The sequence below is a fragment of the Sphingomonas sp. FG14 genome, from assembly GCF_057809675.1.
Genome location: NZ_JBMDKK010000024.1, coordinates 1 through 50,137 on the forward strand (window position 1 = coordinate 1; position 50,137 = coordinate 50,137).

The window sequence follows — 50,137 nt, forward strand, 5'->3', positions numbered from 1 at the left end:
ATTGAGCGCGCCACCCGGGACGGCACCCGGGGGGGTGTGGGCAAGGATGCCGCCCATCAGAATTGGATCCGGATCGCGGGTACGTTGCCCGCCGCGATCGCCATGACGACGGCCTTCGCCTTCGTCGCCGGCACGCCGCACTGTTCGATGGCAGCAGCGGCGGTCGCGATCACCTCCGCCCGGTGCGCCTGGTCGGCGTCGCGGCGAGCCTGCTCTTCATTCGCAGCACGCTCCGCCGCTTCACGGGCAGTACGCTCCGCTTCTATCTGAGCGAGCCGGTCGCGCTCGGCCTGCAATTCGGCCTGATGCCTCCGTTCGCGCGCCTCGCGCTCCTCGCGGGCTTCGCGTTCGATCCGGTCGCGCTCTGCCTGGGCTGCCTGTTCTGCCTCCCGGCGCGCGCGGTCGGCGGCTTCCTGCTTTTCGCGCTCGGCTCGCTCGGCGGCGATCCGGTCGCGCTCTTCGGCGGCAACCCTTTCCCGCTCCACGCGCTCGCGCTCGGCTCGCTCGGACTCCTCCCGGGCGGCCCGCTCAGCGTCTTCGCGCATACGGCGCTCCTCAGCTTCCCGGAGGCGCTGCAGTTCGGCGCGGTCCGCCTCCTCGCGATCCAGCTTCTCGGCGGCGAGTTCGAGCACCGCGATTGCGTGCTCCCGGCGTGCCGTCGCATTCTCGGCGAGATCCTGGAACACCGCCGGATCGATTTCGGTGCCGCGCGCCATTTCGAGGCGCAGGCGGACAGCCGCCGCCGTATCGCCGAGCGCGATCGTCGACGCGGCGGTCAAGGTATCGATCACAGCCTGACAGCCGGCGACGCGCGCCTTGTCCTGCTCCTCCCACGCGTCGAGCGGGGCGCGAAGCTGGTCGCGGTACTCCGCCATATCGACCTTGATCCGCTTCCCGGCCTCGTTGACCTCGGCAGTCTGCTTCCGCCATTCCTCGGTGAGGGCGAGGCGCGATTTCTCGATCTGGGAAAGCGTCTGCGACACCTTGAACGCGGCCGAGCGGATGCGATCGCGGTTGTGCTTGGTCGAGGCGTCCGTGGGGGTGCCGGACAACTCGTCCTTCATCCGCGCGAAGGCGCTGTCGAATGCCTGCTTGCTGGTGAAGATGGCGACGGGGTTCGCGGTGACGACTTCGACGAGTGCGTTCGTCTCGTCCTGCTCGTCCTCGATGCGGACTGCGTGTGCGGCCATGTCAGCGGCCCTCCGTGATCATCTGGCGGTGACGGTTGGGCATGAAGCGGGCCGCCCATGCGGCGTTGGCCTCGCGGACCTCCGCGTTCAGGCCGCGCATCACAGCATTGCGCCAGCGGCCATGCTGCTCGCTGTAGCTGTACGGGCGCTCTCCGCGCCGGCACTTCTGGGTGTAGGGCTTGGGCTCTTTGCCGTTGCGGGCCATGTCAGGCGCTCCTCTGGCGGCGGTGCTTGCGGCGCACGCGCTTGGAGATGGTGAGGCGGTTCGGTCGCTTGGCTGGCCGGGCCTGCTTGCCCTTGCCGCGCCCGCCGATCTTGGCCGGAGACAGCGCGGGACCGGTGACGATGCCGGGGGCCCACATCTCTGCGAGCTGGCCGCCGGACTGCCTCAGCATCACAAGGGCCGGTTCGAGGGTGACGGCTGAAAAGAGGCTGCGGGAAAACATATCGCTCAGCCCTCCGCCTTCGCGCGGCGGGTCGCCCAGCTCTTGAGGCCGGCGCCGACGCGGCTGCGGTGACGGATCTCGTCCTCGCGCTCGTATTCCTGGACGCGGAGTTCGAGGTCCAGTTTCTCGCGGATCAGCTCGGCAATGCGATCACCGACTTCCGCGAGCTTCGCAGCCAGGAATTCAGTTTGGCGGTGGTGCCAGAAGAAGCCGATCCCGACGCCGGCGGCGAAGGTCGCGGCGGGCGGGAGGATCGAAAGAACCGTTGGTAGCATTGCGTCTCTCCACAGCGGGTGTGGAGCTACGCATATTGCGGCATATATGCCGTGTCAACGATTAATGCGGCAAATATGCCTTACGATCCGTTCAACTCACTCACGACGTTCGATGCCTGCTGCATGAGCTCAGCACCATAGGCCTCAGAGATGTTGAGATCGCCGCCGAAAAGCTGATCTCCGACACCCAGGTAATTGCAGTAACGCTTGTCGCGAATCGCCGCCCCGTACGAATTGTCCGCGTCGTACTCGATTGAGACCATCACCGATGTGAGCTTGCCCGGGTCGGCCGAGCGCAGCGCGCGCTCAATTTCAGGCGTAATATCGTACTGGTGGCGAAACTCAGCCGCCGTCGTTTTCGACACAGTCTCCGACGCATCGATCCGCTTATAGCTGGATGGCGATTTTAGCTGCGCGAGCAATTCCTCCTCGCACTTCTTCTTGCCCGCAGTGTCGAATGCCGAGCACCCAGCGGTCGCGGCGATGATCAAAGCGAGCGAAGCAAACCTCATAGCCCGAGTACATCCTCCCACTCGATGACGGTGTGGACACGCATAACGCATTCATTGGGCAATTCGAACTCGATCACGGGGTTGAACTGCCTGAGCACCCATGAGTTCGCTTTTCGCCTCACGAGCTGCTTAATCAGCACCGCAGTGACACGTTCGCCGTCATCCTCCTGACCGCGCAACTGCACGATCACGTCATCACCCATGCTTGGGGAAGCCTTGCTGTTGACCAGGAGGCGCTTACCAGAGCGAAAGCGCGGGACCATCGAATCCCCAGCAACCGTAACGACGTAGAACTCCCCTCTCCCGGCGAGAGCGGTGGGCCGAGGCATGAAATCCTGCGGCTCAACCATATTGATTTCCGTCTGTTCGATGGCGACGCTTTCACCTTCCGGGCTCAACAAATCCAGATCCGCTCCCAGGGCTGTTCCAAAAACGGGCAGGTTACGCGCAAGACGAGCAAAGCTCAGCGGCGGCGCCCCCGCCCCCTCATCTATCCTCTCGACCGCATCCTTCTTCCCAAGCAACCAGTTCGACGTGGTGCCAAGCGTCTGAGCCAACTGGTCCAGGCGCTCCGCCGAGGGCATCGCCTTCCGCGTCCTGATGTAGCGGATCGCGTCAGGTTTTCCCGTTGCGTCGATCGACGCCTCGCGCTCGCTCAGGTTGCGCTCGAGCAGCTTCGCGGCGATTCGCTCGATCAGGATATCTATGGGTTTTTGCACGCGGCGATTATGCCGCACCGCCAAACCCGGGTCATGCGGCAAATGTGCCGTTGACCATGCGGCATATCTGCCGTATTCCGTGAACATGGCTATCACCTACGAGAGCGCGCTGCTGACGATCGCAGCGCAGTATGAGAAGGCCGCCGCTGACGGCGCCGGCAAGTCTCTGGCGCGGGTCGCGACCATCGTCGTGAACAGGGGATCTTTCTTCGATCGGCTGCGCTCTGGCGCGGGCTGCTCGGCGAAAAACCTCGAGCGTCTGGCTGAATGGTTCCGCGTTCCCACGAACTGGCCCGGCGCGACCGTGCCGGAGTCCGCTGCTGAAGCGCTGCACGGGATCGGTCGACCGGTCCTCGCGGCCGAGGCCGCCTGATGCGCGCTCGGCGCCCCCTGAATTTCCTTTTCCATGCTCTCGCTATGCCCGGGGAGGGGCAATAACGCTGTGTCCGAAGCAGGCTTGATCTCGCAAGAACGTGCGAACGAGGCGGTCCACAAGGCCCTGAGCATCTTCATCGGCGACGGGAAGAAGCACACGGTCGGCGACGTCGAGGCCGGCACGGGCATCTCCTCCCGCACCGTATCGAGCTGGATCGCCAACTCGATCGAGAACCGGCGCGCGCCGAAGTTCCGCGACATCATCCGGATCGCCCAATGGCTGGGCCCGACCGACGGCCCAATCTTCCTGTCCAAGGCGATCGGCGTCGCGGGCTTCGGCGCGCACAACCTTGAACCGCTGGCGAGCGACCCCGGCATGATCATCGCCACGCTGGTTACGGGCGCCGGCCATTTCGCGGCGCGCGGCGCGGACAATGTGTTCTGCCACCGCGACCAGGGCGCGCTCGAGCCGGTAGCTGACGAGATGATCGCGGCGCTGGTTCCGTTCTCGACCCGGCGCCGTCCATGATCAGCCCCGCGCTCAACCGGCTCCTGGTGCATCTGGAAGCCGCTCTCTCGACAGGCGTGTGCCCGTCGCTGGAAGAGCTTCGGGTTCAGCTTAACTATGGCAGCAGAACATCGATCCTGAATATGCTCGATGAACTCGAGCGTCGAGGCTACATCCGGCGCCTACGGCTCCGCCGACGCGCTATCGAGATCCTGCGCCGCCCCGGTGACGGTCCCGCGAAGATTTACCGGGGGCAGCCGCTCCGCTTCATACCGATCCTCCCTGCGCATGGCCCGTTGCCAGAGCGGGCGGCGTTCTGATGTCGCCCGAAGAATATCGGCGCTGGCAGATCGCGTGGCGCCTGCTCGTCGTCGGCGCGCTGCTGGCGCTGGTCGGCAGCGTCATCGCGTGGTGGCGCTGATGGCTGGGCCGAACCGCTCCACCGCCGTCATGCAGCGCCGCGTCGAGCCCGCCAACAGCCTGGACGATTTCCCGACGCCGCCCTGGGCGACCCGGTCGATCTGCGAATTCCTCGCCGGGCTGGGCTTCAAGCTGGGCATGTCGGACTGCCGCGAGCCCTGCGCCAATCGCGGGTTCATGGTTGCTCCCCTGCGCGAGTTCTTCGGCCACGTCATGGCGAGTGACGTGTTCGATTACGGCGTCGGCTTCCCTGTCCGGGATTATCTGTTCGGGCCCGATGGCCATTGGGATCTGACAGACTGGACGTTCCTCAATCCCCCGTTCCGGCTGGCCGAAGCCTTTATCGACCGTGCCCTCCGGCTGAGCCGGCAGGGTGTTGTGGTGATCGCGCGCAGCGCCTTCTCTGAAGGACAGGAGCGCGCGCTTTCGCTGTTCCTGCAGCGCCCGCCGAGCTTCGAACTGCAGTTCTCCGAGCGCGTCTGTATGCTCAAGGGGCGCCTAGTTCGCATCAATGAGATCGATCCCCTCGCGGAAAAGCCGAACACGAAGGCCAGCTCCGCCACCGCCTATTCGGTCTTCATATGGTTGAAGCGCGATGCTGCTCCCGCCGACACGCGCAAGCGCTGGATCGCGCCTTGTCGCCTCCGGCTCGAGCGCCCCGGTGACTACCCAGATTATTCCGATCTCGCGCCGGCGATCGCGGACGACGCCCCGCTGCTGGCGGGTGCGGCATGACGGTGCCTACCCTCACGATCGACGACCCTGAGCGCGGCGGCAGCGAGCCCGGCGCCTGGGCGCAGCACATCGAATTCATGAACCCCGCGCGCCCGGTGGAGCGCGAAACGGTCGGGCTGGGCGGAAGCGCCCGGGCACGGCGGGTCACATCCTCCTCCCTGGGAGAAGGCCGTGAAGCCCGACCTCACCGGAAACCCCTGCAAGGAGAATGATCATGGCGAAATCCGCCAAGGCGAAGACCGAAGAAGTCGTTGAGATCGAGAAGCCCGACTTTGAGCGAGCAGTTCGCATCTATCGACAGGATATCAAGCCGGCCAACGAGAAATCGGGGGAGCACGCCCAAGCCGCGTCGACTGGCTACAAGGCCATCAAGAAGGAATGCCACGTCAATTCGCGCGCGGCGAAGTTCGTCTTCCAGCTCGCCGGTGAGTCCGAGGAAAAGCGGAACGACGTTCTCCGCTCTGTGCGCGGGCTGCTTGGTGCCATGAACATCGGCATCACCGACGATCTGGTTTCGAGTGCCGAGGGTGAACCGAAGGCGCCCGTCATACCGACCGGCAAGCCGTCGCGCCCCGAGCTGGTGACTGTGCAGTAGGCGATGTCCGTTCTCGCACTAGATCTGTCCAAGGTGTCCACAGGCTGGGCGCTCTACAATCCCGATGGGATGGAGCGCCCGGCCTGCGGCACATGGGAACTCGGCTCGTCGATCACGTCGGCAGGCATGGTGTTCCTTCGGCTCCACCAGCGGATGAACGAGATCCACAAGGTCTCCCCGCTTTCTGCGGTCATTTACGAGAAACCCCGCCACCTCGACGGCTTCAATCAGCATTCGAACGAGGAATCGCACTTTCTCCTCGTGGGACTGGCGGCTCACGTTGACAGCTTCTGCGAGGCGGTTGGCGTGCCGAAGGTGCGCCACGCGAACCAGTCGACCTGGCGACGCCATTTCATCGGCAAGATGAAGCGGGGAACGAAGTCCGACACGCTCAAGGACTATGCCATCCAGCAATGCCGGCTGCTCGGCATCGAGCCGGGAAAGCACGACGCGGCCGAAGCCGTGGGCATCCTTGATTATTTCCTCCATCTGGAACGCATCACGCCACCATGGCGCCGGGACGAAGTGTTCCGCCAACCGCTCGGCTCTGCCGCATGACCGCCCCCGCCTTCATCATCACCACCTCTCCCCGCCTGCCCGGCGCGCGGCTCTCGCAGCCCGGCCATTGGGGAAACATGCCCTTTCCGTCCGTCGAGGCCGCCGAGCGGGAAGCCGCGCGCCTGGGCGGCTCCATCACCAAACGGGAACGATCCAGATGAACGGTAGACATCTCTGCCATCCTCCCGCCGACTTCGCCGAGCGCGCGCCCTCCATGTCGAGGGCGGAGATCGAGCGGGAATGGCGGATCGGTACGGGCAAGGCCCTGCGCTGGCTTGCCAGCATCGGCATCCACCGCACGAAGAAGCAACCGAAGCCGATGCCGCCCGGGTTCGCTGTCGCCGCGAAGACCATGACGACCGGCCAACTGCGCGCCATGTTCGGCCTGTCGAAATACGAGGTCGAGCGCCTTCGGAAGGCCCTCGGCGTCGTCGTCTATCGTAGCCGGCCGCGTATGGAGATCCCGGAGACCTTCCGCTCACTCGCCCAGACGATGACGGCGCCCGAACTCGCCGAGCGCTATGGCGTCAGCCGGAACCTCATCGCCACATGGCGTAAACGGCTCGGTATCCATGTTCCGACGCCGCGCTATCACCGCGACGGCTCGGTGAAGGTGTGCGGCCCGAATGCCAAGAGCATCGAAGACTTAGCGGCCAACCATCTGCGCCGCATCGCTCCTGTCTATAGAATAGGGCGCGACGGCCGGCAGAATCCTCGTGGCCGTGACTGGAAGTACGGCAACATCACCCTGAGCGGCCCCGATTTGATCGCGCGGGCCCGTCGGCGCGGATGGAACCCTGATGCCTGGAAGGAGATCCGGGCATGAACGACCGGACCGATGTCCAGCGGACCGCCGCGGTGAACTTCATCGCTCGCGAAACCGCCAAGCGCCCCGATATGCCGATCGAGCGCCTGTACGCTCACGCTGCGGAATATGCCGGCGCCAATACCGACCAGGTGCGGCGCTGGTGGGCGGCGCGCGCGCGGTGACGAACGCCATGGTCCCTATCGAGACATTGCGCCTGCTTGTGGCGAAGGGACTTTCTGCGTCCGACATTCTTGAGATTGCGGAGACGCTGGCCGTTACGCCGAGCGTTACGCATAACGCTGAGCCGGTTTCGGCGAATGCGTTGCGGCAGAAGCGTTTTCGAGATCGTCGCCGCAGTGAAAGCGTTACGCCGAGCGTTACGCGTAACGCAGTCGATAACGGTCAATCCGTTACCAGCGTTACGGTCGCCCTCCCCCTTCCTAAGCCCCCCCATACCCCCCAAACACCAACCCCCACGGGAATAGATCTCTTCGCGGGCGCGCGAGAGCCGGACCCGATCAGGGTTCCCGCTGCCCACCGGCTGGCCTGGGCGATGGCGACCTTGGGGGCGATCGCCGAGATCCGCCCAAAGGCCGGGGGCTTCCCCTGCCCGCCCGGCGTGTCGATCGAGCAATGGAAGGGCTTCGTCCAGCATCGCCGGCAGCACAAGAAGGGCGGGCCGCTGAACGAGCGCGCCTACACGCTGCTCTGCAACAAACTCGCCGAGCTGGCCGCCGACGGCTGGCCCCCGGGCGCCATGATCGACCTCGCCATCGAGCGCGGCTGGATCACAGTTTTCAAGCCTCACGACCAACGGAACTTCGGCAATGACACAGGAAATCGTTCAGGCAGGCACGACGGCGGTCGCTTCCGCGACGCCGTTCTCGGCGACCTCGCTCTCGGCCTTGATCCCTGACTGGCTGCAGCGTGACCTCGTCAGCGCGACGAGCTGGCATCTGCCGGCGACAATCCCACCCGATGCGCCGCGCCAGCTTCGCGCCGTTGCCCTTCGGTTCCGCGAAAGCATGAAGCAGCGATCGACGCACGAGGAGCGCACCGCCCTCCTCGGCGAGCTTCGCCTCAGGACCGCGACGCGGAACGAGAACGCGGATGAAGCGCGCGCCCGGTTCCGGCTTCTCCGCGCAGACTGCGAGCATCTGCCCGTCGAAGTGCTGAGGGAAGCCGTTCACGCCTATGGGCGGGAGAAGAAGTTCTTCCCGGTCGGTTACTCCGAACTGGCGCCGTACATCGGCAAGGCCCAGCATTTCCGGAACTCGGCAGCCTATCACCTCGCCAAGCTCGCGGACGAGGCCGAGCATGAATTGCGAGAGCGCGCCCGGCTCGCGGCCGACCCGCTCACCCCCGAGGCGATCGAAGAGATCAAGGCTCAGGTCGAGCGCGAGCTTGGGCGCCCCTGCGAGAGCCTGCGCGCGATCGTCGATACGATGCGCCCGCACATCCCGGCCGTGCCCCCGCGCAAGCCGACCCGGCAGGATTATATCGATCTCGGCGTCGACCCGGCTGTGCTGGATGCGGAACAGGGAGACGCCGCGTGACAGCCCCCCGCTCGTCCCTCGCGCCCTATGCCGAGTCCATGCGGGATCCGCATCCCGATCAGGGGTGGGAGGTCGCGAGTGATGCTTGGCACAAGCACGGGCTCGTCCTCTTCAATCTGGCGGAGGTCGAAAAGCGTCGCGGCTGGTCTGCCGCCCGGCAGGCGCGCAACCTAGCCGAGCAGTGCTTCGGGAAGCGAGGAGCACGGTGACAGGTTGGGACGAACAGGCAGCCGCGGCGGAGCGCAGGCGCATCGCAGATGCCTGGGCTTATAAGAACGAGGGCACCGCCCAGACGCACCACAATGCGTCCCGCATCGAGCAGGGTTCCCTCGCCCGGCTATACATGGCCGGGGACATCACGGCCGACCAGTTGGCCTGGGCCGTGGAGATCGGCGAGACTGCCGAACTGATTGAGCGTGACGTCGCTGTGCGCGTCGTATCGTATGAGCCCCGGATCGATTGTCAGGCCAGCGGGCGCGACGTGCTGGTCGAGGGTATCATGCGTGTCCGCCGCGAATGGGCGTACAGCCGGTGGCGCGCGGAACTGCCTTCTCCATCACGTGCCGTCCTCGACATGTTGGTCGGCGAACCCGTGTCATTTTCGACGGTTGCCCAGCGCTATCGCATCCATAAGCGCAAGGCCCGACGCATGTTGATCACGGCAATCGATCGCTGGTCGGTGTGGATGGAATTGGCGGAGGAAGAGATCGACGCAGCGACCGTCGCAGCAGCGCATGTGGGGCTCGTCTGACGTGTCGACCACAAAATCTTGTTGCAAAGTGGCCCGTGAAGGCCCTAAAAAGCCGGCAGAACAATTGGGCCTAGAGAAGATCGGCCCCGTTCAAACCCTGATTTCCCAACGATTTTCCGAACGCGCGAACTGGCGATTTCGGGCGGCGTCGAACTGTCTCGAAAATATTTCGGGCAGTGGCGCAAATGTCACGAGGCACTGAACATGGCGAGGCGCGCAGTCGATCCGTCGGCCCGCATCGTCCGGTTGCAGGCGGCGCGCGACATCCTCAACGCGGGCGACGTCCTGAACCTTGAGGAGATGGCGACGGCTGCCGGGATCACCTCCCGCCACCTCAAGCCGATGATCGACGAGGACCCGGATTTTCCGGTCATCCAGCGCGGTTCGGAGGGGATCGCGTGGCAGTTCGATGCCTATAAGGTGATCGCGCACATGATCGCCCGGGCAGAGCAGACTCTCGCCGAGCGCCGGGCGCGCATCGCGCGGTTGCAGGATCTCGCTGGCATCGTCGTCCCCGAAGTGCCGATGGATCTCTCGCTCCCGGAGATCCGGGAACTGGACCGGATGCAAACTGCCGCCCAGCGGCGGAAGATCGAGCAAGGCCACTACGTGCCCAAGGCCGATTTTCAGTCGACCGTCGGCGACCTGCTCGCCTTCTTCCAGCGGGAAACGCTGGGCCTGATCAGCCGGATCGATGCCGAGGGGAAGCTGCCGGCGGCCATCCGGGAAGCCGTTGAGGAGGATCTGCGCGACATGCTCGTCCGGACACATGACAGCGTCGCGAAGCATTTGGGCGCCGATGCTGGATGAAGATCGGCTCGAGGTTCTTCTCGAGACCCTGAGCCGCGACGGATATTGCGCCGACGCCAACGCCGAGACGCGCAAGCTGCTCGGAATGCTGCTCCCGCCCGAACGGGTGTCCACGATCGACTGCGCGGCGGAGCACCGTTATCTCCGAAACCCGGAGGGCAAGGGCAAGCGCCGCTACCTGGTCGCGCGCACGCCGCACATGCGGGGACCGCAGGATTCGCTCGACCGCCCGGACAAGCGGATGGTGGTCGTCGTCGGGCCGGAGCGGTGCGGCAAGTCGGTGGGCGGTGAGAACCATCTGTTCAAGCGGCTCCGCAATGGCCCGCTGACGGACACGATCATCTATCTGCAGGCTGACACCGACGTCGACAGCTATGCGGACAAGGAATTCAAGGATTTCTTCGACGCCGACCTGCACTCGGAAATCGCGGCGCAGATCGGCCCGAAGACGTCCGACAACAAGCGGGAATTGAAGCGGGTCGCCGGCAAGACTGTCCAGCTCCTCCCCGCCAACGACAACAATCTGCGCCAGAAAGAGGCGCCGTTTATCATCGCGACCGAGATCGACGGCTGGCGAAAGTCGGTCCGATCGAAGGCGGTGCAGGAAATCCGGGGCCGCCAGAAGAGCTTCGGCAACCAGGCGAAGGCCTATGTCGAGAGCCACGCCGACCTCGGCATGGACGGCCCGATCGTCACCGCGTGGAAGGATTCGACCAAGGGCGTGCCGTACTGGCCCTGCGCCGAGTGCGGAGACTGGTCGTCCCCTCACCCCCAGATCGCGCCGAAGGGCATGATCATGGAACTGGTCTATGTCCGGGACGATAGCCTGGGCGACCGGGAAAGGCTGGCGAAGGTGGAGAAGACCGCTCGGTTGGCGTGCCCGCATTGCGGCTCGCTGCTCGACGACGCGCAGCGTGACGAGATGGCGGATCGGGCTGTCTGGGTTTTCGAAGGCGAGACGATCGCGCGCGACGGAACCGTTACCGGAGAACCGATCGAGCATGAGGTCGACGGGTTCTGGATCCACGGGACCATGTCGAAGATCGTCCGGCTCGGCGCGATCGCGCGCGAATATGTCGCGGCGCTGGTGCTGTTCGAGCGAACGCGCAACCCGATCCCGCTTCGGCGCGCGATCGTGAAGACCAAGGGCGAGGCTTACGAGGGCAGTGGTGCGCGGCCGGTAACGGAGCGGACTCTGGAAGAGGCCGCGGAGAAGGGATTTGCCCGGGGCACGGTGCCGGCTGGTGTGGTTTTCATCACCGCTTCCGTCGATATCGGACATTCGAAATTCGATGTCGGCTTCTGGGGCTGGGATCTGGAGGGCCGGTGCTGGCTCATCGATCGGATCACGATCAAGCAGATCGCGGACAAGAACGGGATCGTCCGAGACATCCGGCCGCCGGAGCGGCTGAGCGATTGGTCGGTGCTGCGCGACCAGGTCATCGAGCGGAGGTTTCCACTCGTTGACGATCCTGAAATGGAGCTGCCGGTCGCTGTGACGTGCATCGATGTCGGCGACGGCCATGTCACCGCGAAGGGGCGCCAGTTCGCACAATCATGTGCGGACCTCGAATGGGTGGGCCGCAAGAGCCGCTTCTCCAAGGTGAAATTGATCCGGGGCGCAAAATCGAAGGACGCTCCCGAGGTCCCGATCAAGCCGACGGCGGTGGAGAAGGACGAGAACGGGAAGCAGCCGGATCCGCCCGTTTTCGAATGGCAGCTCGGCGTGTTCGAACTCAAGACGGTGGTCCTGGAGACGCTGTCGGTGGACGATGGGGGACCAGGCCAGTGCTTCTATGCGGCCGGTCTGCCGAAATCGGTCTTCGCTGAATACGTCGGCGAAAAGCTTATCGACGGCGAATTCGTCCGCACCGGGCCCAACGAAACACTCGACCTGCACGCCTATGCGCGTGCCGGCCGGCTGATGCTGAAACCGGATCGCCCGACCATCAATTGGGCGATGCCGCCAGCTTGGGCCCGACCGGTCCGCGCTACCGGCGATGCGGACCGTGCGGATGCACCCAAGGGCCATAAGAAGCGCAGCATTTTTGAGAAGTTCGACAGCCTTAACCGAAATGGCATGGAGCGATAATTGGCGAGTTCAACGGACATCAAGGCTGACATCGAAGCCGTCCGCGCTGCGCGTCGCGCGCTTGCCACTGGTGAGCGGGTCGATGAGGTCTGGCGTGATGGTCGACGCCTGGTGACGGGCAAGGTCACGCTCGAATCCCTCACAACCCTGATCGGGGTGCTGCAAAACGATCTGGCCGACGCCGAGGTCGCGGAGACTGGCCGCCGCCGGCGCCGTGCGATCGCGTTGGGATGGAACAACTGAGATGACGCTGGCGAAGCCTCGAATCCGCGTCCGCAGTGACGGGACGATCTCGGATGACGCCCGCCGCGCGTATCTGGATGGGCTCGGTGGTGCGGGTCGGCGCGACGCTGCTCGGCGCGATATTCCGGAGCTGAGCGGCTGGAACCCGCCGCCTGGTTTCGCCGGGTCAAACAGCTACGGCGAGCGCGACGCAATCCTCGGCCGGGCCCAGGACCTCGACAAGAACAATGCGTGGATCAATGGCGGCCTCGACCGGCGTGTCGAATCCGTCATCGGTGGATCGATCCGCCTCTCCGCTCAGCCGAAGATCGAATTACTGAAGCGCGACTATGAGTGGCGGATGAAATGGACGGGCGACGTCCAGGCGCGGTTCGATGTCTGGGCGAAGGACATCGAGCGGCGGTGCGATGCGCGCCAGACGCTCTTGTTCGGCCAGATCTGCCGCTTGGCCTATCTCATGTATCGCCGCGACGGCGAGACGGCGGCCGAGATCCGCGACGACGCGCGAGGCGCCACGAACACGACCAACGTCCTGCTCTTCGATGCCTTGCGCATCAGCCATCCGGCCGATCGCGCATTGATGGAGAGCCCCCTGCTCCGGAACGGGGTCGCATTCGATGCGCGCGGCGCACCGGTCGGCTATTGGATCAACTCGCGGCACCCCGGCGACCACGCTGCGTCGACCACGCGCGCTCGCTGGGATTATGTTTCGCGCTTCGGATCCACCGGACGCTCGAAACTGATCCACGTCTTCAATCCCCGCTTCGCGGAGCAGAACCGGGGGATTTCGAGCCTCGCGGAAGCGATGGTGCCGGCGAAGATGCTTGACCGTGTCGATCGAGCGGAAGTGCAGGCGGCGTTGAAGGCCGCAATCCTGTCGTTCTTCATCAAGTCGCCCGGGACGGTCGAGCAGCTTGAGCAGGCGTTGGCGCCCGACACCGACGCGAACACAGCAGATCAGTGGATAGCCGATTATCTCGACTATCGGACGAAGACGCCGGTCCGCCTCGATGCCGCCCAGATCGTGCATTTGCTGCCAGATGAGGACGTTATCACGCCCAACTCGAACCACCCGAACAGCAATTATCCGATGTTCGCCCGGTTCGTGCTTCAGAAGGTCGCGAGCTCGCTGGGCATCAGCTATCCTCAGCTCTCGCAGGATTGGGCCGGGATCAACTACTCGTCGGCGCGCGCGTTGCTCAATGAGTTGTGGCGCTCGTTCCTGGAAGACCGCCAGTTCTTCACGCAGCAGTTTTGCACACCGATCTATGCCGCCTGGCTCGAGGTCGAGGTCGCGAATGGCGATGTGAAGGTGCCCGGCGGCCCCGCCAATTTCTATCGCCAGAAGACCGCGATCTGCATGGCCGAATGGATCGGTCCCGGGCGCGGCTCGGTGGACCCTCTCAAGGAGGCGAACGCGGACAACCTCGAAACGGCTGCCGGCCGGAAATCGACGGTGGAGGCGATCCTGGAGCGCGGGCGCGACCCAGCGGACGTACTGGCCGAGGAGGCTTGGTACACCGCCGAGCGGAAGAAGCGCGACCTCCCTGCCGCCAACCACAATGTCAAAGCGGACGCGTCCGGAGGCGAGGATGGCGCCGGCGCTGGAAGCGAGGACGATCGTGACGGCGATGGGCGTCCGAATGAGCAGCAGGCGCCGGGCAAGCAAGGGACCCCGACAGAATGACCATGTTCCCGCTCTGGGCTGAGAGGCTTTACAATCAGCCGATCGCGCTCGACCGCTTCAAGAACGAGGTTCTGTGCGAGTTCGCCCAGGCGCGGATCCTCGGCACCCGTCCCGAAAAGATCACGGCGGCCACGCTCGACATGCGCGCTATGGCGGACGAGGCGTCTCGCTATACCGAGACCGGCCGCAAGGTTTTTGCCTCGAAGGACGACATCGCCGTCATCCCTGTGCGCGGCACGCTCGTCCATAGGGGAAGCTGGCTGGACGCGGATTCGGGGCTGATCGGCTACGACCACATCATTCGCCAGATGCGTGCCGCTCGGCATGATCCGGAGGTTCGGGGCATATTCATGCCGTTCGACTCCAGCGGCGGCGAATGCGCTGGGATGTTCGCCGCGGCGGAAGAGATCGCCACCATGGCGAAGGCGGAAGGCGGGAAACCAATCTTCGCCTATCTCGACGAGCGGTCCGCGAGCGCCGCCTATGTCCTTGCCAGCAGCACCGATCGCATCTTCGGCCGCAAGGAGGTGATGGGCGGATCCATCGCGGCGATCATCAACATGGTCGACAAGTCGAAGATGTATGAAAAAGCGGGTCTGGAGCCGATCGTCATTCGCGCGAAATGGGCTGATCGCAAGGCGCGCGGCCAGCCGGGCGAGAAGATCGACAAAGAGACGATCGACCGTCTCGAAGCCATCGTCGACGAGTGCAGTGACCAGATCGTCGAGCATGTCGCCGCGATGCGCGGGCTGACGGAAAAGGCGATCAAGGACTTGCGGGGCGAAGTCTTCACCGGCCCCGACCTCAAGCGTCTCGGCCTTTTGGACGAGATCGCGTCCGAGCGCGATGCCTGGGACGCGCTGGTGAAGGAAGCCCGGTCCGCCTGACCGGCCAGCACGGGAATCCAATCATGGCTGAAAGCAAGCGCCTCGCCGCGCATCGGGCCGCCGTGCTCGCTGCCGGCGAACGCGACCAGGAAGTGCCTCAACCGGACAAGGAGCCGGAGGAGGAAGAGTTGACCCCTACCAAACCGAAGGAGCCTGCCGTGGCAGACGAAAACGATCAGAAGGCGGCCGTCGATGCGGCCCGCACCGAAGGACACACCGCCGGGTTCAAGGCGGCCAACGACCGCATGAACGCGGTGATGGCCAGCGAGCACTATGCTGGTCGCGAAACTCTGGCGAAGACGCTGCTCGCGAACGAGAAGCTGAACGCCGACGACATTACGACCGCTCTCGCCGCCGCGCCGAAAGCAACCGCGCCTGAGACCCCTGCGCTCAGCGCTGACGAACAGCGCGCGGCGGCTGAGGAGGCTGGCCGCAAGGAAATGCGGGCGGCGCTCGACGACAACAAGAACAGCAACATCGATCCCGGCGCCGGCGCGGGCAAGCCCGACGCTCGGGCCGCCAGCGATGCGATCTGGAACAAGGCCTATGGCCTCGAAAACGGAGGTAAGTGAGATGGCGATCGCGACTTTCAACAACAAGCGCTCGGGCTGCTATCTGGGCGAGAGCGCGCCGCTCAACATCATCAACGAGGAAATCGTGGTCTCGTCTGGTGCCGGCGTCCTGGACGCTGGCACGGTGCTCGGCCGCATCCTGACGGGCACGCCGACTGTCACCCCGGGAACGCCGGTGAGTGGATCGGGCCAGACCGTCGGAAATGGCGCAGTCGGAAGCTGGACGGCAGATGCTGGCGCCCCCGATGGGGACTGGTCGATCACGTTCACGAACGAGGCGAGCAACCTGGGCAACTATCGGGTCAATCGTCCCGACGGTTCGATCGACGGCTACGGGGCCGTCGGCAGCCCGTACAATGGTGGCATCAACGGCACCATCGCGGATGGCGCCAATGACTGGAAGGAAGACGACCGGATCCCGTTCGCTGTCAGCTATGCGACGCGCTCGGTCGAATACGTCCAGCACGATCCGAACCTCACCAATGGCGGCCAGATCGTCGCCGGCATCCTCTTCCACTCCGTGGACGCGACCGCCGCCGATGTGAAGACCGCCGCCACCCGCCGCGGCCCCGCGACCATCAATGGAAATATGCTCACCTACAAATCCGGCATTTCCGACGCGCAGAAGCACGCCATCAACGAGGCGCTTCGAGCGATGGGCCTGGCCGTCCTGCCGCAGCACGCGGTCTGATCCAGCTTTTCTGAAAGGAACACTTCAATGCCCATCAGCATGGCAGTTTTCGGGGGCGATGCCTTCACCCAGGCCGCGATGATCCGTGGTCTCGACCGGCGCCCCTATATCCCCAATCAGCTCGACAGCATCATCGGCTTCGAGCCCGTGCGCGCCACGACCGATACGGTCTATGTGATCAGCCGGCAGCGTTACACCAGCCTGATCCGCTCGAGCGTTCGTGGCGCTCCGATCGAGATGGCCGAGCCCGATGACAAGAACGCGCGCCCGCTGCGGATTCCGCGTTTCGCCAAGGGCGACAAGCTCTTCGCGCACGAACTGGCGAACATCATGCCGCTCGAGGACGAGACCGAGGCCGATCGCGCGGCCGCAGAAGTCGCCCGGAAACAGGAAAAGCTCATCGGCGACGCCGAAGCAACGATGGAGTTCCAGCGGCTCGGCGCGCTCAAGGGCATCCTGCTCGACACCACCGGCGACACCCTCGTCAACTTCTGGACCGAGTTCGGTATCAGCCAGCCCAGCGACATCGACCTGACGCTCGACAACGCGAACCTCACGATCGGCGAACTGCGTGCCCTGATCGGCAGCAGCGTCGTCATGCCGATCGCTCGCGCCAGCGCCGCCGGGAACGATCCCCGTTTCCGCATCCGCGCCATCTGCGGCGACAACTTCTGGTTCAAGCTGACCGGCCATCCCGCCATCGAAAAGACGTACCTCAACTACGTCGCGGCTGCCGAGCTCCGCGGCGAAAAGCTGTGGGAATCGTTCGTTTTCGCCGGCGTGGAATGGTTCCACTATCGCGGCACCGACGACAACTCCACCATCTCCATCTCGACCAACAAGGCACATGTCTTCCCCGTTGGCGTGCCCGGCATGTGGCAACACGTGATGGGCCCGATGAACGAGAGTATGCCGCTGCTGAACCAGCCGGGCCGCCGCTACTACCCGTTCTTGGAGAAGGACAAGAGCGAGAAAATGCAGTGGGTGCAGCCTGAAATCTACACCTATCCGCTCTTCGTAAACGCTCGGCCGGATCTGGTCCTCACCGTCACGATCTAAGGGGGTCGCTATGCACAAGATCCTCAAGCAGAAGGTCTATCACGACGGCACCAGCATGATCGTGCTCAAACCGAACGACGAACATGAAGTGCCGGCGGCATTCATGGAAGATTGGATCGCGGAGAAGGTCATCGAGCGCGATCCGATCGGAGCGACCAAACCCATCCGCGCCTCCGCGCCGGCAAACGGCGGCGCAAAACCCCTGCAGGCTGGCGACTATTCCGCGACCCACCAGGGTTTCGGCAAGTACCTGATCGACGGTCCCGGTGTGGAGCCTGGTCGGGTCGTTCAGGGCAAGAAGGACGCCCAGACGCTCATCGATGAACTCGCCGATGCCCAATCGGCAGGCGAAGGCGACGACGTCTGATGTCCCTCCCCCCGCTCAGCAGCCTCGACGAAAAGCTCAACCGCGCGACCGTCGAGCTGCTGGGCGACCTTATCACCTACACCCCCGCCGGTGGCGCTCCACAAGGCGTTTACGCCTTCGTGGACTATAGTGACGCCGTCAGGGACTATGCCAGCAGCACCGCACGCGTGCAGGGCATGGAGGTCGAGGTCTTCGATCATGAGGTAGGTGTCGAGCCCACCGCTGAGGTGACGGTCCGCCTTCCGAGGCGGCCGGGCAAGATCTACCGCCCGATCGGCGTCGTCCGTAACGAGAGCGGTACCGGCTGGGTCTTCGCTCTCAAGGAAGTGAAATGACCGAGCGCGTCCCGGCGCTGCGCAAGATCCAGCGGGCTTTCATGCAACTGGTCGAGACCGTCCGCCCGGACCTTTGCGGCTTCGCGGATCGGTCCGATGCCGAGCCCCTGACGGATGCGGAGCGGCCCGGCTACATCATCCGGATCGCGCGCGTCTCATTCGACATCGCGCCCGAGAACAACCAGACCTATTGCCGCGCCACGATCTCGCTTGACCTGCAGAGCGGTGGCGAGGCTGGCGAAACGATCGACGAGGTCAACCAGCGCTCGATCGCCGACATTATCGGCGCGATCGGCAACGACCGGACCCTCGGCGGCCGGCTGCAAGAGATGCAGGAAGCCGAAGCGTCCGGGTCCGAGCTGGATGGCGCCGATGTCGGCACCGCCATCCTCGATATCGACATCTCCTTTTTCACGCCCCGCGGCGATTTCTACACGATCGTCGGACACGGCGGCGTCCACTTCTGACCCCGTAACCAGGAGCCCCCAAATGGCTGAACAGCAGAAAACGGCCCCAGCGGCCGAACCCGTCGACGCGTCCTCGGGCGAGCCGCCCCGCTACGCCGTCGAGAAGAAGAAGGTCCATCCGAAAACCGGATGCACCGACTTCAACAAGATCCACGAGGAGGCCCTGGCCGCCGACAAGGCCGCCAAGCGCGGCGAAACCAAAGGAGACTGATCCATGACGGGACTCGTCGTCTCGAAAACCGCGCTCGCGATCGAATTGCAGGTGTCGGCGGACACCTGGAATGCGCCGGACACAGCGGACCTCCTCCCCATCGCCAACCTGCGCCTCCAGGAAAGCGGCGTCACCGTGCAGAACCCGGAATATACGGGCTCGGTCCATGAGCAGGGCGATATCGTCGCCGGCTCGAATGTGACGCTGTCGTTCGATGTCATGCTCCGGCCGCCGGGCGGCTCCGACGTGCCCTCGGCAGGCGCGTTCCTTCCCGGTCGCGTCCTGCGCATGTTCAAGTTCACCGAGAACCGCGTGACGTCCGCCATCCCGGCTTCGCCCGAAGCCCTTTCGGCTGGAAGCACCACGGGCGCGACGCTCGGCGCGGGCGCCGCCGGCACGGCGGATCTCTACAAAGGGCTGCTGGTCAAGCTCAGCGACAATCAGGGCGGCAACGTCCCCAAGGCGCTGACGATGATCCGCTCCTATTCGGCATCGAAGGTCGCCACCTTCGCGGAAACGCTCGGCGGAAGCCCTGCGGCGAACTACCAGATCCCGAAGCAGCTCCAGTATCACCGCGACATCAGCGAGACGGACGCGCCGGTCGCCAGCATCTCGGTCTGGCTCGGTGGCATGCGTTACGACCTGATCAACTGCGCGGGCTCGGGTCTCACCTTCAACGTCCCCACCTCGACGCGCGACCAGGCGCAGGTGCCGGTCATGAACGTGACCCTGAACGCGACCGTCTATGCGACCGTCGATGATCCCACACCCTCGATCCCGTCGCTGGGTGCAATCCCACTGTTCCGCGATGGCGATCTCTGGGTGGGCAATGTCGCGGTCGGGGGCTCCTCGCTGACCCTCAACATGACGGCACGCTCGGCCGCGCCGCCGAACCCGAACAAGCCGGACGGCTCGGACGCCTCCCAGCTCGTGGGGTTGAAGCCGACCGCGAGCCTGAACCTGCAGAAGTACCTCAAGGCGACGTTCGATCCACGCGCGCTCGCCTCGGCCCAGACCTATCATCCGATCTGGGCGATGTGGGGCTACACGGCCGGGAACATCGTCTCGCTCGGCGTGACCGACGCGCGGTTCAATTTCCCGAACCCCGAGGCGAACGGCGATTTCTGGGCCGACGGCCTCGATATGCTGATCGATGTCGCCACGAAGAACGTCAGCATCGTCTTCCCCTACTGATCAAGGAATCGACTTCATGGGCCACACCCCCGTTGAAGCGGGCGAGATCCTGGACTTCACGCCAGCATCGCTCAGCAATCTCCCCACGCCCCCGGTCTTTCAGTTGAAGCCGGGCACGCGGCGCGACCGCGAACTCTATCCCAAGCGCCTCCGGATCGAGGGGTACCAGATCCATTCCGACGCAGCGATGCGGCTGGAAGCTGAGCGCGGCCTGCGCGAACTCTGGGATGAAGCCACGTTCGAAAAGAACATCGGCCGCCTCCGCCAATATTGGGACGCGATCGACGCGCACGCCAAGGAGCACGAGGGCAATCCGAACCCGCCCCAACTCGAATATGACGCGGACGAGCAGCGGGATATCATCAGCCTGATCAACCGCATGACGAAGGCGTGGGAGCCCCTGCGCGAGATGGAAGCCGACATCGTCGACTATCACCAAGGCTCGCCCGTCGTGATGCTGTCGCTGGTGCTGATCGGCTGGCGCCACCTGGACGTCACATTCGCGAAGGCAGAGGGCGTCGTCTCGCTCGACAAGATCGAGCAGGTCGAGAAGGCGCTCCGCAATATCGAGAAGACCGCCCGCGAGCAGGGCATCGAAGGCGTGGGCCCCGACGGCACAGCCTTCCTCGAACTATGCGTGAAGGCCGGCCAGCGCCTGTTCCTGTCGGATGCACAGGAAAAAAACTCGTCATCGCCTGCGCCATCGTCAGCGATCCAGCCGGATTCGACGGAGAATGGGCAGGCGTCGGAGAGTGGTTCATCGAAGGCGCCGGCACGTTCCAAAGCAACCCCCGCAGCCTCGTAGGCGAAGAGGAGTTCGCCTTGATCCGCCTCTACCGCCAGTGTGATCGCGGGATGATGGGCCATGTCTGGCCGGACGGCGGCGCGCTGCTCGACCAGCCGAATGTGCTCGTCGACGCCTTCGCAGTGATCGGCGGCGCGCTCGAACGGTTCCGGAAGAAGAAATGATCCGTCGACGGCTGGAGATGGATTGGTCCGCGAACATGCGGGCCTTTCGGAACATGTCCGCGAAAAAGGCTGAGCGTGTCGCACTTCGCGCGAGCGATCGCGGCGCGCGTATGGCACACGCCAGCATCCGCGAGGCATTCTCGGCCGCCGGCGCGGCGCGGCTTGGTCGTGCGATCGGCCAGACGTCCGACCTGCAAAAGGGTGGTCGGGTCCATCGCACCGCCACCGGCTTCTCCGCGTCGGGCGTCGTGTTCATCCGCACCCGCAGCGAGCGAACCGTCGGCGCCATCATCTCGTACACCGAGGGTGCGGACATCCAGCCGCGCAAGGGGCGCTGGCTCTGGATCGCGACGGATGAAATCCCTGCGCGGGTCGGTCGGTACCGGATGACGCCCGCGCGCTACAACGCCAGCGCCCTCCCCTCGCGGATCGGCCCTCTCGTCGAGGTGCCGGGCGACAATCCCGGCGAGCGCCTGCTGATCGTCCGCAATGTCACCACGTCTGCCCGACCGCGTTCCGCGCGGCGGATGCCCAAGAACGGTCGGGTGCGCCCAGGTCGCGAGGCTCAAGAATCGATCGTCGCGTTCGTCGGGATCCGGCGCACATCGCGCGTTGCCAAGGCGAACGCCCGGGCGATCGTTCGAGGTGTGCAGCGTCGAATGCCGGCATTGTTGTCGGAGGAATTCCGGCATCATCGAAATTAATCGTCAAACGACCATAGCAATTTATCGATGTACGAAGCCTACGATCTACGCACGGAAACTCGCGCACAATCGCTAACACAACCCTTGCACCGCAACGGTATTCGCACCATCTACGTAGCGTGACGTCCTTGACAATCTTCTTTCAAGCGTTACGCGTGCGGGTCAGGACACACCTGTCCTCCTAGGGCGAACGAAAAATTTGCGATTTCTGGAGCGATCCCGTCAATCGCACGTTAACGACTCGCGCCTAGAATATTGCAGAGCTAGGAGTCTAACATGTCAGATGAAGGGAGCGTACCGATGTCCGAGTGCAATCGTTTATTGCGCACCCTCTTCGATCATGGAGAGGAGCGGAAGCACCTCGACGTGAAGTTCTTTACCGGCCGCTCGCCCGAGCTTGGCCGTGAGCGCCTTTGCGCTGAGGCGAACTCCGCTCTGCTCCAGATCGATCAGAGGATGGTCGACGGCGACGAGAGTTTCGCGGAAGACCTGCATTATGTCGAGGTCAAGGACTTCGTCCAGGCATTGTAATTCGGGCCGGGGGGCTATAGACCCCCCGCCCCATGAACGTCTACGAACACTTCTCTTGCTACACCATTCTGCCAATTAAATTGGCGGACGTGCGCGATCACATCTTGGAGATTTCCGAGGTGCAAAAGATCGTGCGCTACAAGGTAGACGTCGATCCCAGCATTCTGATGGGAATGCTCAGGGTGTATGAAACACCGGACGGCAAAAAAATCGCTGAAATCGCATACAGCGCGAACATGGACGGTGTTTGGCAGCGTCTCGTCTGCTGCAAGGAAATGATGAACCTCACCGATGGCGATGGGGCGACAGCAGCGACTCGCGAAATGGTGCAGACGCTGATCCAGGAAATGGTCGTTCCGCCCGAACTCGGCATGCACAGAGTTTCGGCGGCGGATCACATCGGGTTGCTTCATGCGCTTATGGTGTTGATGCCGCGGGACGCGCTTGCTGAGCTTCGGCCGAAATACGATGAAGGACTTATCACGGCCCAAACCGTGGCTCGGATAGCGCAGATCCCAGAGCAGTACGCCGAACTCGTCCTATCGGACGTCTGGATGAGCTTGGTGAACAGTATCGGTTAGTAACCGATCACAATTCGAAGGCAACGAAGCCGCTCGGGAAACCGGGCGGCTTTTTTATTGGCGAAAGGAAACTGAGTGACGGACGACTCGACCGTATTTCCCGCGTTCATTCGCGCGACGTACGACGACTCTGCCGGCGGCTTTCCAGCGTTCGAAAGGGCGGCGCAGTCGTCGGCCAATCGCACGCGTCAGATCTTCGAGGGCGCATTCGGCGAGATCGGCCAAACGGTGCAGCGCGCCATGGCCGCCGGCCTGGGCACGAACGGCGCCCTCAACCTGAATGTCGGGCAGTTCCGTCAGGCGGCGGCAGAAGCAACGGCGTACGAGCAATCGGTTCGGAACCTCCTTCGCACCGCCACACTGCTTGCCAAGGAGACGGGCGACACCAGCGCCCAGACGCGCAGCTACATCCAGGCGCTGAGCGCTCAGTCGATCGAGGCCGAGCGCGCGACGGCGCAGGCGAACGCCCAGGTGGCCACCTACACCAGGCTCCAGACGGCGCTCGACGCGACCGCAGACCGGAACAGCCGGCTCGCGCAGTCCTATCGGGCGCTCTATGCGGAACAGGCGGCGCAGGCCCGCGCGGAAGTGAATGCTCGCAACTTCCAGTCGGGCATCAACTCGGCCTTCGCGCCGGGGCTCCGCGGCTCGGCGGGGAACGCCGCTGCGTCGGCCGCCGTATTCGAGGCTGCCGCTCGCGAGGCGGACGATTACGCGCGCGCTGCGGCGAACCTGCGCAACCAGCTAGACCCGATGTATGCGGCCCAGCAGCGTTTCGACCGCGAGATGGTGACGGCCGATCGGCTGCTTGAGGCGGGTGCGATCTCCACCCGCGAATATGCGCAGGCGCAGCAGCTCGCGCGCCAGGCGTTGCAGGGTACGGCGACACAGGTTGCGGGCGCAGGTCGCACCTTCGAGGAAATGACCGGCGGGCTGGGGCGTCAGCGGTTCGCGTTGATCCAGGTCGGGCAACAATTGCAGGACGCGACGGTCGGATTTGCCTCAGGTCAACGCGCCGCCGTGATCTTCGCTCAGCAGATTCCGCAGCTTGGTTTCGCACTGAGCGGCTTCGAGGGGTCAACCAACAAGACGCTCAGCACCCTGGGACGTTTCGGCACCTGGCTATCGGGCCCCTGGGGCTTCATCGTACTAGGTGCGGCGACCGGCGCGGCATTTTTGGCGGAGTCCCTGCTCGGCGTGGGCTCAGCCAGTGATAAGACCCAGGGAAAAACTCTGTCGCTGAGCGATGCTCTCGACCGCTCCAGATACGCAACCGACGAAGCCCGGAAGGCGCTGGTTGCTTACAATGAGGAGCAGGATCGAGCGGCCGAGAAGACCGAGACCGCAATACGCGCAAACAAGAGGAAAGCGGAGGGCGATCTCGCCGCAGCCGTGCAGAAACGTCAAGAACTGGTCGCGGAGATGGGCCGCGCCAATCCACTGCAGGGCGAAGGGCAAAGCGGGCTTACCGAAGCTACCGCGCGCTCAATTCAACGGCGCCGACTTAGCGAACAGGATGCCATCATCCAGACGCTGCAAAAGAACATCCGCAATTTCAATGCAGAACTCGCGGTGCCAGCAGCTAAGGCCGCCGTTGACCCCCTTGCTGCGATCAATCGCCAGTACGACAACATGGCCGATGCCGCTGTCGCTGCTGCACGCGGAAACGACAAGCTGTCAGCATCGCTCGAGCGGACGCTTATTGGCATCGAAAAACAGCGGAAATCCGCGCTGGATGCCCAGCGTGAAGCCGAACGCGCCGCCAACAAGACCGTTCGCGGCGATCTCGCAGAATTCATCCTGCCCGTGAACGGCCGCATCACCTCCGGCTTCGGCTCGCGCGCGGCGCCGATCGAGGGCGCATCGACGAATCACCGGGGCATCGACATCGCCGCGCCGTTCGGTAGCGCCGTGAAGGCCCCGCAGGTCGGAACAGTCAAGGCGATCGGCTTCGACCCCAAGCTCGGCAAATATGTCGTGATCGACCATGGCGCCGGCACGACAACGCGGTTCGGCCACCTGTCCGACAATTCCGTCGTGAAGGAAGGCCAGATCGTGCGCCAGGGCGACCTCATCGGGCGCGTCGGCAGCACCGGTAACAGCACGGGCAACCACCTCCACTACGGCGTCTACCAGAACGGGAAGGCCGTCGATCCGCGCGGTGGACAGTTCGGCATCGATTCGATCGCGGCGCTGGAAAAGGCGGAGCGCGAAGCGGCGCAGGCCGCGAAAGATCTCCGCAAGGATCTCGAAGGCGTCCTTGGCCAGCTCGACCCCGTGCGCGCCGCCGCCGAGCGCTACGCGGAAACTCTGGCAAAAATCGCAAGCCTTCAAGCGGTCGGCAAAGCCGGCGGCGGCCTGTCCGCCGAGGAAGCCGAACAATATCGGTATCGCCTCGCGCTTAAGCGCATCGATGATGCGGCGCGCGCCGAGCAGGAAGCGAACCAGCGCGTGCTCGAGCAGTATGGCGCCGACATCGAGCTCGCGACGGACGACATCTCCGATCGCATGGTAAGTGCCGGTCGCGCCGGTGCGCAGGCGTTCCGCGACGAGGGACTGGCCGCCGCGCAGGCGATCGCGCAGGTCTTCGGTGGTCGGATTGGATCGCTCGCCGCTTCGATCCTCGGCATCATGGAGGGCTCTAAGACCGGCAATTACAATTCGGTCGGGGGCCGCCTTGGCGGCGCTCTCACGCTATTGAGCGGCGCCAGTTCGAAGCGGTATCTGACCTTCGGTGCCGACATCAACGCCGACGGCAGCCCTGCCGCCGACCCGCGCAAAAACTACCAGGTGATGCGTGCCATTAACCCGGGCTTCGGCGACGGCTTCTCGAAGGGCATCGATAAATTCGGCACCGACCTCAAGGGTATCTTCAAAAAGGTCTTCGGCGATGGGCCGATGTCGGCGCAGGTCGGCCAGGCGCTCGGTTCGGCTGTCGCCGGCGCACAGTTTGGCGGAGCAATCGGTAAAGGGCTCACCGACGTCCTGGGCGTGAAGGGCAGCAAACTCGGGTCGCAGCTCGGCGGCGCGATCGGCGGCGCTGTCGCGGGCCCGATCGGTTCGATCATCGGCGGGATCCTTGGATCTGTCGTCGGCGGAGCCTTCAAGAAGACGCCGACCGGTTCGGCGACCATCGGCGTCGGCGCCAACGGGGAACTCGTCGTCACCGGTCTGTCCGGATCGTCGAAAAAGCTGCGCGAGGCCGCAAACGACAATGCGGGATCCGCGCTGACATCGATCGAGCGGATCGCCGAAGCGCTGGGCGCGACCGTCAATGCCAGCCGAGGTTCGGTCTCGATAGGCTTCCGCGACAAGAATGCCCGCGTCGACGTGACTGGTTCCGGCATCACGAAGACGAGCCGGGGCGCGATCGATTTCGGGTCGGACGTCGAGGCGGCTGTCAAATATGCGACGCTTGACCTGATCAAGGACGGCGTGCTCGAAGGGCTGCGTGCCGGCACCCAGCGGCTCCTCACCAACGCGAAGGATCTCGAGGCGGGCCTGGACAAGGCACTTAAGTTCGAAAGCATCTTCACCAGGTTGAAATCCTACACCGACCCGGTCGGCGCCGCGCTCGATGCGCTCGACAAGGAATTCAAGAACCTGATGAAGATCGCCAAGGAGGCGGGCGCTTCGTCCGAGGAGATGGCGGATCTCGAAAAGCTCTATGGGATCGAGCGCAAGAAGGCGATCGAGGAAGCCGCCGAGAGCACGATCGGCTCGCTCAAGGAGTTGCTGCGTGAGCTGACGGTCGGCGATAATGGCCGGTCCCTGCGCGATCGCCGCGCCGCCGCATTCGCCGAGTTCGATCCGCTGCGCGCCCGTGTCGCTGCCGGCGACCAGACGGCCTATGACGCATTCGCCGCCGCGTCTCAGACCTTGCTCGACATCCAGCGCCAGATCAGCGGCAGCGGCGCGGACTATTTCGCGCTGCTCGACGAGATCACGGCGCTGACAAAGTCGGCTATCTCGGGCGTCGAGAACGTCACGTCGATCTCGGCGGCGCGCGACAGCATCTTCAAGGCCGCCGACCTTTCGCTGACGGTGGACAATGCCCCCGTGACGAGTGCGATCGACCGCATGGCGGCTTCGATCGTCGCGCAGCTCAGCGCCACCAACCAGAACCTGGGGACGCTCATCCGTCTCCAAGGGCTCGGCGGTGGCGGTGACGACATCTATTTCCAGAACATCGCGAACTTCTAAATGCTGATCCTCGCTGAACTCGCCCCGCTCAATCCAGCGAGCGGGACGAGGGTAACGCTGCGCGCCGCAAATGCGCAGATCCGCAGCATCACCGGCCTGAACAATCAGGTGTGGTGGCCCGCGATCTCGTCCAGCCCGACATTCGCGATCCAGCTCTTCGACGGCGACTTCACGAGCGCGGTCGTGCCCGGGAGTGCGGCGTTCGTGCTGCAGATGGACGCGCTCGCCAAGCAGGACCCCGCGGCGCGCGGCTATCTATGGCAGGGCGCCGACATCACCTTCTATTCGGGCAACGCTGGCGACGCCTGGCCATGGCCGGTCCGCTTCGTCGGGGAGATTACCCGCTATGAGGCGCAGGGCGACACGCTCCGCCTGACGGCCGAGGTGAAGACCTCGACCTTCGAGAAGGACGTGCTCTCCTCCACTTACGCGGGGACGACCGGCATTGAAGGCGGCGCGGATCTTAAGGGGAAACCCAAGCCGTGGCTGTTGGGCCGGTGCTTCAATGTCGAGCCGATCCTGATCAACTCGGTCGACTCGGTCTTCCAGGTCTCAGCCTATGGCCCGATAGAAGCCGTAAACGCCCTCTATGAGCGCGGCGCGACCTTCGGCGCATCCTTCGGTGACTATGCGAACTATGCCGCCCTCGTGGCAGCCGCGATCCCCGCAGGCCGGTGGGCGACCTGTCTCGCATCCGGGCTGATCAGGCTGGGCGCCCCGCCCTATGGTGTCATCACCGCCGACGTCGACGGCGACAATTTCGGGGGCACCTGGCGCCGGCGCACAGGCGAGATCATCACCAGGATCGCAACGGGCGCTGGCATCTCGTCGGGCGATCTCGATGCGGTCTCGCTGGCGGCCCTCGATACGGCGCTCTCCACGCTGCCGAATGTCGGCCGGATAGGGCTTCACCTCACTGAGCAGATCACCGTTCTTGAACTGGCTCGCGACCTTGCGCTCCCCTGCAACGCGCAGGCCGGCGTGTCGTGGACTGGCAAGCTGTTCGTCACTAGGATCTCGACGTCCTCTCCGACCCTCACGCTCGATGCGCAAGGCCGACAGCTTCCGGCCGTGTCTCGGTCGGTCGAGAGCGATGTGTCGCCACCGTACAAGCGGATCGTCATGGGCGCTGCGCGGTCCTGGCGCGTTCACAGCTTCGACGAGATCGCATTCGATGCCGAACTGGTCGACCGGGGCACCTATGACGCCGCGACGGTCTACCGGAACGGCAACATCGTCAGCCTGTCGAGCGGCGCGCGGTATCTTTACATCAACGATACGGCGACGTCAGGCAACGCGCCGCCCAACCCGACCTATTGGGCCGCCTATGGCACTGGCCCGACGCGGAATGTGAACCGGGGGGACTGGACCGCCGGCACCGCCTATGTCGTCGGCGATTACGTCTTCTACAACGGCGCCAGCTATGACGTGATCGCCGATCATACGGCATCGGGAGGGTCGCCGCCGCCGAATGCCAACCTCGCGCTGCGCGCAAGCTCGGTCATCGATATCGTCCTATCGAACCCGACCGCGTCAGTCGCGACGGACGCCGACGGTGCGAACGGCGACTTCACCGCCGCGCTCGGTACGCTCAAGGTGATGTATGGCGGCGCGGACGTCACCGCGGCCTCGACGCTTTCTGAGGTGAGCGAGACCAATTGCACCGGCGATGTGAACACGGCGACGAACACGCCGGTCGCCGGGCAGCCCAAGGGCTATTACCGCGTGACAGCGATCGGCGCCGCGACGGCGGTCTATCGTGTCCGCGCGGTCTATAACCCCGGCGGCGGCAACATCACGATCGAGAAGGATTTCACGCTCAGCCGCGTGAAGGGCGCCGCGTCGGTCCAAGTCATCGCCGACCGTGCCCAGATCAATTATTCGATCGTGACCGGCGCCGTGGCACCGTCGACCCAGACGACCAATTTTACGGCAATTCCGCTCGGCTCGGCCGCCACCATCACATGGAAGGTCTTCAACGATGCGGGTGTCGAGCTGACGCCGACAAGCTCGTATCTCTCGAATGTCACCGGTTTGACCACGGCGATGACGGCCAGCCAGTTCAACAGCGCCGTCGGCGCGGGCAATTACATCTATGTCCGCGCCTATGTCGGCAACGTCCTGGCGCCGCTCGCGATCGGAAGCGCGGACCTCCGGAAATATGTCGTGCCGGAGCCGCGCTGGTGGACCTTGGGCCCGGTCACGAGCAATGTTCGAACGGACGGCTCGGGCGCGCTCGACCCGCCGACCCAGACCACCGTCATCACCGCCGCATTCACGGCGCTCGCGGCAGGTGCGACGATCACCTGGACGCTGTTCGACGGCAACGGCAATGCGCGCACGCCGCTCGCCACCTACGCGACAGTGAGCGGCACGGGCAATGTGACGCTCTCGATGTCGGGCTCGCAATTCCTTTCATGCGCGAACGGGACCGGCAAGGTCCGGGCCGTCGCCACACTGTCGGGTTCGGGCACCGCATATGACGGCACCCCGCTCGAGGCGCAGATCCTTGAGGTTGGCGACGGCGCAAGTGCGATCGGGCTCAAGATCAAGAAGTCCCGGGATTCGATCACCTATAACGGCCAGGGCTTCATCTGGCCGGCATCCCAGAGCATCGATTTCACGGCGATGCGGCAGAACCTCCCAACGGGCACTGTCACGTTCGAGGTCCGCGATGGCGCGAACAACCTGAAAACGCCGCTGGCGACCTATGGAACCGTCGTCGGGGACGTCCTCACGATGACGGAAACCCAATTCGAGTTGGCGCGCGGCCAGACCCAGACGGTGCAGGTCCGCGCCTATATCGGGAGCAGCGAGGATACCGCCACCGTCAGCGGCACGCCGGTTCCGATCGCCGGCTATAACGAATGGCCGGATCCGCTGCTGAATACGCTCGACCGTAACTTCGTCGGCGGCGCGATGGCGGCGCCGTTCGCGGTGCTGTCGAATGGCGACACCAACGGCTGGAAATACAAGAATTACGTGCGCGTGCTGTCGACCACGTCGCCGACCACCGAGTATTTCCACAAGGTCACTGACAAGATCCCCGTCCGCAAGGACGGCGAGCGCTTCTGGGCCGGGTTCAGCGGCGGCGTTGGGCAGGGCAGCGGCGCGTTGATGTTCGGGATCTACGTGCTCTTCCGTAACCTGGCGGGAACGCAGGTCGGCAGCACCACGCGCATCGGAACGAGCAACACGTTCACCCCGGCGAGCAACGGCAACTGGCCGGAAATCGTGGGGGCACCTGTCGATGCGCCGGCGGGCGCGGCCTTCGCCGAGGTGGGCTGGTGGCGTGATGATCACGGCACCATCACCTCCTCTCAGGCGCATGGCGTGACGCCCTATATCCAGCGCACCCAGCCGGGGGCGGATCAAACGCGGGGAGCATTCCCGAACATCGTACCTGTGACTGTGCCGCCGTCCGGGACGATCGTGCTGAATGCCGACTGGAAGGGCGCGGGCCTGCCATCGGCGGTGAAGCTGAAGTTCAATCGCTCGTTCGGCAATGCCGATGTGTCGAGTTCCGCAACGTGGTCGATCCTCAAAACCAACGATTGCTCGGCCTCGTTCGGCTCATCCGGGCTCGCGACGCTGACGCCGGCGGCAAGCACCTTCACCGTCGCGGGCGCGCAGGTACGCGTGAAGAGCGCCTATGACGGGGTGGAACTGACGGAAGTTGCCCGGATCGAGGTGAGGCTTGCGCCTCCGCCGCAACCGGACAGTTCATCGACAATCGTGGTGGGCAACCCGACGTCCTTCGACCTGACCGCGCCCGATTACACGTCGAACACGGTGATCGCCGGCCCGCTCACGATCAATTCGATGACGGGAGGGATTATCTCTGGGTATTTCGCCTGTGTCGTCACGGCAGATGCCTATGGCAGCACGGGCGCGGGCTTCACCTGCAAGGCTCAATATCGCGCCGTCGGCGGCGGATCGTGGACCGACTCGCTGGGAACGACGGTCGTTGTCCCCGCCGAAGACCCGGACAATTTCGGCACGCGCGGCATGCGGCTGCAATTTGGCGCCACCGGCCTGACAAACAATACGAACTATGAGTGGCGGATCATCGCCTATCGTACGACTGCGAACCACATTTACGGCCAACCGCTGCTGTTCGCCCTTAACAGCGGAGTGCAGCTTTGAGCCATCCCACCCACTTCATCGTCGGGCCCGACGGGGTCGCGGACCGCGTGTTTTCCGATGGCTACCCGCCGGAGGCGCTGATCGAGCTACCGGCTGGCCATTGGAATCTGCCGCGGATCTGGGTCGTTGACGCGCAAGAATGGTGCGAAGACCTCGAGGGGGAGCGCTCGAGGATCTGGGATGATGTGAAGGCGCAGCGCGCGGCGATCCTCTCCGGCGGCTGCGACACGCCGATCGGCCGCGTCGATACCGATCCCGACAGCCTGAACGCGATCGACCGCCTCGTGGCTGCCGCGCTCGCGGACCCGGCTGGCTGGAGCGACGTGTTCACGACCGCAGACGATAGCGACGAGCCGGTCGACCATGACGCCATGCTCGCAATCAAGGCCGCTGTCGTTGCGCATGAACAGGCGGTCCGCGCCGCTGCGCGCGACGTGCGCGACCAGATTTACGACGAAAGCGTGACCACGCTGGCGCTGCTCGAAGCGGTGCCGACCGATCTGGCGGAGAGACTGACATGACGACCGCACCACAATCGAATTGGAGTTTGGGGCACATGATGAATGGTTGGGTCGAGGCTCTTCTCGCGAAATATGGGGCAATTGCCGTCGGCCTGCTGTTCGGCACGTCCGCCAAATATGCGCTGGCGCTGGGAGAAGGGCGGCGCGTGACGACGCGGATGGTCGTCATAGACGCACTGCTGATCGGTATGATTGCCCTGCTCGCTTCCGAAGCGGTCGCGCGGCTGGGCGCAAGCGGTCACACCGCCGCGACAGTGGCGGCCCTGTTCGCCGTCTCGTCCGATCGCCTCATCCGCCTGATCCGCACACGGTTCCTCCAGCGCGTGGACGCCGAGCTGAAATCGCAGGCGGACGCGATCAAGGCGGCCGTGCGTGAGGAGATCCAGGTCGAGCGCTCCGGCGCCGCCATCATCGACGACACGATCAGCGGCAAGGCCCCCGCCGAATACACGGCGCTGCGCCCCCGCCCAACTCTCGAACCGGAGGACACGCAATGACGATTGAAAGCATGATCGAAACCACGATTGGCAAGGAGGGCCGTTATTCCAACCACCCTTCCGATCGCGGCGGAGAGACGATGTGGGGGATCACCGCCGCCGTCGCGCGCCGCAATGGCTATGCCGGCGCCATGAAGACGCTGCCGCGCGAGACGGCGAAAGCGATCTATCGCCATGAATATGCGATCCGCCCTGGCTTCGCCGCCGTGGCAGAAATCAGCCCCATCGTCGGTGAGAAGCTGTTCGACACGGGCGTCAATATGGGGCCTGGCGTTCCAGCGCTTTGGTTTCAGGAATGGCTCAACGCCTTCAATGGCCAGGGCAAGCTCTACCCGGACATCAAGGAAGATGGCGATGTAGGCCCTGCCACGCTTGCGACGTTCCGCACCTATCTGAAGGTGCGCGGCGCGGATGCTGAGCGGGTCATGTTCGAAGCGCTCAAATGTTCGCAGGGTGAGCGTTACAAGAACCTCGCACGCGCCCGTGCGGCCAACGAGGATTTCGTCTACGGCTGGATACGGACGAGGGTCGCATGAAGGGGCCCGGTTGGCCCGACGCGCGCGGGTGGATTGGCCTGGGTAGCTTTCTGCTCACCCTCGCCGTCATCGCAATGATCCTGTTCGACCGGACCTTGCTGCGCGACGACTTCTTCAAGGTGATAGCGACCGCAATCATCTTGAACGGCTGGAATAGCGGCCCTCTCGCTTGGGCATATGCCGCGACCAAAAGTGGCGGCGAACTCGCCGATCGCAACGCATCCATATTGGAGCGCCAGGCCGAAGCAAGTCCGCCAGCAGATCCCCCCACTCAGGGCGGTAGCGGCCGGAAGTAACCGCGTCGGGCGGCGCCCCGGCATCCACACAGGAGAAGACCATGAAGCGACTGATTATCGCCACGCTGGCGCTCGCCTTGACGGCGTGCGGGCCGTTTACGGCTTCTGGCGGCGGCATCCGCACCGCAGGCACCGTCGCAGCCGGCGCGGCCGATGCGGCGGGGGTCCCCGCCCCCGCGACCATCGCCAACCTCACCACCGCCGACGAACAGGCGATGTTGCGCCTGGAGCGGGTCTACAAGGCCGCGCGATCGGCCGTCGAGCTCGCCGTCGACAGCGGTCTGGTGCGCGGGAAACTCGCGTCGACGATCGCTGCTGCCGACCGGTTCGCGTTCCAGAAGCTCGGCGCGCTGCGCGCGATCTACGACGCCGGCAACGCAAACAGTTTCCGCGCCGCCCTCCCCGAGGTCGAGAAGGCCGTCACCAGCATGATCGGAGCGAACTGATGAAGATCGATTTCTATACGGTGCTCGAAGGCATCGCCCAGGCCGTGCCGATCCTTGGCCAGGCGCCGGCGCTGATCAGCCTGTTCGAGGCGGCGATCGCCAGCTTCGACGGCCAGGATCAGGAAGCGCTCAAGGACGCGCTCGCGCTTGCCCGCGCGGACAATGACGACGGCCATGCACGGCTGCAGGCGAAGCTCGCCGAAGCCGCCAAGCGATAAGGAGCCAGCCCAATGCCCTGCAAAGTCACCTTCCATAGCGTCGGCGCGCTGTCCGTTCTCGGCGCGCAGCTTTCCAATCGCCAGCAGTTCACGCCGAGCAGCACACCGCAAGCATTCGTGACGCCGGACGGGGGCGGCATCGCCCGCATCGTCACCGAGGAAGCGTGTGAAATCTCGATCGTCGCGGCCAATGTGACACCCGACGGCACCAAGGGAGAAGCATGGGCCGCCGGCGGCGATGACGTGCGTTACGTCGCGCCCGGCCAGGTCATCAAGGTCCGGACGCTGGCCTGATGTACGGCTATCCCTATTCCTATGGGTATGGCGGGCGCCGCCGGCGATCGGCTGCTGAACCGGCGTTCAATCCCGCTGCCTTCTTCGTCAACGGCGAGAAGGGTTTCGTCCATGATCACACCGACCCGACGAAGCTCTTTCAGAATTCCAACGGATCTGGCGCCGTTACGGCGGATGGCGATCCCTACGGATATGTCGCCGACCTGAGCGGATGCGGCTTTCCCGCTGTCCAAGCGACCAGTGCACGGCGCGCCACCTTTAACACCGGTGGGAACCGAGGGACTTTCAATACCTCACGCCTCGCGACGGCTGCCATAAACTTGTCGGGCGGCAGCATATTCACGCTGGTCGTAGCCTTCCGGAACACCGGTTCAACGACAGCGGCGATCGTGGAATCGTCGAGCAACATCAACACTGTTGGCAACGTCGGATCGATCCTTTTGTCAGTCGGCACGACCGGCGCGATCAGTTTCGGCGGACGCGGAGACTCGACGACTGGAAACCGCACGACCGCGACCATTTCCCGTCCCTATGAGCGACTGGCCACGTGTGTTTGGGACATCTCACAAGCGACACTAGCGGGCGAGATTTCGCCCCGCATAGATGGCGTCGTTCCCTCATTGACCGATGGGCTTGGCCCCCTCGGCGGTGGTAATCTCGGCAACTTCGCCTTCAATTTCGGCGCTCGCGCAAATGAGACGATCCCGATGACCGGCGCGATTTATCGAGCGTTCGGCATCAATCGCCAGCTCTCCGCCGATGAGCTCGCGGCGGTCGAGGCCTGGGTAGGAGCACCCATCGGTTTTTTTCCCTGAGCCCCCAGGCTGAGGGGGCTGCCGGGATCGAGCACCTGATCAGCTATGGCCAGTCGCTATCAGTGGGTGTGGGGACCGAAAGTGTTCGCCTGACCACGCAGCCGCATGACAGCCTCATGTTCTCGGGCGGCGGGCGTGCGCAGGACGGTGGCACCGAACCTTGGGTGCAGCACGCGAGCCTGGTCCCTCTTGTCGAGGCTCATGGGCCAGCCGCAACGGGGGGTGAGCGCTACGAGACGCCGCTATCCGGCGCTGCGCTGATGCTCAAGGAACGCGGGCTGGCTTCGCGCTTTCTGGGTTCGGCGCCAGGACAGGGCGCGACGGCGATTGCGGCGCTGAGCAAGCCCGGCGCGCTCTACGAGCGGTTCATGGATGACGTCCGCTACGGACGATATCGAGCGCACGCGCTGGGGCTCGCGCACAAGCTGCGGGCCTTCTTCTGGATGCAGGGCGAGGCAGACGGCGCGAACAACAGCTATGCGGCGAACCTCAACACGCTCCGGGGCACGATCGACGCGGACGTAAAGGCGATCACCGGGCAACCGGAGGACGTTTGGTGCATCTCCTATCAGCTCGACCGGCCGAAGATCGGGCTCGCGCACCTCGCCGCGTCTGACACCTATTCGAACATCCGCGTCGCGATGCCGATCTACCAGCTTGCCCGCACAGACGGCGTGCATCTAACGCCGGCAGCCAGTGACATCGCTGGAGCCTATTTCGGGCTCGCCTGGCAACGGATCATCGAAGAAGGCGACGAAGACTGGCAGCCCCTGCGCATCATCGGCCATTCGGTCGCGGGCGGCGTCATCGAACTGACCTATAACCCGGTCGGCGCTCTCACCTTCGACACCACAACGGTCCCAGCGCAGACCAACATGGGTTATCACCTGTTTGACGCATCCTACAACCCACTCACCATTTCGAGCGTCTCCATTGTCGGCGGGAACAAGGTGCGGATCACCCCCTCGGCGCCGGTCGATCACCCAATCGTGTGCTACGGATTCAGCGATCCGACCGACCACACCGCCGACGTGAGCAAGGGCAACCTTCGCGACAGCCAAGGCGACCTAATCGTCTTCGAAGGGCAGGGTCTCAACTATCCGATGCACAATTGGGCCGTGCTCGAGCAGGTCATTCTTTAGCAAGGAACCGACATGAACGTCTGGAGATATCAGCGAGGCGAAACCATCGTCCTCGCGCTCGATGCCGTGACCGGAGATCCGCTGCTCGTTGCCGACGCTGATGTCGTGCTCAAGCGCGCCATCATACCCGATCGAATCCCCGGTGAGTCCGAACCGATAGCGGCGACGCTAGCAGTCGAGGAACGGGAAGCGAGCGGAGATATCCCCGCCGGCTGGTTTGCGACCCTGTCGGCCGCCGACTGCGAGAACCTGGCGCCGGGCAATTACTATGCCGGCGCTTCACTCACGCTCGACGACGGCAGCGTGGTCAAAAGCAACTCCCCGCGGATCGTGATCGAGGAAGCGGTCGCGTGACCGATATCCTCGCCATCCGCTGGCGAGCCGAGCCCTCGCCGATCGAGCTGCGCTGGCGGGGCGGCGGGACGGACAGCTTCGCGGCGGCCTTCAACACGAATGAGCCGATCGCAACGCTCATCGGTCCGCGCGGTCCAGCGGCCGGCAGCACGATCACGCGGACGGCAGCCGATGCCGTGGGCGGCCACCGCGCGGCACGGGTGAACGCTGCCGGCGAAGCGTTGCACGCCGACAAGGACGACATCGATCCAGACACCGTCATCGGCATCACCTTCGGCGCTGCGGCGGCGGGCGATGCCATCATTATTCAGGTCTCGGGTCTGATGACAGAATCCGCCTGGAACTGGAACCCGGGCGCGGTGTGGCTCGGCTCCGACGGCCTGCTTACCCAGACCGTCCCCTCTTCCGGCTCGATCGTGCGGCTCGGTACCGCCATCGGTCCCACATCCCTGAAAATCGAACCCCGGCTGATAGCCCGGATTTCCTGAAGGAGCAGAACATGGGTGATTATTTGAAGCTGTCGGGCGGTGTCCCGACGGACGCGCTGGCGCTTGCCTCGTCTTCTGGCGCTGGTGACGCGGGCAAGATCCCGAAGCTGGATGGCAGCGGACGCCTCGACCAGTCGATGATGCCTGTCGGCCTGGGCGCCGAGACGAAGATCGTCGAAGCGAGCGAGAACCTGGCCGCCGGCGACAAGGTCAACATCCACAATTCCTCCGGCTCGAAGGCGCGCAAGGCCGACGCAACCACCGCCGGCAAGGAGGCGCACGGCTTCGTTCTGGCTTCGGTGACGTCCGGCCAGAACGCCACCGTCTATTTCGAGGGCACCATCACCGGCCTGACGGGGCTTACCCCCGGCGCGCGCCAGTTCCTCTCGACCACCGCCGGCCAGGCGACCGAGACCGCGCCCAGCGGCAGCGGGAATGTCGCTCAGGTCATCGGAACCGCGCTCTCCGCGACGGAGATGACGTTCGAGCCGTCCACGCCCATCACCATCGCCTGATCGGAGATCCTGATGACCGATTTTCGACCGCTGGTCCTCAAGGACGGCCTTCCCGCCCAGCTTCCGATCGGGGACCGCCTCATCGGCACCCCTTTCGAGATCGTCGCTGCCGTCTCCGACGAGGCCACGCCCCTTACCGCCGGCACCGCCAAGGTCACATTCCGGATGCCTTGCGCGATCGCGCTCACCAGCGTCCGCGCTTCACTCGTGGTCGCTCAGGCAACCGGATCCGTGCTGACTGTCGATATCAACGAGGCAGGCAACTCGATCCTGTCGACGAAGCTGACGATCGACAACACCGAGAAAACCTCGACCACCGCCGCGACCTCCGCCGCCCTGTCGGATACCACCTTGGCGGATGATGCCGAGATCACGATCGACATAGACCAGGTGGGTGACGGCACGGCGAAAGGCTTGAAAGTCACGCTGATCGGGAATCGCATATGAGCATGTTGCTCGATCCGTTCCGCCTGGCGCCGGCCTTTTCGCTGGTTGCGAACCTTGTCGACGATGGCACCTTCGACGGAACGGGCGATTGGACCTTGGCCTCGTCGTCGGGTTCGCCACCCGCGATCTCGGGTGGGCAGCTCGTTTTCACCCCGGGCGCTACGACGCCGGTTGCACATCAGGTCTCGAACGAAACGCTGATTGCGGGCGAGAGCATCTATTACGAGATCACGATCGCCAACAGGACCGCCGGCACGGTCACGCTTCAGGCGGGGCGCTCAGCGGGATCGCCTCCCTCTGGCGGCACCCTATTGCGCAACAACACTGCCAACGGAACATTCTCAGGCGTCGTGAACATCAACACCGTCAATGGTCAGATCATCACGATTTCCGGGGCTGGCAGCACCGCGAACATGACCGTCGACAATGTGGTCGTGAAGAAGGCGCTCCAGAACCTGGCTCCGACTTCGAGCAGTGTGCCGGAAGACGCGTCCAACGGTACCACGGCGCACACGCCGACACGTGGTCGATCAGGGTCGACGTTCTCGCTGACCAACGACGCGGGCGGCAGGTTCGCGATCAATCCTTCGACAGGGGTGGTCACGGTGGCGAGCGCGCTCGATTACGAGACGGCGACGAGCCATGCGATCACGATCCGTGAGACGAACCTCGCCTATCCGAACTCGCCGCGCGATACGAACGTGACGATCAATGTCACGAACGTGTTCGACGGGACGCCCGGCAGCGAGCTCAATCTCGATGTGCCGTTCTCGAACGCGGGGCTGTGGACCTTGTCGTCCGCTACGATCACATCCGGCAAGCTCATCCTCTCCGGTGGAGGATCGGCGAAGATCCAGTTGGATGATGATATCGCCCAGAATGACGTGGTGCGCGTCGTGTTCGACCTGATCTCCCTCAATCCGACCGAAACCGTCACCATCTCGGTTGGTGAGCAAGCCATCGCGTCGTTCTCGACGCTGGCGAGCCCACCCGGCGCGGGAAGCCTCACATACGAGGCGAAGGTGGCTTCGGCCCCGTCCGCGCCCGAGAAACGAAGCCTGCTGATCGCTGGCACCGGTAACGGCGAGGTCCAGATCGACAATGTGTCGGTGAAGAAGATCACATTCCCCTGATAGGAGACCGAGATGCCCGCAACAGCCGCTCGGATCGGCTTCATCACGCAGGAATACAGGACCGAGACCGCCGGTCCGGACTCCGCTGTCGCCACGAAATATGGCGACAAGGCGCGCGACACGAAGGATCCGATCCCAACCTATTTTGAGGACGAAGACGACGCGGCGGCGATGGCCACCGAGCGCCTGGCCCTGCTCAAGCCAGACCGCCGGCGTTTCCGCCATACGGTGGTGGGCGACGACACGGGCGGCGGGCTATCGTTCAACCTTACGACGCCAGTCGCCACCGTGATCGATGACGAGCGGGCGGCCAATCACGCCGCGGCGATCGTCGAGATCGGCGTCGACACCGAGAAGAACCAAACCCTACTGACGAGCTGGGGATAGCATGGCGATCCAGAAACCGTTCGCGGTCATTCCGCACGCCCTGGGCACGGTCACGACCGGCAACGCGCGCACGGGCAACCCTGCAACGCACCTGGGCGAGTTCAAGCACATCGGCATGGTGTGGCAGAGCAATGGGAATTCGAACCTATGGGCGCGGGGCAACTTCGGCTCCGCGAAGCCGGTCGATTTCGTGTCGTTGCTCTCGACCAATGCCCAGAGCGGAACGACCATCCGCGTGCGGCTGGGAACCAGTCAGGCGGCGGTCGATGGCACGGCATCATATGACAGCGGCGCCGTCGCCCTGATCAACCCGTCCATTACACGCGACGATGGGCTCTATCATTCCCACCTCGAGCTCCCCTCGATCCAGACCCGCCAGTGGTGGCGCATCGACATCGGGGGGCATTCCGGCGACTTCGCCGCCGCGAAACTGGTGCTTGGACAAAAGCTGCAGCCCGCGACATTCTACAACCGCGACGACGGTTTCGGCTTCGGGATCGACGACAGAGGCGACATCGATATCGGCCGCTACGGTGTGACCGACGAGACGCCGGGCATCATCATGCGCCGGCTGCGGATGCGCTTCTCGTGGCTCAACCAGGTCGATTTCGAGACGAAGTTCCGCCCGCTGGTCGAGAAGCTGGGCAAGCGCGGTGTCGCCTACTGGTGCTTCGATCCCGAGGCGACGGCCTACCGCCAGTCCAAGAGCTATTTCGGCTGGCTGCTCGATCCAGACTTCGCCAGCGGCGGCGTCGCGCCGGGCAGCTATGCCCAGGAATTCGACATCCTCTCCATGATCTGACGAGCTCCCCAGCGGGAGGGGCGGGAGGGCGGTGTGGGCCCTCCCGCTTTCATTCCGTTGGTGGGGTGGAGCGGATGTGGATCCGGCAGCCTATGCTCAGATAGGTGCCCCCTTCCCCGTTGGCGTGCTTCGTGCGCGAGGCCGCGCCAGCCTTGACCGCGTCATCTTGCGCTTCGCGCCGCGTCACACGCCAGGGGCCCAGCCATTTGAGCCAATAGCGCGCGCGATATTCCAGGAGGCCGATCGTCATTGCCTCGATACCCCGTCAGCCAGGCCGAGGCGGATCCTCTGCGCCCTCCGGCCCAGATACGACGACAACTGCGTCGTCCCCCTCCCCCTGGATATCCCATAGCCAGCGATCGTCCGTAATGATGGCGCGCGCCGCAGCCTCAAGATAATCCCGCCTTTTCGGCCCCATCTGCTCGTCGATGCCACGTTCGGTTGCAACAGGCGCCCGTTCCTCGGACATCTTGTCCGCTGCGGCGTTGACCTGCGCGGCGAGTTCCTTCGCTGCTTCGCTCGTCATCCGATCCTCTCCCTCACATCCCAGCCGGCCTTGTCAGCGAGTTCCTTCGCCAACCAGGACCAGCCCCAGAATGCCATTGCCGCGCGCTTCTCCCAGAATTTCGGATCCGACGCGGCGGCCGGGTCATTCGAGATCGGCACGGAGAAACTGGTTTCGTCGGAGCCGCCGAGCTGCTTGGCGCATAGGAACTCGACTTCGCCGAAATCGATCTGGCCCTCCTTGTCGCTGCAGGCGATCGAGCACGCGACCCAATCGCCGGTGCGCAGTTCATAGACGGCAAGCTCCGTCCAGTGCTTGTCATTCCCCCGATGGGCACCCCCATAGTCACGACTGTCGACCTCGACGATCAGCCGGCCGTCGAAGACCACATCGGGCTTGTCCTTGCGCAGGACGTTGACCTCCTCGAAATCACCGCTGCGCTGCTTCTTCGCCTTGGGCATCTCCGCGGGCGCCTTTAGCTGGCGAAGATCGATCTGCCTGATCGTCACGACGTCGCGGTCCTTTCTCTCGGTCATATCCATTCCTTTCCATTCACATCGGCCCAACGGCTGGGCCCGGCCTTAAACAGGGATAGCCCCCTTAAACAGCGATAGGGTCATTCCCCCGATAGGGTCATACCCCTGCCTGGGTGATTCTTAAAACTCCCGCGCCGGCGCTCAGCAGCGCGAGCACCAGAGCGATCGCGCACCGCAATCGGCTGCCTCGCTGCTCATAGGCGACGATCAGCGAGAGGACCGCGCCCAGACCATAAGCGATCGCCTGCAACAATGGCGTCATGCACTCCCCTTCCCCGTCGTGCGTGTCGCCCAGCCCGCCCGCTTGTATTTCAGCCAAGCGCGCGACCTATTCCGCCGATAGGGGCTCTCCGCGTCCTTGAGCATAACCCCTTCCCCCCCTGACGCCCACACAGAAGCCGTAAACGCCTCCACGGCGGCTTGATCGCCGCACCAATGGGTTGTGACTAGGGACAGGGGCGTCCCGACCGGCTCGCGCCCGTGCGTGCCTGCCCGATATTCCCACGATAGGGGGTGCGCTTCGCCCTCGGCGACCAGGCGCTCCAGCATCTTCCGGCGCTCGTATAGCGGGCGGTCACAGTCGTCGGCTTCCCATTCGTCCGCCCATAGGCAATCGAACAGGTGGAATGTCCCCGCCTCCGGTGCCCGCGCGCCCTTGCCGATATGGCGTAGCGTGCCGCGATAGTCCCCGGCGATGAACTCGCCGTCGAGAAAGACGGGACGTCCGGCCGCCGCCTCTATGAGGCTGATCCGGTGCGCTATGTGCGCGGTGCCACATATCTCCAGCCCCTCACGCGTCAACAGCCGCCCGCCGATCCACGCCGCGCGCGCGCCGTCGTGCTTCTCCTCGATCCATGTTCCATGATCGGGCACCCCGCCGCGCCATTCACCCGCAAGCTGGACCAGCTCGGCGGGGCGACGGCGCAAGGCCGGATGCGTCCTTAAACGCGGATAGGGGGTATAATCGGCGATAGGGGGCAATGCCCTTCCCTTCATGTCCTGGCTCGTCAGCGCCGGGTTGGACCGCCCGACGGACGCGCGCCTTTCCCCCGATAGGGTGGCGCGCGTTTCGCCTAGATTTGGATGCGAATGATCTTGGTGTGAACTCTCGCGGTCGAGAACGTGTCTTCCGGCAGCGTTTCCAGCAGCTCCGCGCGATCGTGCTGAAACGTGATCGGCACCAACGCCACGAGCGTCGGTTTGAACCCGTGCCCGTGCCCGCCTGTGCCCATAAGGGACAGTGCCGCCGCCACGTGCTTCCGCACGTCGCTAAACGGCGGATTCATGATGACGCGCGGAAACTCCACCTTGCACCGCGCTTCGGCGGCATAGTCGAGAAAGCATCGATTGATGACAGGGCCATATTTATAGAGCCCGGCGGCAAGCTTGATGTGCCGTTCAACCTGGGTGAGCTCGTAGCGGCTATGCCCGGACTCGAGTAGAGCGCGCGTCAAGTTTCCCGTGCCCGCGCTCGGTTCAAGCGTGAGATAATCCCCCACGCTTCCCAGATAATGCACCATGCGCGCCGCCACGTCGGGCGGCGTCACATGGCATTCCGTAAACTTGTCGACTGCGACGAGCTCGACTGGCGCGGCTTTCGGAAGCGCGGCGAAGTCTTCGCGGCGCGTGACCGGCACATACAGCGGCTTATCCGGTCGGCTGTAAACGCTCCGCTTCATGCTGCGATATCCAGCGCGGGCAGGTCATGAACCTTGGAGTCCGTCAGGAAAACCGCGACATACTCCCATGGCGTAGCGCCTTCGATTTTCAGATGCCGGGCACTGCCGACCTTGAACCGAAACCGCCCGCACGCGCTTGGGCGTACGCCCCGCGCGTCGCTGTGGACCGCCGCATATTGCGCCTTCGTCACGCGGACGACGCGCCATTTCTCGGTTTCGCCGCGTGCGCCGTACGCCCGCGATGGCGATTCGAGCGTTTCCGCGTCGATATTGAGGATCGGCGGCAAAGCACCTTTCTTCGCCGGAACGACATAGCCGCACGCCCGCATGACGTCGCGCCATTCGTCCGGGCTCAATTCGAGCCACGAACGCTCCGAAAGGTGCGCTGGTAGAGGTACCGGCGATTCCAGCAGGAAAAAGCCGTCATCGACCACCGAACATTTCGGCTTCTCCGCGCCGTGCTCGCGCGCAAAGGCTTGGATGATGACCGGCGTTATCTCGCCTTCGTACCGCTGGACATCGCCCAGCATGGACCGTTCGAACGCCAGCCGGTTGAGCACATGCTCAATCCAGCGCCTCCGGCCCGGACCGTCGATCCGAACGCGTGCCGCCGCAATCGCCGATTCCCGGATTTCGGCGGGCGTCTTAGTGCCGTCGCGCATCTTGGAGTAAGCATCCCAACCGCATAGCAGCACATCAGACGATATGTTGCCGATTGCCGCGCTGATTTGTTCGTCCGTCGTGATCTTCGCCCAGATCGTCAACGCGTGGTGAGCGGCGTTGATACCGCGTTGCAGGTCGCGCAATTCGGCTAGGAGAGTCCTGATCCGGTTGGCGCGAACGCGAGGGTTGTTCTTCATGTTGGCGAAGGCTTCGACCCCGCCCGCGCGATAAAGCCAATAGCTGGCCGCGCTGGCCGCGCTGGTCGCTTTCTCCTGCGCCGCGTCCATGCGTTCTTTCGTCTTGCGCGCCTTGCGCTCGCTGTGGTGGCCGATCAGGATCGGTTGGCCCATGTAGAACGCTTGGGACAGGTCATCCGCATGACGGTGAAGCGCGACGGCTTCGCGCTGGCGCTTCGCGGCCAGGTTGTCGAGCCGTTCCGCCTTGATCGCGGCGCGCTCGGCCAACGTCATTTCTTCGGCTTCTATCTCACCGGCCAGTTCAACGGCCAAATCTTCGCGCTGTGGCGTCCATTTCGGCGCGACGAACAATTCCTGCTTTGGAGCCCAGACGAAGCCCGCCGCCTTCACGCGGGCGTAAGTCTCCGCATCGAGTCGTGAGGACGCATAGAGCCGGATCTTGTTATCTTCGGGGCTGTAGGTCGCGCTGTAGGTCGTCATATCCATTCCTTTCGGACCGCCCGCGCTCCACGCGCGGCCACGGTCATTGCCCTGCCATCATCAGGCGCCGCTTGGGCGTGCGGCGCGACATGACGGGGGCGCATGGCCCCCGCCACGTTTCGGCTTATTTCAGGGTGATCAGGACCGAAGCGGCGGCAATGAGGATCGTCACGGCGGCGACGAGCATTGCGCCGAAGCGAAGCGTAAGCGAGTGGATCGCGCGATCTACGGCGCGGTCTACTTCGGTTTTCGTCGCTGCTTCCTGCATGGCAACGTCATGGATAGCACGGGCGAACGCTTCCCGCCTAGCCTGAGACATTCCCGTACCGGCCAGCGCTTCGGTGAAAGCGAGGGTGTCGAAACGAGCGGACATGCTCAGCCCTCCCCGTCCATGGTGCCGCACTCGTCGCATGGCGCAGCGCGCGTCTCAACCGACGCGGCACAGGTCGCGCAATCCGTGTCCTCGTCCCGATAGTCCGCGGGCTCGTTCGTTTCGTCGCCTAATTCAGCGAACCAATCGCCGAACTCACCTGCGCCCTGCACTTCCTGCGCGTCATCGGGACACTCGCTGTTGAAGTCGTATGCGAAGGCGCGCGCCATCTCCAGCGCCCGCTCTGCCGTCTCTGCTTCAATGACGCGGTGGCAGGTTTCGTACGTCTTCACGACGCGCTCGAATTTCGCTTCAAATTTGGGCATGACTTAAGCCTCCCCCTCGAGCGGATAGCTGATTTCAGCACCTGCCAGATTGCCGCGCTTGCTAGGCTCGTCGATGCGGTAGCCTTTGACCATGAGCCACCCCTCTACCACTTCGTAGCCGGTCACACGGCAGCGATGGCGAATGAGGCCGGTTGCGATCACGTCAGAGCCGATCGCGGGCGGTTCGCCCTTCCCGCTCCAGAGGGGAAGCCCGCCCTTGTTGGTGACTTTGCCATCTACCCAGATAGCGCGCTCGTAGGCTGGAATACCTTGGGTCATTTATCAGCCCTCCACGAAGACGATGTTGACGCAGCCGGAGCGCTGCACGCGCTGCGCGGCATCGGCGAGAAGATCGGAGATAGCGTCGCGGTGCGCGCCCTTGGCCAGCTCGTAGGTGTCGCACGCCGTGGCGTCCGCATCCTGCAGGGTGATTGGGGAAGCCGCGTGCGCTTGGGTCTGGCCCGCATGGGGGAGAAGATAGAGCGTGCCGGCGACAGTAGCGGCCAGCCATCCACCGAAGATCAAATGCGTGAGTTTGTTCATGTCATCCATTCCTTTCGCGGGGTGGCTGGCCGAACGGCTCGCCTCACCCCGGCGACATAGAGACAGATGTTGCGCGCATAATCAATAGAGAAAACGCAATAAAATGCGGGTCCTACCTACATAATCGGCGAACCGTAAGCGGTTAGGGACCCCAAAATTTGCAAGAGACAGACTAATTTTCACTTCTGATTGTTTATTGTTCTACTCCAAGCCGACTATCTGCCTTGGCCATGAGAGGGATAGAAGCCGAATTTTCGATTCGCCTCTAGCCTCGCTGCAATCGCGTCTTCCATTTTTGGAAAATGACCCAGGTGAATACTGCGTCCGCCAACCTTGATCGATGCCAACCATTTTGACGTCGGTGCGTACCAGGACACGCCTGTCACGCCGCTCGTATTGCTGGCGTGGCGCTTCTGATTGCGCTGGTTCCCACGGCGACTGACTGACCGAAGGTTGCGAATCCTGTTGTCTCCCGGCTTTCCATTCTTGTGGTCGACGATGACCGGCCACGCTCCATGGATGATTGCCCACGCAATGCGATGGGCAAGGAATTTTCGATTGAAGATCTTCACTACGCGATAGCCCTCAGCATCGCAGAGGATTGCGGTCTCCCGGCCAGCGTATCGGCCATTCCACCAACGCCAATTCCGGTCGCTCGCGAACATTTCTCGCGGGCGCTCCTTCCAGAACATGCGTCCAGTTTCGGGATTATAGTCGATCAGGTTGCGCACCAATTCGGCGCTCGGTAGGGCTTTGGCAGCCATGCGTGGTCACCTCACGTCTGGTTAGAGCCGGACCGGTGCTTCCAACACCGTCCGGCTCGCTCAAAATAGAATGTCGCGCGATCGTTGCAAGTTGAGGCTCCAGCGCCTCTCCCCCAACGATTTACTGCAATTTGAGGTGGCGTTTATCCGCCTGGGCACACCCGACCGCGCCAGTATCGATCCCACCTCAACGCGTAGCCAGACCGCACCATTGCACAGGACAGGTCGATGCGGCCGGTCGAGCACCATGCCGCAGTGCGATCGCCTTTGCCCGATCCGACTGACTGGCAGGTGAGGCGCGGGCCGCTGACAAGGATGTGACCCTCGCGCGCTCGGCCGCGTGGACCGCCGAGCAACTGCACCAGGTGATCGCGCGCCGCTTCGCCACTGGCGGCTGGGCATGGATGGCCGATCTTGCATTCGCCGTCGATCTCGCGCGCCGCGATGCCGGCGAGGCGGATCTTCGGGCCTTCGGCGCACCAGATCGGCCCGTCACCGTCCCAGACGCGGACGGGCGTGCAAGTGAATGTGGAGCCGGTCGCCATGACGGCTGCAAGGATAGGGAGCATCAATTCGGCTTAGAGCCGTCTTCCGGTCCCATCAACTGGATCAGCTTCTCGGTGATGTCTTCCCAGAATGCCAAGGCAGCATTGTCGCCGAGCTGCGTGAAATGCGCTGCACGGCCCTCTATAAACGTGCCGATCTTGGCCCCGTGGATTTCCAGCAACCTGGCAGCAAACGCCCATCTTTCTTGTTCGGGCGTCATTGCAAGCCTATCCCGCGACGATATCTGTTCGCTTCGGTTTCCGCGCTGCCAGTCGCAGCCACGTCTCCGCCGCTTGCAAGTGGATTCGGGCGCGGTTCGGGACCGTTTCCGCCTCTGCCAAGCGCATCGAAATCCTGGCGCGATACAACAGATCTTCCCGGGTTTCTTGTTTCTGCGGAACACCAGTTGTCATGCTACCACCCGCGTCTCGAATTCATTTTTCGCGCGCGCGATGCGCTCATACTCGTTGGCGATCCGCTCATGCGCCTGTCGGGCACACGAGTCCTTCGCCTCGGCTGCTCGTCGCCGCTCTTCTTCTGCTCTTCGTTGAAAATATCTCACATCATCGTCTGACATGGTGCGACTCCATCTCCGGTTCCCCCCCCGGCAATGGTCCGACTCGTATAGCTTAGAACGGCCGCGAAATCACTGATCGAGGTTAGGGGCTCGCCGGGGGAACCGACCGGTTCAATCGTCGCGGCGCTGCACCAGGCCTGTGGAATTGCGGCCGCTCAAAGCAGCGCTCTCTGCTCCTCAGTCGGCGACGGGGCGTTGGCGCGACGGGCTGGTAGCTGGCGCATCGTCTCTTGGCGGCAGCTCCAGCATTTCAGCGTGTCCGGCGGGTTCGCGCCATAGCGTTCGTCCCTCGCGGAGCACGGGCATCCATAATCGGTGCGCTTATTCACGCGGATAGGTGTGGCAGGTTCCAAGTCCAAAGTCTGTGCGCCCTCGATCACCAACGCTTTTCGCCCACCGCCAGGTAGATCCCATTGAGCGCCGCATTCATATTCTGGGATCGGCCTAGATCATCACTGGTGCGGGATTGCCAGAACCAATCGAACATCCCGCGATCCTCGCACTCGTTTGCGAGCCATGCCAGGGTGAACGCCAGTGCCGGCTCGTGGCCCAACTTGCCTTTGTTCGCGCGCTGGGTGGCGTCCTCCAGCACGGCCAGCGCCTTGCGCCTCAGTTGAACATCAGAAAATCGGGCCATCTCGCGCCTGGTCGAATCGGGGTGCGGCTATGGATAGGCGGCTGTCGCCGCGTTCTCAATCTGTTCTGGAAAGCGCGGGCTGGCCAAAAGGCAGGCCGGGCGTTGGGTCCCGGCCCGCCGAGCGCGGAAGGTGTCACGCGCTCAGCGCCCCGGAGGAGGGGCGCCGAGGCGGAAATTAACCGCGAGATGGGAGATTTCAAGAGCTTGAATGCAACAAGGCCAGAGGTTTCCCTCTGGCCTTGCGACTCAAGCCGTGTTCTCACGCCCAAGGTGAGCGAGCGGGGCGGATCGATCAATCCGAGATTGATCCGTTTTGGAGGAGCGGAGTGCGCGGCGGAGCGTTCCCACCGCATGAAGCCCACCGAGATCCGTGACCTGATCGTCCACCTGCTCGCCGGCGCAACGGGGCGGCCTGCAAAGCACTGGCGCAAGGTCGTGGGCGAGGTCGAGGCGCTGCCGTTGACGTTCAACATCAAGGGCAACTGGCGGGTGTCGCCGTCAGGATCTGCGGATGATCTGGAGGCGGCGGAGAAGGCGATCGAGTTGGTGAAGGCCGAGCATCCCTACGTTGATTAGGGGATGCCCAAGGGAGGAAAGGCGTCAAACATCCGGTAGGTTATTGAATGGCACGCCACTCATGGGAGTAACGAACCGGTGTGATTCAGCATCGGATGCGCTCCCGAAGGTTGCCAATCTCATTTTTGAGATTGCTGATAGAGTTGCCGAACTCGGTGTGGGAATGGCGAACCGGCTCCAGGGCTCTAGCGATCAGGCCGCGAGTTCCAGGTGGTATTTCATCTCCAAAGCCGTGGAGGGTGCTGCGGAAACTCTCCAAGTTCGCGCGCAAATTTTGAGCGCAAAACTGAACGCTTGCCAGCTCTGGGCCGCCGAGCATGCGCACATAATTCATGTGATCTAATCGAAATTTCTCAAACTGGGCGTAAATACTGCGGGTCACCTCGCAGCCCTCTTCAATCTTGCGGACAAGATCCTGAAGGTTGTCGGGCGCGTTAACCACCCATCCAAGTTGGTCATGAGCAGGCTGTGCCTCGTTCTTTAACTTTTCGTCGAGGTGCAACAGCATAGTCCTAGCGGCGGCCGCTTCTTCCGGCTGGAGACGGATCCAGGCATGTCCCGACGGACTCAAGTCTGGGGGGATCTCACCAACGTGTGCCGCGGCGGGATCCGTGTCCACTGCTGCACTCGGTGGGGCAAGTGACGATATCGTCTGCTGTTCCCATCGAGATCCGGCATCATCCGTTTTCTGAGTACCCCATTTCTGGCGCCAAAGCAGGTAAGCCAGCAAAAACAATGTCGCCCAAGTGAAAGGACTTCCCGCAATTGACCCAAGCCATTGGGCCCAAATCAATCCTGCGGGCCAAACCTGAGGAAAAAACGAGACGACTCCGCCAAGTGCGAAAACGACGCATAGAAACCACGGCACATAGGCGCGAGGGCGTTCCATCTTGTAGGCTTCGTAAAACGACATCGCTGCAATCGAAAAGAAGAACAAAGGGATCTGCAGTTGGTCCGTCACGATGTCTGTCGGCACACTTTGCATAGGAAATCCCCGCCTCGCTGGCCAGCCGTATAGATTCGGCCATTCAGGCATTAGGCATAGCGCAACCTTATAGTTTCCGTAACGCGATAAAATCAGATCTGTGCTGCAAAGCTGCGCGGGCTCGGAGCCTGGCAATGGTGCGATCAAGTCTATCCTCGTTGAACCACGGCTTCGACTTGCCGTTGCGCGTCATCTCTCCGCATTTGGTGCAGAAGTCGCCGGATGCACCCTTCATGGTGGTATGCGGGCCATCGTCGTTGGCATCGCACCCGCCGCCAAGCTGGCAGCGCAGGGCAATGTTTTCGGTAAGGGCTGAGTCTCGCTCGGCACGCAGCCTCGCATTCTCCTCGCTAAGCCGGGTGAGGGCTTGGGCTGCTTCACCGCAAATACCGTTGTGACCGTAGATCGCAGAATGGCCAATGCCGTGCCTCTCCAGCCGCTCGACCAGCGCATCAATATCTGTGGTCATTGGTCCCTCATCGGGCATTCGAAGTCGCACCATTCCGAGCCGGCCGCCATGCATGTACCGTCCGACATCATCATGCAGTCGAAATCGTCCTCGTCTTCGTCGTCGCGATCGAACTCGTCGGCGAATTGATCGAAATCATCCGTACGCATCCGGTGAGGACCGCGGCTACTGACGGTTTGCTGGGGGTTTTGGCATC

75 protein-coding genes and 1 other RNA gene are annotated in these 50,137 nt (G+C 63.8%); 50 read left to right on the top strand and 26 right to left on the bottom strand.

From position 1 onward, the window contains the following. Nucleotides 1-56: 56 nt before the first annotated feature. The 6 genes from ACODTA_RS27555 to ACODTA_RS27580 all read right to left on the bottom strand — a co-directional run bounded on the left by ACODTA_RS27555 (nt 57) and on the right by ACODTA_RS27580 (nt 3,229). Nucleotides 57-1,190, bottom strand: a complete 1,134-nt coding sequence (locus tag ACODTA_RS27555) for a hypothetical protein (protein WP_489070538.1) — start codon at nt 1,188-1,190, stop codon at nt 57-59. 1 nt (nt 1,191) lies between these two features. After that, nucleotides 1,192-1,395, bottom strand: coding sequence for a hypothetical protein (locus tag ACODTA_RS27560; protein ID WP_489070540.1), 204 nt, complete (start codon nt 1,393-1,395; stop codon nt 1,192-1,194). A 1-nt stretch (nt 1,396) separates the two neighbouring features. After that, nucleotides 1,397-1,585, bottom strand: a complete 189-nt coding sequence (locus ACODTA_RS27565; protein WP_489070542.1) for a hypothetical protein — start codon at nt 1,583-1,585, stop codon at nt 1,397-1,399. Between the two features lie 56 nt (nt 1,586-1,641). Continuing rightward, on the bottom strand, nt 1,642-1,911 hold the full coding sequence (locus ACODTA_RS27570) for a hypothetical protein (RefSeq protein WP_489070544.1): 270 nt from the start codon (nt 1,909-1,911) through the stop codon (nt 1,642-1,644). A gap of 80 nt (nt 1,912-1,991) precedes the next feature. Then, the gene (locus ACODTA_RS27575; RefSeq protein WP_489070546.1) at nt 1,992-2,423 is read right to left on the bottom strand and encodes a hypothetical protein; all 432 of its coding nucleotides are present in this window, start codon (nt 2,421-2,423) and stop codon (nt 1,992-1,994) included. Further along, nucleotides 2,420-3,229 (bottom strand): S24 family peptidase, encoded by an 810-nt coding sequence (locus ACODTA_RS27580; RefSeq protein WP_489070548.1) that lies wholly within the window; start codon nt 3,227-3,229, stop codon nt 2,420-2,422. Before ACODTA_RS27580 ends, ACODTA_RS27575 begins: the two co-directional genes overlap by 4 nt. On the opposite strand from ACODTA_RS27580, the gene ACODTA_RS27585 reads away from it, so the two are divergent. From ACODTA_RS27585 to ACODTA_RS27825, 49 genes are all read left to right on the top strand, one after another. Further along, nucleotides 3,228-3,515 carry a hypothetical protein gene (locus tag ACODTA_RS27585; RefSeq protein ID WP_489070550.1) on the top strand — a complete coding sequence of 96 codons (288 nt, stop codon included), beginning with the start codon at nt 3,228-3,230 and terminating at the stop codon, nt 3,513-3,515. The genes ACODTA_RS27580 and ACODTA_RS27585 overlap by 2 nt on opposite strands. Nucleotides 3,516-3,584: 69 nt before the next feature. Then, entirely contained in the window at nt 3,585-4,046 is a 462-nt protein-coding gene (locus tag ACODTA_RS27590) for a hypothetical protein (protein WP_489070552.1), read from the top strand. Further along, a complete protein-coding gene (locus tag ACODTA_RS27595) occupies nt 4,043-4,345 on the top strand; it encodes a LexA family protein (RefSeq protein WP_489070554.1) in 303 nt (100 codons plus the stop codon). Before ACODTA_RS27590 ends, ACODTA_RS27595 begins: the two co-directional genes overlap by 4 nt. Nucleotides 4,346-4,445: 100 nt before the next feature. Further along, nucleotides 4,446-5,180, top strand: a complete 735-nt coding sequence (locus tag ACODTA_RS27600; protein ID WP_489070555.1) for a hypothetical protein — start codon at nt 4,446-4,448, stop codon at nt 5,178-5,180. Beyond that, on the top strand, nt 5,177-5,392 hold the full coding sequence (locus ACODTA_RS27605) for a hypothetical protein (protein WP_489070557.1): 216 nt from the start codon (nt 5,177-5,179) through the stop codon (nt 5,390-5,392). The genes ACODTA_RS27600 and ACODTA_RS27605 overlap by 4 nt, the downstream gene beginning before the upstream one ends. Before the next feature lie 2 nt (nt 5,393-5,394). Beyond that, nucleotides 5,395-5,775 carry a hypothetical protein gene (locus ACODTA_RS27610; protein WP_489070559.1) on the top strand — a complete coding sequence of 127 codons (381 nt, stop codon included), beginning with the start codon at nt 5,395-5,397 and terminating at the stop codon, nt 5,773-5,775. A 3-nt stretch (nt 5,776-5,778) separates the two neighbouring features. Then, nucleotides 5,779-6,333 (top strand): hypothetical protein, encoded by a 555-nt coding sequence (locus ACODTA_RS27615; RefSeq protein ID WP_489070561.1) that lies wholly within the window; start codon nt 5,779-5,781, stop codon nt 6,331-6,333. Then, the gene (locus tag ACODTA_RS27620) at nt 6,330-6,494 is read left to right on the top strand and encodes a hypothetical protein (protein WP_489070563.1); all 165 of its coding nucleotides are present in this window, start codon (nt 6,330-6,332) and stop codon (nt 6,492-6,494) included. Before ACODTA_RS27615 ends, ACODTA_RS27620 begins: the two co-directional genes overlap by 4 nt. Next, the gene (locus ACODTA_RS27625) at nt 6,491-7,159 is read left to right on the top strand and encodes a hypothetical protein (RefSeq protein ID WP_489070565.1); all 669 of its coding nucleotides are present in this window, start codon (nt 6,491-6,493) and stop codon (nt 7,157-7,159) included. The genes ACODTA_RS27620 and ACODTA_RS27625 overlap by 4 nt, the downstream gene beginning before the upstream one ends. Beyond that, entirely contained in the window at nt 7,156-7,323 is a 168-nt protein-coding gene (locus tag ACODTA_RS27630; RefSeq protein ID WP_489070567.1) for a hypothetical protein, read from the top strand. The genes ACODTA_RS27625 and ACODTA_RS27630 overlap by 4 nt, the downstream gene beginning before the upstream one ends. Continuing rightward, nucleotides 7,302-8,057, top strand: a complete 756-nt coding sequence (locus ACODTA_RS27635) for a hypothetical protein (RefSeq protein ID WP_489070569.1) — start codon at nt 7,302-7,304, stop codon at nt 8,055-8,057. The genes ACODTA_RS27630 and ACODTA_RS27635 overlap by 22 nt, the downstream gene beginning before the upstream one ends. Nucleotides 8,058-8,166: 109 nt before the next feature. After that, on the top strand, nt 8,167-8,697 hold the full coding sequence (locus ACODTA_RS27640) for a hypothetical protein (protein WP_489070571.1): 531 nt from the start codon (nt 8,167-8,169) through the stop codon (nt 8,695-8,697). A gap of 205 nt (nt 8,698-8,902) precedes the next feature. Beyond that, on the top strand, nt 8,903-9,448 hold the full coding sequence (locus ACODTA_RS27645) for a hypothetical protein (RefSeq protein ID WP_489070573.1): 546 nt from the start codon (nt 8,903-8,905) through the stop codon (nt 9,446-9,448). Nucleotides 9,449-9,694: 246 nt separating this feature from the next. Beyond that, on the top strand, nt 9,695-10,258 hold the full coding sequence (locus tag ACODTA_RS27650) for a hypothetical protein (protein WP_489070575.1): 564 nt from the start codon (nt 9,695-9,697) through the stop codon (nt 10,256-10,258). After that, nucleotides 10,248-12,350 (top strand): terminase gpA endonuclease subunit, encoded by a 2,103-nt coding sequence (locus ACODTA_RS27655; RefSeq protein WP_489070577.1) that lies wholly within the window; start codon nt 10,248-10,250, stop codon nt 12,348-12,350. The genes ACODTA_RS27650 and ACODTA_RS27655 overlap by 11 nt, the downstream gene beginning before the upstream one ends. Further along, entirely contained in the window at nt 12,351-12,593 is a 243-nt protein-coding gene (gene gpW / locus ACODTA_RS27660) for a gpW family head-tail joining protein (protein WP_489070579.1), read from the top strand. It begins immediately after the preceding gene. 1 nt (nt 12,594) lies between these two features. After that, entirely contained in the window at nt 12,595-14,280 is a 1,686-nt protein-coding gene (locus tag ACODTA_RS27665) for a phage portal protein (protein WP_489070581.1), read from the top strand. Further along, entirely contained in the window at nt 14,277-15,167 is an 891-nt protein-coding gene (locus ACODTA_RS27670; protein ID WP_489070583.1) for a S49 family peptidase, read from the top strand. Before ACODTA_RS27665 ends, ACODTA_RS27670 begins: the two co-directional genes overlap by 4 nt. 23 nt (nt 15,168-15,190) lie before the next feature. Further along, on the top strand, nt 15,191-15,739 hold the full coding sequence (locus ACODTA_RS27675) for a hypothetical protein (protein WP_489070585.1): 549 nt from the start codon (nt 15,191-15,193) through the stop codon (nt 15,737-15,739). 1 nt (nt 15,740) lies between these two features. Further along, on the top strand, nt 15,741-16,430 hold the full coding sequence (locus ACODTA_RS27680) for a head decoration protein (protein ID WP_489070587.1): 690 nt from the start codon (nt 15,741-15,743) through the stop codon (nt 16,428-16,430). 27 nt (nt 16,431-16,457) lie between these two features. Continuing rightward, nucleotides 16,458-17,489 carry a major capsid protein gene (locus ACODTA_RS27685; RefSeq protein WP_489070589.1) on the top strand — a complete coding sequence of 344 codons (1,032 nt, stop codon included), beginning with the start codon at nt 16,458-16,460 and terminating at the stop codon, nt 17,487-17,489. A gap of 10 nt (nt 17,490-17,499) precedes the next feature. Next, the gene (locus tag ACODTA_RS27690) at nt 17,500-17,856 is read left to right on the top strand and encodes a hypothetical protein (RefSeq protein ID WP_489070591.1); all 357 of its coding nucleotides are present in this window, start codon (nt 17,500-17,502) and stop codon (nt 17,854-17,856) included. After that, nucleotides 17,856-18,191, top strand: a complete 336-nt coding sequence (locus ACODTA_RS27695; protein ID WP_489070593.1) for a hypothetical protein — start codon at nt 17,856-17,858, stop codon at nt 18,189-18,191. The genes ACODTA_RS27690 and ACODTA_RS27695 overlap by 1 nt, the downstream gene beginning before the upstream one ends. After that, nucleotides 18,188-18,658: a hypothetical protein gene (locus ACODTA_RS27700; protein WP_489070595.1), complete on the top strand. Its 471-nt coding sequence runs from the start codon at nt 18,188-18,190 to the stop codon at nt 18,656-18,658. The genes ACODTA_RS27695 and ACODTA_RS27700 overlap by 4 nt, the downstream gene beginning before the upstream one ends. 22 nt (nt 18,659-18,680) lie before the next feature. Further along, entirely contained in the window at nt 18,681-18,869 is a 189-nt protein-coding gene (locus ACODTA_RS27705) for a hypothetical protein (RefSeq protein WP_489070597.1), read from the top strand. Nucleotides 18,870-18,872: 3 nt separating this feature from the next. Further along, complete coding sequence (locus ACODTA_RS27710; RefSeq protein WP_489070599.1) at nt 18,873-20,063, top strand: hypothetical protein; 1,191 nt, start codon at nt 18,873-18,875, stop codon at nt 20,061-20,063. 16 nt (nt 20,064-20,079) lie between these two features. After that, on the top strand, nt 20,080-20,868 hold the full coding sequence (locus ACODTA_RS27715; protein ID WP_489070601.1) for a hypothetical protein: 789 nt from the start codon (nt 20,080-20,082) through the stop codon (nt 20,866-20,868). A gap of 17 nt (nt 20,869-20,885) precedes the next feature. Further along, nucleotides 20,886-21,032, top strand: coding sequence for a hypothetical protein (locus ACODTA_RS27720; RefSeq protein ID WP_489070603.1), 147 nt, complete (start codon nt 20,886-20,888; stop codon nt 21,030-21,032). A gap of 53 nt (nt 21,033-21,085) precedes the next feature. Continuing rightward, on the top strand, nt 21,086-21,736 hold the full coding sequence (locus tag ACODTA_RS27725; RefSeq protein ID WP_489070605.1) for a hypothetical protein: 651 nt from the start codon (nt 21,086-21,088) through the stop codon (nt 21,734-21,736). Nucleotides 21,737-22,036: 300 nt separating this feature from the next. Continuing rightward, complete coding sequence (locus ACODTA_RS27730) at nt 22,037-22,267, top strand: hypothetical protein (RefSeq protein ID WP_489070607.1); 231 nt, start codon at nt 22,037-22,039, stop codon at nt 22,265-22,267. A 32-nt stretch (nt 22,268-22,299) separates the two neighbouring features. Continuing rightward, nucleotides 22,300-22,848: a hypothetical protein gene (locus tag ACODTA_RS27735; protein ID WP_489070609.1), complete on the top strand. Its 549-nt coding sequence runs from the start codon at nt 22,300-22,302 to the stop codon at nt 22,846-22,848. Between the two features lie 75 nt (nt 22,849-22,923). Next, nucleotides 22,924-27,051: a peptidoglycan DD-metalloendopeptidase family protein gene (locus ACODTA_RS27740; RefSeq protein WP_489070611.1), complete on the top strand. Its 4,128-nt coding sequence runs from the start codon at nt 22,924-22,926 to the stop codon at nt 27,049-27,051. Then, nucleotides 27,052-31,197 (top strand): carbohydrate-binding protein, encoded by a 4,146-nt coding sequence (locus tag ACODTA_RS27745; RefSeq protein WP_489070613.1) that lies wholly within the window; start codon nt 27,052-27,054, stop codon nt 31,195-31,197. Next, the gene (locus ACODTA_RS27750; RefSeq protein WP_489070615.1) at nt 31,194-31,718 is read left to right on the top strand and encodes a DUF4376 domain-containing protein; all 525 of its coding nucleotides are present in this window, start codon (nt 31,194-31,196) and stop codon (nt 31,716-31,718) included. The genes ACODTA_RS27745 and ACODTA_RS27750 overlap by 4 nt, the downstream gene beginning before the upstream one ends. A gap of 35 nt (nt 31,719-31,753) precedes the next feature. Further along, nucleotides 31,754-32,215: a hypothetical protein gene (locus tag ACODTA_RS27755; RefSeq protein ID WP_489070617.1), complete on the top strand. Its 462-nt coding sequence runs from the start codon at nt 31,754-31,756 to the stop codon at nt 32,213-32,215. After that, nucleotides 32,212-32,751 (top strand): glycoside hydrolase family 108 protein, encoded by a 540-nt coding sequence (locus tag ACODTA_RS27760; protein WP_489070619.1) that lies wholly within the window; start codon nt 32,212-32,214, stop codon nt 32,749-32,751. Before ACODTA_RS27755 ends, ACODTA_RS27760 begins: the two co-directional genes overlap by 4 nt. Next, entirely contained in the window at nt 32,748-33,047 is a 300-nt protein-coding gene (locus ACODTA_RS27765) for a hypothetical protein (protein WP_489070621.1), read from the top strand. The genes ACODTA_RS27760 and ACODTA_RS27765 overlap by 4 nt, the downstream gene beginning before the upstream one ends. Before the next feature lie 41 nt (nt 33,048-33,088). Beyond that, nucleotides 33,089-33,493 carry a hypothetical protein gene (locus ACODTA_RS27770; RefSeq protein ID WP_489070623.1) on the top strand — a complete coding sequence of 135 codons (405 nt, stop codon included), beginning with the start codon at nt 33,089-33,091 and terminating at the stop codon, nt 33,491-33,493. Next, nucleotides 33,493-33,711, top strand: a complete 219-nt coding sequence (locus tag ACODTA_RS27775) for a hypothetical protein (RefSeq protein WP_489070625.1) — start codon at nt 33,493-33,495, stop codon at nt 33,709-33,711. Before ACODTA_RS27770 ends, ACODTA_RS27775 begins: the two co-directional genes overlap by 1 nt. 12 nt (nt 33,712-33,723) lie before the next feature. Then, nucleotides 33,724-34,005, top strand: coding sequence for a hypothetical protein (locus ACODTA_RS27780; RefSeq protein ID WP_489070627.1), 282 nt, complete (start codon nt 33,724-33,726; stop codon nt 34,003-34,005). After that, nucleotides 34,005-34,820, top strand: a complete 816-nt coding sequence (locus ACODTA_RS27785) for a hypothetical protein (RefSeq protein WP_489070629.1) — start codon at nt 34,005-34,007, stop codon at nt 34,818-34,820. Before ACODTA_RS27780 ends, ACODTA_RS27785 begins: the two co-directional genes overlap by 1 nt. A 62-nt stretch (nt 34,821-34,882) precedes the next feature. Continuing rightward, nucleotides 34,883-35,962: a hypothetical protein gene (locus ACODTA_RS27790; protein ID WP_489070631.1), complete on the top strand. Its 1,080-nt coding sequence runs from the start codon at nt 34,883-34,885 to the stop codon at nt 35,960-35,962. 12 nt (nt 35,963-35,974) lie between these two features. After that, a complete protein-coding gene (locus ACODTA_RS27795) occupies nt 35,975-36,316 on the top strand; it encodes a hypothetical protein (RefSeq protein ID WP_489070633.1) in 342 nt (113 codons plus the stop codon). After that, nucleotides 36,313-36,804 (top strand): hypothetical protein, encoded by a 492-nt coding sequence (locus ACODTA_RS27800; RefSeq protein ID WP_489070635.1) that lies wholly within the window; start codon nt 36,313-36,315, stop codon nt 36,802-36,804. The genes ACODTA_RS27795 and ACODTA_RS27800 overlap by 4 nt, the downstream gene beginning before the upstream one ends. 11 nt (nt 36,805-36,815) lie before the next feature. Further along, entirely contained in the window at nt 36,816-37,319 is a 504-nt protein-coding gene (locus ACODTA_RS27805; protein WP_489070637.1) for a hypothetical protein, read from the top strand. A 12-nt stretch (nt 37,320-37,331) separates the two neighbouring features. After that, entirely contained in the window at nt 37,332-37,766 is a 435-nt protein-coding gene (locus ACODTA_RS27810; RefSeq protein ID WP_489070639.1) for a hypothetical protein, read from the top strand. Then, nucleotides 37,763-38,899, top strand: a complete 1,137-nt coding sequence (locus tag ACODTA_RS27815; protein ID WP_489070641.1) for a cadherin repeat domain-containing protein — start codon at nt 37,763-37,765, stop codon at nt 38,897-38,899. The genes ACODTA_RS27810 and ACODTA_RS27815 overlap by 4 nt, the downstream gene beginning before the upstream one ends. 12 nt (nt 38,900-38,911) lie before the next feature. Continuing rightward, complete coding sequence (locus ACODTA_RS27820; protein ID WP_489070642.1) at nt 38,912-39,286, top strand: hypothetical protein; 375 nt, start codon at nt 38,912-38,914, stop codon at nt 39,284-39,286. Between the two features lies 1 nt (nt 39,287). Further along, nucleotides 39,288-40,088: a hypothetical protein gene (locus tag ACODTA_RS27825; RefSeq protein ID WP_489070644.1), complete on the top strand. Its 801-nt coding sequence runs from the start codon at nt 39,288-39,290 to the stop codon at nt 40,086-40,088. A gap of 49 nt (nt 40,089-40,137) precedes the next feature. Here the strand turns inward: ACODTA_RS27825 and ACODTA_RS27830 are convergent, their stop codons facing one another. From ACODTA_RS27830 to ACODTA_RS27910, 17 genes are all read right to left on the bottom strand, one after another. Further along, nucleotides 40,138-40,338 carry a hypothetical protein gene (locus tag ACODTA_RS27830; RefSeq protein ID WP_489070646.1) on the bottom strand — a complete coding sequence of 67 codons (201 nt, stop codon included), beginning with the start codon at nt 40,336-40,338 and terminating at the stop codon, nt 40,138-40,140. Nucleotides 40,339-40,353: 15 nt separating this feature from the next. Next, nucleotides 40,354-40,614 carry a hypothetical protein gene (locus ACODTA_RS27835; RefSeq protein ID WP_489070647.1) on the bottom strand — a complete coding sequence of 87 codons (261 nt, stop codon included), beginning with the start codon at nt 40,612-40,614 and terminating at the stop codon, nt 40,354-40,356. Continuing rightward, nucleotides 40,611-41,129, bottom strand: a complete 519-nt coding sequence (locus ACODTA_RS27840) for a hypothetical protein (RefSeq protein WP_489070649.1) — start codon at nt 41,127-41,129, stop codon at nt 40,611-40,613. Before ACODTA_RS27840 ends, ACODTA_RS27835 begins: the two co-directional genes overlap by 4 nt. A 97-nt stretch (nt 41,130-41,226) precedes the next feature. Further along, entirely contained in the window at nt 41,227-41,391 is a 165-nt protein-coding gene (locus ACODTA_RS27845) for a hypothetical protein (protein ID WP_489070651.1), read from the bottom strand. After that, the gene (locus tag ACODTA_RS27850) at nt 41,388-42,125 is read right to left on the bottom strand and encodes an ATP-dependent DNA ligase (protein WP_489070653.1); all 738 of its coding nucleotides are present in this window, start codon (nt 42,123-42,125) and stop codon (nt 41,388-41,390) included. The genes ACODTA_RS27845 and ACODTA_RS27850 overlap by 4 nt, the downstream gene beginning before the upstream one ends. Beyond that, nucleotides 42,123-42,204, bottom strand: an RNA gene (locus ACODTA_RS27855) — hammerhead ribozyme type II. The genes ACODTA_RS27850 and ACODTA_RS27855 overlap by 3 nt, the downstream gene beginning before the upstream one ends. Continuing rightward, complete coding sequence (locus tag ACODTA_RS27860; RefSeq protein WP_489070655.1) at nt 42,203-42,808, bottom strand: methyltransferase type 11; 606 nt, start codon at nt 42,806-42,808, stop codon at nt 42,203-42,205. The genes ACODTA_RS27855 and ACODTA_RS27860 overlap by 2 nt, the downstream gene beginning before the upstream one ends. After that, nucleotides 42,805-44,148 (bottom strand): DUF3560 domain-containing protein, encoded by a 1,344-nt coding sequence (locus tag ACODTA_RS27865; RefSeq protein ID WP_489070657.1) that lies wholly within the window; start codon nt 44,146-44,148, stop codon nt 42,805-42,807. The genes ACODTA_RS27860 and ACODTA_RS27865 overlap by 4 nt, the downstream gene beginning before the upstream one ends. A gap of 124 nt (nt 44,149-44,272) precedes the next feature. Next, nucleotides 44,273-44,521: a hypothetical protein gene (locus ACODTA_RS27870; RefSeq protein ID WP_489070659.1), complete on the bottom strand. Its 249-nt coding sequence runs from the start codon at nt 44,519-44,521 to the stop codon at nt 44,273-44,275. Between the two features lie 2 nt (nt 44,522-44,523). Continuing rightward, the gene (locus ACODTA_RS27875) at nt 44,524-44,844 is read right to left on the bottom strand and encodes a hypothetical protein (RefSeq protein WP_489070661.1); all 321 of its coding nucleotides are present in this window, start codon (nt 44,842-44,844) and stop codon (nt 44,524-44,526) included. A 3-nt stretch (nt 44,845-44,847) separates the two neighbouring features. Beyond that, entirely contained in the window at nt 44,848-45,123 is a 276-nt protein-coding gene (locus tag ACODTA_RS27880) for a hypothetical protein (protein ID WP_489070663.1), read from the bottom strand. 3 nt (nt 45,124-45,126) lie between these two features. After that, nucleotides 45,127-45,387 (bottom strand): hypothetical protein, encoded by a 261-nt coding sequence (locus ACODTA_RS27885; RefSeq protein WP_489070665.1) that lies wholly within the window; start codon nt 45,385-45,387, stop codon nt 45,127-45,129. 215 nt (nt 45,388-45,602) lie between these two features. Continuing rightward, a complete protein-coding gene (locus ACODTA_RS27890; RefSeq protein WP_489070667.1) occupies nt 45,603-46,151 on the bottom strand; it encodes an HNH endonuclease signature motif containing protein in 549 nt (182 codons plus the stop codon). A 143-nt stretch (nt 46,152-46,294) separates the two neighbouring features. Further along, nucleotides 46,295-46,720, bottom strand: a complete 426-nt coding sequence (locus ACODTA_RS27895) for a thermonuclease family protein (RefSeq protein ID WP_489070669.1) — start codon at nt 46,718-46,720, stop codon at nt 46,295-46,297. Next, a complete protein-coding gene (locus ACODTA_RS27900; protein WP_489070671.1) occupies nt 46,720-46,917 on the bottom strand; it encodes a DUF6961 family protein in 198 nt (65 codons plus the stop codon). Before ACODTA_RS27900 ends, ACODTA_RS27895 begins: the two co-directional genes overlap by 1 nt. A 189-nt stretch (nt 46,918-47,106) precedes the next feature. Then, nucleotides 47,107-47,274, bottom strand: coding sequence for a hypothetical protein (locus tag ACODTA_RS27905; protein WP_489070673.1), 168 nt, complete (start codon nt 47,272-47,274; stop codon nt 47,107-47,109). Nucleotides 47,275-47,650: 376 nt separating this feature from the next. Continuing rightward, nucleotides 47,651-47,911 carry a hypothetical protein gene (locus ACODTA_RS27910; protein WP_489070675.1) on the bottom strand — a complete coding sequence of 87 codons (261 nt, stop codon included), beginning with the start codon at nt 47,909-47,911 and terminating at the stop codon, nt 47,651-47,653. Between the two features lie 351 nt (nt 47,912-48,262). On the opposite strand from ACODTA_RS27910, the gene ACODTA_RS27915 reads away from it, so the two are divergent. Next, a complete protein-coding gene (locus tag ACODTA_RS27915; RefSeq protein WP_489070676.1) occupies nt 48,263-48,487 on the top strand; it encodes a hypothetical protein in 225 nt (74 codons plus the stop codon). An 85-nt stretch (nt 48,488-48,572) separates the two neighbouring features. Here ACODTA_RS27915 and ACODTA_RS27920 read toward each other — a convergent pair whose 3' ends face one another. The 3 genes from ACODTA_RS27920 to ACODTA_RS27930 all read right to left on the bottom strand — a co-directional run. Further along, nucleotides 48,573-49,472, bottom strand: a complete 900-nt coding sequence (locus ACODTA_RS27920; protein ID WP_489070678.1) for a hypothetical protein — start codon at nt 49,470-49,472, stop codon at nt 48,573-48,575. Between the two features lie 67 nt (nt 49,473-49,539). Further along, nucleotides 49,540-49,941 (bottom strand): hypothetical protein, encoded by a 402-nt coding sequence (locus tag ACODTA_RS27925; protein ID WP_489070680.1) that lies wholly within the window; start codon nt 49,939-49,941, stop codon nt 49,540-49,542. Beyond that, nucleotides 49,938-50,137 (bottom strand): hypothetical protein (locus tag ACODTA_RS27930; RefSeq protein WP_489070682.1); only part of this gene is annotated, 200 nt, incomplete at its 5' end. The genes ACODTA_RS27930 and ACODTA_RS27925, both read right to left, overlap by 4 nt.

Coding starts and splice junctions, on each gene's coding strand:
- ACODTA_RS27725 (WP_489070605.1), top strand. CDS start 21,086: ATGTCCGCGAAAAAGGCTGAGCGTGTCGCACTTCGCGCGAGCGATCGC.
- ACODTA_RS27820 (WP_489070642.1), top strand. CDS start 38,912: ATGCCCGCAACAGCCGCTCGGATCGGCTTCATCACGCAGGAATACAGG.
- ACODTA_RS27630 (WP_489070567.1), top strand. CDS start 7,156: ATGAACGACCGGACCGATGTCCAGCGGACCGCCGCGGTGAACTTCATC.
- ACODTA_RS27745 (WP_489070613.1), top strand. CDS start 27,052: ATGCTGATCCTCGCTGAACTCGCCCCGCTCAATCCAGCGAGCGGGACG.
- ACODTA_RS27880 (WP_489070663.1), bottom strand. CDS start 45,123: ATGACCCAAGGTATTCCAGCCTACGAGCGCGCTATCTGGGTAGATGGC.
- ACODTA_RS27665 (WP_489070581.1), top strand. CDS start 12,595: ATGACGCTGGCGAAGCCTCGAATCCGCGTCCGCAGTGACGGGACGATC.
- ACODTA_RS27695 (WP_489070593.1), top strand. CDS start 17,856: ATGTCCCTCCCCCCGCTCAGCAGCCTCGACGAAAAGCTCAACCGCGCG.
- ACODTA_RS27770 (WP_489070623.1), top strand. CDS start 33,089: ATGAAGCGACTGATTATCGCCACGCTGGCGCTCGCCTTGACGGCGTGC.
- ACODTA_RS27775 (WP_489070625.1), top strand. CDS start 33,493: ATGAAGATCGATTTCTATACGGTGCTCGAAGGCATCGCCCAGGCCGTG.
- ACODTA_RS27845 (WP_489070651.1), bottom strand. CDS start 41,391: ATGACGCCATTGTTGCAGGCGATCGCTTATGGTCTGGGCGCGGTCCTC.
- ACODTA_RS27875 (WP_489070661.1), bottom strand. CDS start 44,844: ATGCCCAAATTTGAAGCGAAATTCGAGCGCGTCGTGAAGACGTACGAA.
- ACODTA_RS27715 (WP_489070601.1), top strand. CDS start 20,080: ATGGGCCACACCCCCGTTGAAGCGGGCGAGATCCTGGACTTCACGCCA.
- ACODTA_RS27675 (WP_489070585.1), top strand. CDS start 15,191: ATGGCTGAAAGCAAGCGCCTCGCCGCGCATCGGGCCGCCGTGCTCGCT.
- ACODTA_RS27620 (WP_489070563.1), top strand. CDS start 6,330: ATGACCGCCCCCGCCTTCATCATCACCACCTCTCCCCGCCTGCCCGGC.
- ACODTA_RS27865 (WP_489070657.1), bottom strand. CDS start 44,148: ATGACGACCTACAGCGCGACCTACAGCCCCGAAGATAACAAGATCCGG.
- ACODTA_RS27570 (WP_489070544.1), bottom strand. CDS start 1,911: ATGCTACCAACGGTTCTTTCGATCCTCCCGCCCGCCGCGACCTTCGCC.
- ACODTA_RS27710 (WP_489070599.1), top strand. CDS start 18,873: ATGACGGGACTCGTCGTCTCGAAAACCGCGCTCGCGATCGAATTGCAG.
- ACODTA_RS27705 (WP_489070597.1), top strand. CDS start 18,681: ATGGCTGAACAGCAGAAAACGGCCCCAGCGGCCGAACCCGTCGACGCG.
- ACODTA_RS27810 (WP_489070639.1), top strand. CDS start 37,332: ATGACCGATTTTCGACCGCTGGTCCTCAAGGACGGCCTTCCCGCCCAG.
- ACODTA_RS27560 (WP_489070540.1), bottom strand. CDS start 1,395: ATGGCCCGCAACGGCAAAGAGCCCAAGCCCTACACCCAGAAGTGCCGG.
- ACODTA_RS27815 (WP_489070641.1), top strand. CDS start 37,763: ATGAGCATGTTGCTCGATCCGTTCCGCCTGGCGCCGGCCTTTTCGCTG.
- ACODTA_RS27580 (WP_489070548.1), bottom strand. CDS start 3,229: ATGTTCACGGAATACGGCAGATATGCCGCATGGTCAACGGCACATTTG.
- ACODTA_RS27785 (WP_489070629.1), top strand. CDS start 34,005: ATGTACGGCTATCCCTATTCCTATGGGTATGGCGGGCGCCGCCGGCGA.
- ACODTA_RS27915 (WP_489070676.1), top strand. CDS start 48,263: ATGAAGCCCACCGAGATCCGTGACCTGATCGTCCACCTGCTCGCCGGC.
- ACODTA_RS27765 (WP_489070621.1), top strand. CDS start 32,748: ATGAAGGGGCCCGGTTGGCCCGACGCGCGCGGGTGGATTGGCCTGGGT.
- ACODTA_RS27600 (WP_489070555.1), top strand. CDS start 4,446: ATGGCTGGGCCGAACCGCTCCACCGCCGTCATGCAGCGCCGCGTCGAG.
- ACODTA_RS27735 (WP_489070609.1), top strand. CDS start 22,300: ATGAACGTCTACGAACACTTCTCTTGCTACACCATTCTGCCAATTAAA.
- ACODTA_RS27905 (WP_489070673.1), bottom strand. CDS start 47,274: ATGTCAGACGATGATGTGAGATATTTTCAACGAAGAGCAGAAGAAGAG.
- ACODTA_RS27925 (WP_489070680.1), bottom strand. CDS start 49,941: ATGACCACAGATATTGATGCGCTGGTCGAGCGGCTGGAGAGGCACGGC.
- ACODTA_RS27840 (WP_489070649.1), bottom strand. CDS start 41,129: ATGACCGAGAGAAAGGACCGCGACGTCGTGACGATCAGGCAGATCGAT.
- ACODTA_RS27565 (WP_489070542.1), bottom strand. CDS start 1,585: ATGCTGAGGCAGTCCGGCGGCCAGCTCGCAGAGATGTGGGCCCCCGGC.
- ACODTA_RS27805 (WP_489070637.1), top strand. CDS start 36,816: ATGGGTGATTATTTGAAGCTGTCGGGCGGTGTCCCGACGGACGCGCTG.
- ACODTA_RS27760 (WP_489070619.1), top strand. CDS start 32,212: ATGACGATTGAAAGCATGATCGAAACCACGATTGGCAAGGAGGGCCGT.
- ACODTA_RS27755 (WP_489070617.1), top strand. CDS start 31,754: ATGATGAATGGTTGGGTCGAGGCTCTTCTCGCGAAATATGGGGCAATT.
- ACODTA_RS27920 (WP_489070678.1), bottom strand. CDS start 49,472: ATGCAAAGTGTGCCGACAGACATCGTGACGGACCAACTGCAGATCCCT.
- ACODTA_RS27870 (WP_489070659.1), bottom strand. CDS start 44,521: ATGTCCGCTCGTTTCGACACCCTCGCTTTCACCGAAGCGCTGGCCGGT.
- ACODTA_RS27670 (WP_489070583.1), top strand. CDS start 14,277: ATGACCATGTTCCCGCTCTGGGCTGAGAGGCTTTACAATCAGCCGATC.
- ACODTA_RS27850 (WP_489070653.1), bottom strand. CDS start 42,125: ATGAAGGGAAGGGCATTGCCCCCTATCGCCGATTATACCCCCTATCCG.
- ACODTA_RS27595 (WP_489070554.1), top strand. CDS start 4,043: ATGATCAGCCCCGCGCTCAACCGGCTCCTGGTGCATCTGGAAGCCGCT.
- ACODTA_RS27825 (WP_489070644.1), top strand. CDS start 39,288: ATGGCGATCCAGAAACCGTTCGCGGTCATTCCGCACGCCCTGGGCACG.
- ACODTA_RS27685 (WP_489070589.1), top strand. CDS start 16,458: ATGCCCATCAGCATGGCAGTTTTCGGGGGCGATGCCTTCACCCAGGCC.
- ACODTA_RS27900 (WP_489070671.1), bottom strand. CDS start 46,917: ATGACGCCCGAACAAGAAAGATGGGCGTTTGCTGCCAGGTTGCTGGAA.
- ACODTA_RS27795 (WP_489070633.1), top strand. CDS start 35,975: ATGAACGTCTGGAGATATCAGCGAGGCGAAACCATCGTCCTCGCGCTC.
- ACODTA_RS27835 (WP_489070647.1), bottom strand. CDS start 40,614: ATGACGAGCGAAGCAGCGAAGGAACTCGCCGCGCAGGTCAACGCCGCA.
- ACODTA_RS27585 (WP_489070550.1), top strand. CDS start 3,228: ATGGCTATCACCTACGAGAGCGCGCTGCTGACGATCGCAGCGCAGTAT.
- ACODTA_RS27655 (WP_489070577.1), top strand. CDS start 10,248: ATGCTGGATGAAGATCGGCTCGAGGTTCTTCTCGAGACCCTGAGCCGC.
- ACODTA_RS27910 (WP_489070675.1), bottom strand. CDS start 47,911: ATGGCCCGATTTTCTGATGTTCAACTGAGGCGCAAGGCGCTGGCCGTG.
- ACODTA_RS27555 (WP_489070538.1), bottom strand. CDS start 1,190: ATGGCCGCACACGCAGTCCGCATCGAGGACGAGCAGGACGAGACGAAC.
- ACODTA_RS27860 (WP_489070655.1), bottom strand. CDS start 42,808: ATGAAGCGGAGCGTTTACAGCCGACCGGATAAGCCGCTGTATGTGCCG.
- ACODTA_RS27625 (WP_489070565.1), top strand. CDS start 6,491: ATGAACGGTAGACATCTCTGCCATCCTCCCGCCGACTTCGCCGAGCGC.
- ACODTA_RS27700 (WP_489070595.1), top strand. CDS start 18,188: ATGACCGAGCGCGTCCCGGCGCTGCGCAAGATCCAGCGGGCTTTCATG.
- ACODTA_RS27575 (WP_489070546.1), bottom strand. CDS start 2,423: ATGAGGTTTGCTTCGCTCGCTTTGATCATCGCCGCGACCGCTGGGTGC.
- ACODTA_RS27730 (WP_489070607.1), top strand. CDS start 22,037: ATGTCCGAGTGCAATCGTTTATTGCGCACCCTCTTCGATCATGGAGAG.
- ACODTA_RS27605 (WP_489070557.1), top strand. CDS start 5,177: ATGACGGTGCCTACCCTCACGATCGACGACCCTGAGCGCGGCGGCAGC.
- ACODTA_RS27610 (WP_489070559.1), top strand. CDS start 5,395: ATGGCGAAATCCGCCAAGGCGAAGACCGAAGAAGTCGTTGAGATCGAG.
- ACODTA_RS27895 (WP_489070669.1), bottom strand. CDS start 46,720: ATGCTCCCTATCCTTGCAGCCGTCATGGCGACCGGCTCCACATTCACT.
- ACODTA_RS27640 (WP_489070571.1), top strand. CDS start 8,167: ATGAAGCAGCGATCGACGCACGAGGAGCGCACCGCCCTCCTCGGCGAG.
- ACODTA_RS27890 (WP_489070667.1), bottom strand. CDS start 46,151: ATGGCTGCCAAAGCCCTACCGAGCGCCGAATTGGTGCGCAACCTGATC.
- ACODTA_RS27680 (WP_489070587.1), top strand. CDS start 15,741: ATGGCGATCGCGACTTTCAACAACAAGCGCTCGGGCTGCTATCTGGGC.
- ACODTA_RS27690 (WP_489070591.1), top strand. CDS start 17,500: ATGCACAAGATCCTCAAGCAGAAGGTCTATCACGACGGCACCAGCATG.
- ACODTA_RS27830 (WP_489070646.1), bottom strand. CDS start 40,338: ATGACGATCGGCCTCCTGGAATATCGCGCGCGCTATTGGCTCAAATGG.
- ACODTA_RS27615 (WP_489070561.1), top strand. CDS start 5,779: ATGTCCGTTCTCGCACTAGATCTGTCCAAGGTGTCCACAGGCTGGGCG.
- ACODTA_RS27780 (WP_489070627.1), top strand. CDS start 33,724: ATGCCCTGCAAAGTCACCTTCCATAGCGTCGGCGCGCTGTCCGTTCTC.
- ACODTA_RS27885 (WP_489070665.1), bottom strand. CDS start 45,387: ATGAACAAACTCACGCATTTGATCTTCGGTGGATGGCTGGCCGCTACT.